The sequence below is a fragment of the Alteromonas halophila genome (assembly GCF_014651815.1).
GTDB classification, from domain to species: Bacteria; Pseudomonadota; Gammaproteobacteria; order Enterobacterales; family Alteromonadaceae; genus Alteromonas; species Alteromonas halophila.
In genome coordinates this window covers 57,672-115,342 of sequence record NZ_BMXP01000008.1, presented here as the reverse complement: position 1 = coordinate 115,342, position 57,671 = coordinate 57,672, and the positions used below count along the sequence as shown (strand labels likewise).

Sequence of the window (57,671 nt, the reverse complement as noted above, 5' to 3'; positions counted from 1 at the left end):
TGCGCAGAACCTGCGATGGCACAACGGTGTCTTCGTCTTTCCCTTCTCCGGCCTGGACAGGCAGAGAAAGCACCACACATATTGTCAGTAGTCGTCTTAAACTTTCGCCTATCATCCTGGATATTCCTAGCGGTTAGCGGGCGAATAAAATGCGTGTAGTGACACTTAGCACGCCCTGGATATTACTTCCGTATCTGCCTGCTAATCTTTTCCTGTCAGCAGGTACTCAAACTCCGGGTCGACAATAAAACGGCCGTTCATCGCTTCGCGACCGAGTAACATCAGGTAGGTCATCTCCGAGCGATCGGTCAGTGTAAGCTGAATTTCCCAGTGCTCGTTTTGCATGATAATGGACGTATTGATTACATACCGGCGCTCGCGTGTGGCCGTTGAGCTTTTAACCCGTTTTTTGCCTGCTACCGGGGCCTCACGGCGCACGACTTTGTCAACATTGTGAATATCCGGGTGAATATCAAAACGTATCCACAGCTCACCATCCTGTTCAAACTCTTCAAGGTTATCTACGTGCAGTGACGACGTGGCCGCACCGGTATCGACCCGTACATTAAGATCACTGATGCTTAAAAACGGTAAATCACATAATTCAATTGCGCCCACTACGCGTTTATTACTTGCTGTAGTCATCAACGTACTCCCTAATATTCACTCACGGTCTGGTCTCCCAGCACCAGATTATCCTGTAGCATCTCTACATGCTCGGCGACGGTGTCGGGTTTGGGGAAGTAGGCGACGTGGTAAATCGCTTCGCCTTCCTGAGCCAGTGGAATATTCTGTTTGCCAATGACCACACCTTCTGTGGGCGTAGTGATTGTGCACAGCAACTCGCCATAGGGGTCGGTGATGGTTGCCAGGCGATCGCCCTTGTAGACATGATCGCCAAGCTGTGCGATGTGCCTGACAAAGCCACTTTCAGGAGCCCGCACCCAGCCGCTCTGACGGGCAATAAACCGTTCTATGCTGTGCCCTTTACTCCGGCTTTTGTTCAACATACCCAGATGACGCATAGTATTAATGATGCCGCGCACGCCAGCCCGGATGGAGAATTCGTCGTAGCGTAATGCCTGACCCGCTTCGTACAGCAATATTTTAACGCCATTGTCACTGGCGGCCTGACGCAACGAGCCGTCGCGAATGTCAGCGTTAAGGAGCACCGGCACGCCAAACGCCCGGGCCATTTCCAGTACCTCGGCATCATCCAGGTTAGCCCGGATCTGCGGCAGGTTGCTGCGATGAATGGCACCGGTGTGTAAATCGATGCCTACATCGCATTTCGCCACAATTTCAGTATAAAACAAATTTGCCAGACGGCCTGCCAGCGAGCCTTTTTTGCTGCCCGGGAAGCTGCGGTTTAAATCGCGCCGGTCAGGCAAATAGCGTGACTGGTTAAGCACACCATAAACATTAACCATTGGAACAGCAATCAGCGTGCCTCGCAGCCGCTCTATTGTCTTCGAGCGGATCAGCCTGCCCACGATTTCAATGCCATTTAATTCATCGCCATGCAGTGCTGCACTGACAAACATGACCGGTCCCGGACGCTTTCCTCGTTTAACATAAATAGGGATACTCATGTTTGTCGCTGTGTACAGCGGTGGCATCTCTAATTCAATTTTCACTGACTGGCCAGGCGAGATTGCCTGCCCGCCAATAATCAGGTCCTGATGTGTCACTTACCCTTTCCCTTTGGTCTTCGTATTGTTTGGCTTAGCACTTTTTTCAATAAATTCAATGATCATGCCGGCAACATTTTTCTTCGTCGCCAGTTCAATCCCCTCGAGACCAGGCGAGGAGTTAACTTCCATGACCACTGGCCCATGATTAGAGCGCAGAATATCGACCCCACAACAGTTGAGTCCCATGGTTTTGGCGGCATCAACCGCTGTTTTCCGTTCAGCGGGACTGAGGCGGACCAGACTTGCCTGCCCGCCACGGTGCAGGTTCGAGCGAAACTCGCCGGGGGGGGCCTGACGCTTCATAGCCGCGACCACTTTACCCCCAACCACAAAGCAACGAATATCTGAACCGCCGGCCTCTTTAATAAACTCCTGCACCAGAATACTGGCGTTTAACCCCATAAACGCCTCAATTATCGACTCAGCCGCTTTTTGTGTGTCGGCCAGTACCACGCCTATGCCCTGGGTACCTTCCAGCAGTTTTATTACGACGGGCGCTCCGCCCACATTTTTGATTAAATCGTCAATACGATCAGGGTGGTGTGCAAAGCCGGTGCGCGGCATGCCAATGCCTTTGCGGGACAACAGTTGCAAAGAGCGCAGTTTATCCCGGGAGCGACTTATCGCCACCGACTCGTTCAGGCTGTAGGTGCCAGTCATTTCAAACTGCCGTACCACCGAGGTGCCGTAGAAACTGACAGACGCGCCGATACGAGGTATCACGGCATCAAAGTAAGGCAGTTGCTTACCTTTGTAGCGAACAGAGGGGCGAGCGCTGGTGATATCCATGTAGCAGTGCATGGTATCGATGACTTCAATATCATGGCCGCGCTCCTGACCGGCTTCGACCAGGCGGCGGGTAGAGTAGAGTTTCGGATTGCGGGAAAGTATGGCAATTCGCATGTGGAATAATATCCTTTCGTTTGTGCGAGCAGTAAAAATGCAGCTATCCTGCTTTCCACAAGCCGTGGTGCAGCTGCAAGTACAAATATAGCTGAAGCTGACACACTCGTCTTTCAAAAAATTCTTGTCGAAACGAGTAATTAAGCGTAAAACGTTGGCAAATGTGCCCGGTCTTCAGCGTGTTTGTACTACTATTGATACAAGTACGGAGAAAGCCCGGGTTTCGATGACAATACAATAGTTGGAGATAATAATGGCGTGGGGTGTTCAGGCACTGAACTGGCTTTCAGCTTATCAGGTTAACCTGATATGGACGGGCGTAATACTGGTGTTATATCTGATGGCAACCCGCTGGATTTTTCCGCGTCTGGAAAAAAATATAGCCTCAACCCGGTTACGCACCGGCAGTGCCCTGAAAGGCTTGTTTGCCGCCAGAGTGGTCGCGGGAGTGCTCGCATTTGCGCTGGTACTGTTGGCCTGGGGGATCGACTTCTCCGGATTACTGGTGCTTTCGACGTCTATTATTACGCTGACCGGTGTGGCACTGTTTGCCCAGTGGTCACTCATCAGCAATATTACCGCGTATTTTATTTTACTGACGAATGTTGCATACCGACGTGGCAATTACCTTCGAATTGTTGATGGTGATAACTATATTGAGGGTTACATTGCTGATGTGGGGCCGTTTGTTACGCGTCTTATCACCAGCGACCGTGAAACCGTGCTGTATCCGAATAACCTGATCCTGACCCGTCCACTGGTGCTGAATCCGAAATCACACTGGTCCGCCATGGGCAAAGTCACGGCGGCGTCACAGCCACCGGCGCAACCCACGGGTAGCCCGGAAGCGTAAACTGCACTGCTGCTGTGTCATGAGTGTTGATGCCAGTTAATCAGGTCTATCGTATCAGCATAACTCCTAGCCGCTGGCCGCGCCGCGGATATAGCGGCTCATACTCTGAAGCAGTGCGCGCAGACGTGCTGGCTTGAGTGGTTTGGTGAGATAGTTCACGCCCAGTTCCTTGCAAAGCCTGACCAGCGCTTCATCCTGCGTGGCCGTGACCAGGGCAGCCGGGACCACCACATTAAGCTGCTCGCGGATCTCTTCAATCAGTGCCAGACCATTGCGTGTTTCGTCGTGACTGAGCTGGTAATCCATCAGCAGTATATGCGGTGACACATCAGCGGCGCGGGTCAATGCGTCGTCCCAGTTCTCTGCCAGATAAACCTGCACTCCCCACTTTTCCAGTAAGGTCTGCATGGCATCCAGATTCACCTGCTGATCATCAACACACAGTACACGCATGCCGCTAAATGATGTATTACGGGATGTCAGCTGAGCCGGGGAGCGAGCGGCACTCGGGTCGGTTTTAGGCAGCATAATGGTAAAACAGCTTCCCTTGCCCGGCTGAGAGACAACATCCACATGGCTGCCCAGCTGTCCGCTCAAACGGCGTACCACAGCCAGCCCCAGACCAATACCGTGTTCATTACTGTCCTGTGCGCGGTAAAAATCACTGAATATCAGAGAAGACTGCTGTTTATTGAGCCCTATACCGGTATCGCGCACAGCGAACTGCACTGCGTTTCCCTGAGGCCTTACGGTAACCAGAACCCGGCCTTTTTCGGTATATTTCACGGCATTTGAGATCAGGTTCTGTACAATTCGGTATAAATAGGTTTTATCGGCCATGACCCAGCAGGGACGAATATGGTGGCGCAGTACCAAGCCCTTGTCCTTTGCCCGCATGGCCATCTCATCGGCCAGTGGCGTGATAAGCGCCACCACATCGACCGGCTCAAGAGTTGGTTTCAGTTCGCCCTGATCCAGGCGTGCAATATCCAGCAGGGTGGCAATCAGTGTTTCGCTTGAGCTGACGCTGTGATTGAGTTTTGTCACGATATCGGTAACCGGTGCCGGTAAGCTCTGTTCCTGCAGGGCTGTGATGTATAACTTGGCGGCATTAAGCGGCTGCAACACATCATGGCTGGCCAGCGCCAGAAAGCGGGTTTTACTGGCATTGGCGTCTTCGGCGGCACGGCGGGCCCGGATCAGCTCCTTTTCCATGTCCATACGCCGTTCAATTTCCAGGCGCAACTCCGCATTGATCGAGTGCACTTCTTCGGTGCGCTTTTTGATACGGGCTTCCAGATCGATATTGGATTCCTGCAGTGCCTGCTGAATTTCGATATGCCCGGTAATATCGCTGAAGCTGGTAACGAAGCCCCCGCCGGGCAGTGGGTTACCCACCATTTCAATAACTCTGCCATCTGTGCGCTGACGCTTGAACCGGTGTGGTGTGCCGCTACGCAGGTGCGTGAGACGTTTTTCGATTTCGGCCTCAACATTGACGACGCCGAATTCACCATTATCGGCGTTATAACGAAGCAATTTTTCTATTGGCGTACCCACGGTCAGTAACTCATCCGGGTAGGGGTACAGGGTTGCATACCGCTTGTTCCACGCGACCAGTTGCAGGTGCTTGTCAATCACACTGATCCCCTGGTCAATATTTTCGAGCGAGGTGAGCAGGGCAGTCATATTAAACTGCATAGCCTGGGTGGTATCGTCAAAGAAGTTAATGACTTCGGTGAAGTCCATTTTCTTGCCACGCAGCGCGCTGTCAATTAACGCTTTGGCGCTGGATGCGCCGATAACACCGCCGAGGGCGCGCTCGCAGAAAGCCAGAAAAGGTGCGTCAGGGGCATCACTGTCTGTCAGTTCGCACTGATTCAGCTGCTGATATTGGGTCAGCAACTGCTGGCAGCGGCCGGTTCCCATGAAGGTGGAAAGCAGCGTAACGAGATCTGATACCGTCACATTGATTAACTGGTTTTTAGGTGGTGTACCTTTTACCTGCGCAGGAGACACGAAGGCTTCAGCCTGGATCCGGTCAACCAGACGCTGTGGCGCAAACCAGGAAAAGATGGCGTATATCAGCGCGTTGGCTGACAAACTGATAACGGCCCCCTGACTGATCAGCTCGTTTTGTTCAATGCGCGATATATTTTCATTTACCAGAGGCATCAGCAGCCACAGGATCCAAATCACCATGCCAGCCAGTAAGCCGGCATACACGCCGTGGGCATGGGCGCGCCGCCAGTACAGGCCGCCGACAATAGCCGGCAGCAACTGAATAACCAGCGAAAAGGCGATGAGGCCAATTGAGTGCAATGACCGGCTACCCGTCATTTGCTGCTGATAGAGAAAGGCCAGCAGCAAAATGATACCAATAACAATACGGCGAATAAGCCGGATCCTGGGCGCTATACTTTGTGTGCGCGGCCCGTGTTCGCGTATCGCAAATAAGCGCGGCAGAATAACGTCGTTGGTTAGCATCGTGCTTAAGGTCAGTGTGGCTACGATGATCATCGCGGTGGCAGCTGATAACCCGCCAATAAATACCACCATTTGCAACAGCAGCGAGTCGGAATGAATAGCCAGCGATAACACGTAAGCATCCGGCTCTATACTGGTTTCACCAAACGCGGCCTTGCCGGCAATCGCAATCACTGGGATCAGCATCGCAATGATGGCCAGATACAGAGGAAACAGCCAGCGGGCAGTTTTGATATGGCCAAGGCTGAGATTATCAATAATTGCCACATGGAACTGACGGGGCAGGCAAATAACCGCTGCAGCGGCCATGATGGTTTGTGCAATGAAGGTAAAGGAACTGAATTGCTGCAGGGCCTGTGCACTGAAAAAGCTGCTCAGCATCTCGGTATTGCCGGCAAATTCCGCCCCGAGAACGGACCCGTCAATGGCCGACGCACCCGATGCCTGCCAGGTTTGATAGCCCAGAAAGGCAACCAGCGCCAGGGCAAGCAGCTTTATTGTAGACTCAAACGCGATAGCCAGCATCAGTCCCCGGCGGTATTCGGTCACATCGGACTGCTTGGTGCCGAAATAAATGGCAAACAGCGCAATAAAGGCGGTCGCCAAGACGACGATAAGGCTGGTGTCTGGTTGCTGGGTGAGAAGCTGGAAAGTGGTGCCAATCGCCTTTAGTTGCAGTGCAATGTAAGGAATGGTCGCAAGCAGTGCGATCAGTGTCACCAGTAGCGCCACCGCCTGGCGTTTACCGTACCGCGAGGCAATAAAATCAGAAATGGTGGTGATGTGCTGCTTTTTACTGACCAGCGTCATCTTATAGATAAACTGATGCCCGAGGGTGTACACCAGGATCGGGCCAAGCATGATGGGCAGGTAAATCCAGGTATCACGGCTGGCCTGACCGACGGCACCAAAATAGGTCCATGCCGTGCAGTAAATGGCCAGTGCGAGTGAGTATATAGCTGGGTGGGAAGTTAACCGTCTGGCGGTTGGCGAATTCTTATCGCCCCAGTTGGCAATGTAAAAAAGTACAAATAAGTACACCAGTGCCAGCGCAACCCATCCTAACGCCATTCTCTATAACCTCTTGTTAACATTGCTGGTTGCATTATACGCAAGTTCTGAAAGTCCTACCTACGACCATGGTCTCATTTTTTAATCCCCCTTGCGGGACTAGAGTATATCCGAAACGCCTATAAATGCGGGGTTTGGTGTAATGGGATACGTTTTAGCGTTCACGAACAACCGGTCGTTGCCATAAAATTCGCTTGTTAGGTAAATGTAAAATAAAAGCATCTTATTAACCTTAAGTGAGGAATAACACGATGGGATTTAGAAACGATGATGACAAAAAAGCTTATTGGAAGGAGAACCTGTCGCTCCTTACCAAGCTTTTAATTGTTTGGTTTGTAGTCTCCTTTGGTGCCGGGATTCTGTTCGCAGATGCGTTAAACGCGATCCAGTTTTTTGGTTTCAAACTGGGCTTCTGGTTTGCCCAGCAGGGCGCAATATATGTGTTCGTCGCACTCATCTTTGTCTATATGGCCAAAATGAATGCTCTGGACAAAAAGTACGGTGTAGACGAGGAATAAGCCAATGGATGTTCAATTACTCACTTTTATTATTGTTGGCGCATCCTTTGCGCTGTATATCGGTATTGCCATCTGGGCGCGAGCCGGTTCTACCAATGAGTTTTATGTTGCTGGTGGCGGTGTGCCACCTGTACTCAACGGCATGGCTACTGCCGCAGACTGGATGTCGGCAGCCTCGTTTATATCAATGGCAGGCCTGATCTCCTTTATGGGCTACGACGGCGCGGTCTATCTGATGGGATGGACCGGTGGCTATGTGTTGCTGGCATTGTGTCTGGCCCCGTACCTGCGTAAATTCGGCAAGTTTACAGTACCGGATTTTATTGGTGACCGCTACTATTCGCAAACTGCCCGTACGGTGGCCGTGTTCTGTGCTATCTTCGTGTGCTTTACCTATGTCGCCGGGCAGATGCGTGGCGTTGGCGTGGTATTCAGCCGTTTTCTGGAAGTTGATATTGTGGCCGGGGTAATTATCGGTATGGCCATCGTATTCTTCTATACTGTGCTTGGTGGTATGAAAGGGATCACCTATACGCAGGTTGCACAGTACTGCGTGCTGATCTTTGCTTATCTGGTACCGGTAATCTTTATCTCGATGATGGTCACCGGGCATATTCTGCCACAAACCGCGTTTGGTGCGACCCTGGCCGACGGCTCGGGAATGTATATGCTGGAGAAACTCGACAACCTCTCCGTAGAGCTTGGGTTTAATGAGTATACGTCGGGGACCAAGAGTACTATCGATGTGTTCTTTATCACCTTCGCGCTGATGGTGGGTACGGCCGGGTTGCCGCATGTTATCGTACGCTTCTTCACCGTGCCGAAAGTGCGTGACGCTCGCAAGTCAGCAGGCTGGGCACTGGTGTTCATTGCTATTCTGTATACCACCGCACCGGCGCTGGCCTCTTTTGGTCGCGTGAACATGATTGAAACCATCAACGGCCCGGATTTGCAGGGTACCCCGTACGCGAGTGCGCCAACCTGGATTAAGAACTGGGAAAAAACCGGCCTGATTGAGTTCAACGACAAAAATAACGACGGCAAGATGTTCTATGCTGCAGGCAGCATTGATGATCCAAACAGTCCTAATGAAATGAAAGTGGACCGTGACATCATGGTGCTGGCAAACCCTGAGATTGCCAACCTTCCGGCCTGGGTCATTGCGCTGGTGGCTGCAGGCGGTGTTGCGGCGGCACTGTCGACCTCCGCAGGGCTGCTACTGGTGATTTCCACGTCAGTCTCGCACGACCTGCTCAAGCGTAACTTTATGCCGAACATTACCGACAAGGCAGAGCTGTTCTATGCCCGGCTGGCCGCCGCCGTCGCGATTATCATTGCCGGTTATTTCGGTATCAATCCGCCCGGTTTTGTGGCGCAGGTGGTCGCCTTTGCCTTTGGCCTCGCAGCCTCCAGCTTCTTCCCGGCTATCATAATGGGGATCTTCTCGACCCGCATGAATGATAAAGGTGCGATTGCTGGTATGGTCTCAGGGATTGCCTTCACCGCCGCGTATATCATTTACTTCAAGTTTGTGAACCCGGCTGCTAACACGCCCGAGAATTGGTGGTTCGGTATCTCGCCAGAAGGCATTGGTACGCTGGGCATGATGGTGAACTTCCTGGTTGCGTTTTTGGTGTTTAAAGCGACCGATGAAGCGCCGCAGGACATTCAGGATTTGGTGGAAAGTATTCGCTATCCTAAAGGATCCGGTGAAGCATCGGCTCATTAACGCAGTGTAATAAGTAAACCCAGGGCCCGCTTTTCAAGTGGGCCTTTGCGGTTTGAAATCGAAAGTTGATGCGAATATGCCGGCGCTCTGACGGTGTGTTCCCAAAGCCCAGGCCAGGAGAAATGACCATGTCAGCCATGGCGCAACAGGTGAAGGATTTTCTGACGGTCTCTGCCCCTTTCGACAGCCTGAGTGACGATCAGCAGCAGAAGCTCTGCAAAGGCGCATCGCTGCTGTATCTCACGCAGGACAATATCAGTGACGTAACCGGCGCGCATAAAGGCCGGGTATTTCTGATTCAGAATGGTCAGTTCTCTGTTAAAGACAGCAGTGACAGTGAACGCCATTTAAGTGAGGGCGATTTTTTCGGGTATCCCGCGGTTATGGACAACACTCGTTATCCGTTGACGGTGAGCGTCGATAAGCCCGGCCTGGTATTCAGTTTCACGGCTGAGGCATTTGCACACACCTTATCGATACCCGACGTCAACGCGTTTTTCGAGAACAGCCGGCAAAACGCGTTGCAGAATCAGGCGCTCGCAGCGTCGAATTCCATGTGGCTGTACAAAGCGCTGGCTGATGTCATTGATAATGCGCCGGTCACGGCAATTGAAAGCACCTCTATTCAGCAGGCCGCGAGTGTGATGACTGAGCAGCGGGTATCATCGTTGCTTATCACCAGCGACAACAAACTGAGCGGCATTGTCACCGATCGCGACCTGCGCTCGCGGGTGGTGGCCAGCGGTATTGATGTCGACCTGCCAGTTTCTGAGATTATGACGGCAAATCCTGCCAGAATTGCGAATAACCGCACCATGTTCGATGCCATGGCACTGATGAGCGAAAAGAACATTCACCACTTACCAGTAGTGGATCGCGTCAGCCGCGAGCCTATTGGTATGCTGACGGCCTCAGATATTATCCGACACCAGCGCGGCAACGTTTTATTTATTATTGGCGAGCTTGCCAAAGCCGAGAGTCTGTACGAACTGACCCGCCTGTCGTGGCAGTTACCACACTATTTTGCTGCCCATGCTAAACGGGCGGGTGATTTTGACATCGCCGGTAAAGTATTGTCGCAGGCCACGGACATTATGACCCGCAAACTCATTCGCTTTTATCAGCGTGATCATGGTGACGCGCCAATGGGCTACTGCTGGCTGGTGTATGGTTCGCAGGCCAGAGAAGACCAGACGATGGGGTCGGATCAGGACAATGGCCTGCTACTTGAGCGCAAGCCGGATGAGGCGCAGGCTGCCTGGTTTGCCGACATGGCCGATTATGTCTGTCAGGGGCTGGGCAAATGCGGCATAAAACTGTGTGACGGCAATATAATGGCAAGCAATCCGGATTTACGACTAGCACTGGATGACGCCATTGAAGAGGCGCGTGGGTGGGTGAATGCGCCTACCAGTGAGGCCATTATGCACTTTAATATTTTTCTTGATGTGCGGGGCGTCGCAGGTGATCTTGGGTTATTCCGGCAGTTACAGCAAGCCAGGGCGCCGCTGCTGAAACAGAAGATGTTTCTGGCTGCGCTGGCACGTCATAATAATGAAGTGCCCGTACCGCTTTCTATGTTCCAGAAGTTTGTGTACCAAAAAGGCCACAGTAAAAAAGACTGTATTGACTTAAAAGTGCATGCCATCGCCATTATCAACAATATTATTCGTATTTACGCCCTTGCTAATGAAGTGATGGTGCCATCGACACCTGCCCGGCTGGCTAACATGCCTGCTAACTCTGGCCTGTCGACCCGTGACGGACAAAACCTGAGGGATATCTGGCTGTTTCTGAACCGACTGCGCTGGCGGCATCAGCTAACCCAGAATGTGACCGACAATCTGGTCTCGGTCAGTGAGTTGTCGTCCATAGAAAAACATCAGCTAAAAGCGGCGTTTAAAGCCATTGAGCGTTCGCAGCAGGCGGCCGTGATGGCCTTCTCCGGTGGCATGGGGTAGTTACGAGTGTTATCGCTACTCACACGCTGGTTATTAGGTTCGCCGCCAACGCCGCCACACTGGCAAGGCGTGCCTGTTTCGGATATTTCGTTTCTGGCTATCGATCTGGAGCTGACTTCGCTGGATGTGACCACATCGCAAATCACGTCGGCAGGCTGGGTATCGGGCAGGGCAGGGGACATCGATCTGGACAGTGCTTATTATCAGGTGGTGAAAACCAGTAGTTCGCTGGAACAAAGCCCGGTTATTCACGGTTTAACCGCAGACACGGTGGCGCAGGGCTGTCATGTCAGCGACGTGCTTGATGCACTCATGCCCTTCGCCGGCACGCACATCTGGGTATTTCACAATGCCCGACTGGATACCGGTGTGCTGGATAAAGCGCTGCGTGAAAATGGACGCAGTCTGGACAACATAGTGGTGCTGGATACGCTAAAGTACGCGGTTTATCAGCTGGAAAAACAGCATCAGGTGCTTCCGCCCAACAGCGCAACGCTTACCGTTTGTCGTCAGCGCCTGGGACTGCCTCTGGCCCCGGCGCACAATGCCCTGGATGACGCACTGGCAACCCTGCAGTTATGGTTTGCGCAGTACTATACGTACAATGGTGGGACAAAAAACGTCACGATTGATGACTTTTTATCCATTCACGTGGCAAAGTGCAAAAAAATGGGAAAAAAGTCATAAGGTAGCGTTGACAAATGTGCCGACTCCGCGTAAATTTCGCTCCCACAACGCGGCAGGCAGTATCAACAGCCAGCCCTTGTTGCCCAGGTGGTGAAATTGGTAGACACGCTAGCTTCAGGTGCTAGTGACCTCACGGTCGTGGCGGTTCAAGTCCGCCCCTGGGCACCATTTTAAAATACTTTCCAGTGACTTAAAAAGACGGTCTAGATTCTGACTTTTGAACTGTCAGGGTCACAGTACCTGCTTAACCAATTGATCTAAAGCATCGAATGTTATCAAAACCATTAGCATAACGATCAGCACAGTCCGAATTATACCCACATAGCGATCTGCCAGTCTGAGTGTGCTGGTTTGCGCGGCGGCATCCGGCGATGAAGCTTTGGGCATGCCGTGCTTTATGTCGATGTTGCCAAATGGCCAGCAGAGAAAAAGCATTGTATCAAAGAGCATCAGCCCCCACCGGTATGCAGCCGGGACTTCAGTAAAGTACATGGGGGGTGTTGGCGACGCCGCCACGGGCTCAGGCGCGAGTTTGTCCATATACGGCTCATCCTGTATGGGCACCCGATGATGACTAAATCGAAGTCCAAGTAGCAAAAAGGCAGCGGCTGCGGACAACACGAACAGGACGTGAGCAATATTAACCCGGTGCAGTGGAATGCTTACTATGGTAAAGGCAAACAGAAGAGCAATGGTTGCCCACCGCCAATACCCTTTAAACAGGAAGGCGGCGCAACCAAAACTCAGCATAATAAGTAACGTGCTAAACGCATTGAAATAGCCTATGTCAGCCTCGGCAAGCGCACTGCTCTGGCTTGGTGAGCTTTCTCCGCCACTGGACTGGAGCAACAATAATGACTCAAACATAAACACCGCGATGACCGCACTCAGCCAGATTGTTTGCAAAACACGAGGGCTTTTGCCCATCAGTCGCGCGCGGACAAGCGCGCCAGTGCTGTACAGGATCCCAAGCAATACGATGGCGGCCGGCACAGAAATGTCATACCTCTGTACGTAAAGGAAGAGGCTGTCGGTGAGTTCAACTCCGAAATCAGGGAAGAGCAAACTCAACTGACAGGTTAGGGCGGTAGCGCCGAGTAGAATGCCGGCCAGGTGAGGTTTGATTGCTGTCATGCCCAGTAACACGGCGATAAACGGTATGACAAACTCATCAGAAAAGCCAATGCCCAGCGCTGCGACGTCTGAAGCTTCGAGCCACAGGGTGGGTGAAAGTGGTAGGAAAAGTAGTAGCAGCAGAACCATGGCTTCGCCGGGGTAACGCTCGGTCAGCAGTCTGGCAAGGGCATCGGGCTGTCGAATCCAGTGGTAGAAAATTAAGCCAATCAGCAAGTAAAAGAGCGACAGGTTGGCAGTGATCTGGCCATCCAGGTTTCCGTCGTATAACCAGAAATCCACGGTAATAAGCGAGAGCAGGATCAACGTGCCTATAACTCTGGGAGACAGCTGCTTGCCCTTACTGGCCCACCAGGGCAGCAGCAACAGCAGCAATACGCCCATGTCGAAGGTAAACGGGGTCATATGAAAGGACAGCGACAGCAGCGCTACAAGCATGTAATCGGCAAGACGCAGATTGCTGGTCGCGGTGGATGGAATGGGCTGCGGGCGTGCCAGTTGATACAGCCAGCCTCGCAGTGCGACCAGCAGCAACAGCAAGGTCAGACTTTGCGCAAACGCTGCTCTGAACAGATACACGGCGGTGACGTCACTGTTTGCCTCCAATACCATCTGTATGCCGTACACCACACCGAAATACAAAAGCAGCACCAGCGCAGTATGCAAGGGGTGTTTGACAAACATCAGGGCCGGCAGGCTGGTGTTGTGTACAAATTTCGGTCCCAGCAACCACGCCGTCAGCATTAAGCTGTAAAACAGCCACTGCATCTGGCCGTAATCGTCAAACTGGATATCGGCATCATACAGTTGCAGTAATTGTGCGGTGGCATCAAACGCAATCAGCAGTAACAAGGCAAATAAAAATGCGGGCCAGTTGAGGCAAAACGAGCTGATGGGTGAGGCCTTATGGGCCTGCAGCCGGGCCGACACATTAAGCGCGACCAACATAAATCCCAGAGCCGCGCAAAGTTGCGTGATCACCACCGACAGCGCAATATCAGTCAAATCGCCTATTTCTGTACTGATGCTATCTGCCAGCATCACCGCAGGCTCGGCGATCAGTTGCGTGAGACTGTAACCCAGACCGTCAGAAATGGCTCTGGCGGCAACCGAGATAATACTGATACTGACCGCCAGGCGTAGCGGGTGCAATTGGTAGCGTTTGAGGTAACGATTGCAAGCGGTCAGCACAAAGGTCATCAGCAGCATTACGCCAATGCCCCATAAGGTATATTTTTCCAGCCACACAGGCAGACCGGAATTGCCTGCGTCACTGACATAATATCCCTGCTCAATCAAATTCCAGCCTAACAATCCGATCCCGCCGGCGATGACGAGCCTTAACATGGAGAGCGGTTTGAGCATGTCACTTATTTGCAGGCTGTTGCAATAACTTACCTGCATAAAGCGATGAGAGACGAAGCGCCTTGGCGTGTGAAGTGAAAGCAGGTAAAACACCACGACCATGCTCAGCAAGGTTGTCAGGCAGACGGTTTCAGGATCCGCGAATCCTATAGTTGTTGCCACCACCTCAATGCTTTCCACCTCCGAAGGCGGTGTATTCTGTTGATAGGAGGTAGGGGCCTGCTTTGCGAGGGTATTGACGGGGGCGGGCTCATCCGCTAATCCGGCAATGAAGTGGAGTGACTGAAAAAGTGCAGGAAGAAGCGTCATACCCAGCAACAGTGCCGTGGCGTAACGGACACGCACAGAGCGCAGGCCAACCGGCGAGGCAAAGCGTTCAAGGAGTTTATTGTGTCCCATGACTGCCCGTGACCACTGCACCAGCAGAAAGATAAAGCCACTGATGGAAATCAGCAGGCCAGTGGGTTGGATCACAAAGTCGAACAATTCAGTATCTATGGCGTCAGCCACAATGCGTGAGTAGCGATTAAACTGGCTGAGAATCCATATCAGCGCAACACCCAACAGTGAAACAGTGACAGGCCAGATCGTATCGCGATAGCGGACTGGTATTTTGGGCGGCGTTGGCTGTAACAGGCGTGACACTTTATGGGGGAGCTGATAGTCAGTTTTTTGTGGTGTTTTGCCATTTAAAAAATTAATCAGCAGTCCATCTTTGAGTGGATTGTCGGGCTTAAGCCGCCCCAGCTTGTCGTGCAGGAAGTCTTTCTTTTCCGGCGTCACCGGCACACCCAGGGTCACCGATTCGCTGGTGTCAGGGGTATGCAGGGCATTAACCAGTAAGGTCTCTATGCACTGCCGCAAGGTGTCACAGATGTGTGGGGAGAGAGCACTGATAAGCCTGATGCGCAGGTAATTGGGAATAATGCCTTGCTTGAACCAGGGCAAATTGGCCAGCTGGAAGTACGTATCTTCATTGAGCTGGTGCTCATTGCGTGATTGCGCCAGCCAATGGCCGAGGAACGACGTAATGTCCCAGACCAGCGTAGGGAAGATGGCACAGGCGCACAGCCAGACGTAGCCTGTTTCGCCCAAATACAGTTTTAACTGTTCAATCAGGCGCTCCACATCCTGTTCAGAGCGTGCGTCTGAAAGTAACCACTCACTCTCATTTTTTATCAGATCTGCAGGGAATGGGTTCATGCGTACCGACGGAACCCGGTGTACGCTGGTGTGCTCGCCTTCAGGCAGTGAAAGGTTTTCAAGTACCGTGGCCAGCATCTCCAGTCCCTGCTTGTGACCCGGCACCAACAGGAATCCGGCAGACATCAGCGCAGACTCTGTCACGCCCCAGGGGGGCGATACCCGAGGTGTCACAATGCAGCGACACGTCCAGTCTCCGAACACCCGGGTGACCCAGTCTTTCACTTTGCCGGTGTAAGTGTGGATCAAGGTGTCACCGGAGCTCAGAATGAGCAGTCGCGCGTCCCTGTGACGAGACAACAACGTGGTAAGCGACAGTCTTTCTTGTGTGCCCTGCTCGGCGCAGCAGTAGCGTGGATCGGAAAAATAATAGTAGGCGTCAACGATGGCACCGTCTGTGGAGAGGCTATCTATCAGTTCATCAAACAGGTTGGTGACGTGAGCTCCCGAGTCGTCTGCGTCGACCAGCACTAGGTATTCAGGTGACAATTGTCGTGTCAGGTATTGTGGCTGTGTGAAACCTATGTTCTGAGAGGCGAGCAACGTTGTGCGTTCGGCGTCCAGTTCCTTGGTTTCAATAAGCCGGTGACGACGGAACTTAGCGGTACTGCGCCGGAATTGTCTGTCCCGGTAAAGTCGTGATAAAAAGCGCTCAACAGACAGCTGTGAAAACTCAAAACTGGCGTCCATTTCACCACTGTTAAGAAACGCCTGAAAGCGCTTCTCTTTGTTGCGCAAAAGCCAGATACCCAAAGCCAGCGCTATTGCGAGCATAGCCTCGAACAGATGGCTTACCAGCGGCGAAGTCTGGAACGTAGAGGTGGCATTTGGCCTGGTTTCAATTGGCCGCTCAGAGGGAGACTGCGTGGCGGGCTCATTCGCGGCGGGCATATCTACGCCGGTTTCCATACTCAGCCACAACGCCATTGCGATGCCGATAAGCGCAGTGATGACGGCAACAATAAGGCCTCTGTTGGCGGTAGACCTTGCGCTGCTTCTGCTACTCGATGCTGGCTGAACGTCTGCGCTGGGATTGATTGCCTGTGGCGAGGCGGACCCGATGGCGATTGACCGTTGTTGTGCCTGCCATTCGTCGAAATACACCTTGAACAAGCGCTGCTCTTTTGCCGACCGGCAAACAATGGGCGCGAGCACCGATGCCCAGTCTGAAATAGCGGGTGCCTGCTCAGACTGGGCCTGCAGATTCAGCAGTTGCATCGCCGACAGATAGTGCCGGGGATCCACTGCGAACTTTTTCGAGTTACGCAAAACATCAAAAAATGCGTAAATGTCGTCAATCGTCATCGACGGCGATGGCATCTGTGTCACCCCGTGGTATTAAGCCAGTCAGCGATCAGTTGCTCTTTTCGGCCATGAGGAAACCGGTTTTTTAGCAGCGTGCTCATTTTTGCCATGATCAAATCCTTCTGCGTACGTAAGCCCTGCCTGGCATCGGCAAAGGGGCTCAATACTTCAACAAATTCAATGATCTCGGACAATCCGGGCTTTTTATCCAGGTCCGGACTGGCGCGCAAATGCCGTAATAAGCTGGCCGCATCCTCCAGCAGTTGAGGATGAACATTATCGTCGTCACTGAACCGGGAGAGCAGAATTTGCATCAGGGTGTCCGGTTCAGGAAACTCTATGTTGTAGAAAATGCAGCGGCGTAAGAAGGCGTCCGGCAACACTTTCTCTGAATTGCTGGTAATCACGATAATGGGCCTGTACGCGGGGTTGGCGGCTATTTCTGTGTTGTCTATCTCGGGCACCTTAAAATACATATGCTCAATCTCATTGAGCAGGTCGTTAGGCACATCTCTGGGTGCTTTGTCGATCTCATCAATAAGCACCACCGAGCGGCGCTGCTCACCAATGTGCATGTCTTTTGGAATAAGGGCCTGTGGTACCTTATCTGCTGCCACTAAAAGCGCTTTGCCAAGGCCGGTATAGGCAATGAACCGGGAGGGCGTCGGTGGTGTGTCGCTCACAGTACGTGAGTTAAACCAGCCAATGTGGTCGAAGGTGTAAAACAACTCTCTGGCGGTGGTCGTGGACTTGATTTCTACTTTGAGATCGGTGTCCTCACAGCCCAGTTCAAAGGCGATATTGCTGGCCAAGGTTGATTTACCGGTGCCAGGCTCCCCCGTAAGCAGAAGGGGCTGTCCAAGCGCCAGAGCAACATTGACCGCGTCAATCAGTCCGGGCTGCGCGATGTAGCCCTGTGGCCTGGTAAAATCTTTGCGTTTGGGAAGGTTTTTCCAGCCCTGCTTCGAGGGCGTTGGAGAGTTGCCTTTAAAATACCGGTTGAAGCGTGCTGAGTCAGTCATGGGGTCGCGGGGTTCCTTGTCATTTGCCGACATCAAAAATGTGTTCACTTACGCATCGTTCAATTACATCCTCAGCCTTTACCATTGGCAGCGGCTGGGTCGCTTGTTCGCGTTCGATGTTTTCCAAAAGCTTTTGCTCATCTACTTCGATGCCCAGGTTTTTACTCGTATACTGAAGGCGGGTACGTACCCAGTTGGTGAGTTCGCCGAGCGTCAGTGCATCTAACCTGCCCAAATACAAATTGGGTCGTGCGGCCCAGTCAACCTCATCAAGCTCATGGTCATTGGGCACGACGGGCAAGGCAGGGTGTTGTTGCAGGTACTGCGCTATCATGTCCGACGCGCTGCTTTTTGAGTCCGGCGTCGTTTTGACGATAAGCACGACCAGACATAGCTGGCCCGGGTTGAGCGGTTGCGCAGCCTGCCACTGGCTAAGCCAGCTTTCAAAAATACTTTGAAACTCATTATCCAGACTGCTTGGCTCGACATTGATGCGTACTAAAATATGCTGCTCGCGGTACCGAATAGCCTGGATAAGGGGGGCAAGTGAATGGCATGGCGTGTTTTCGGCGGCTTTGCGCGACGTGCCGGCAAACAGCCCGGACAAAAAGCCGCGCCGCTTCTCAGGAAGCTTGCACCTCACCTGTTTACCAATGGCATTGAATAGGTTAAGCAGGCGATGAGGAGCTGCTACCGGTGGGCCGGGCCAGTCTACCGACAGATCAAACAGGTGCATGTCGTCTTCGCCGATCAAAAAGTCCAGCTCATTTTTGATGCCTTTAACCAGATTTATTGGAGAATCGTTATCGGATGCAAGCAGCGTCAATACCAGTGGCGCGCTGGTGCGCTTTGCCGCCCGGGTGCTGACCCAGGCCTCCACCAGACCGCGAATCTGCTCCCGGTCGATGGAATATTTCAACTGCAGTATCTTATGACTTAACGCATTACTCCGCGGTGTTGTGTTGTCTTCATGATAATTGCCATATACCTGAATGACCTGATTCACATCCCGCTTGAAGATAGTGGTGTTGTCCGACATCCGTGTCTCCGGTATTTAAAACAAGGTGGCAGCAAATGCCGCAAAGGTACCCAGCGCCTTGCCTATTTTTGTCAGCCCATCGCTGGCGCCTGCCGCGGTTGTGATTGACTGGGCTATTGCATTCAGACGCGATTGAATGTTGTTGCCGGAAGTCGCTCCTGACCCTGCCGTGTTTTGTACTTCCTGGATCGCCTGTGCTGCTTCCTGGGCATGAGGAGATTCTGCTGCGTGAGCACTCAAAGCGGCTTTGAATTTATCAAGCTCTGCTCTGAATTGATCCGGCGACTGTGGGGGGTGGACGACAACATTTCCTTCAACCTGGATCACCTGTCCGACGTTTCCGTGAAATTGGTTGTTAAATGCCATTTCCCTGTTCCTCGCTGTAAAACCGCACAAAAGTTATTGGTTGTTTATTTTTTAATCATAACAGCAATTTGCAGTTTGAGTAGAAAAATGTCGCAGTTGAATAAAAGTGAAGCATTTCGGAGGCTTACGACGACAGATAGAGAGGGGCGTTGAGTAAGGTCAAACAAGTGGTAAGGGGGCGAAGCGTCCCCAACACATTTATTTATCAGAAACCGCAGCTTCTATTCTATCGTTATCAATGTATTTCTGCAGGATGGCCATGCCAGCAGCAACTTCGGGACTGGCAAACATTTCCTGGCCAGCAACCTGGCCAAGCACCTGAAACCCCTGTTGAATCGCAAACATGCCCTCGTACGTCACGGCCTCCTTGGTCTGAGTAAGGCAGGATTCTGTGAGCAAGCGCATGAACAAGTCACCTACCTGCTGATTGGCGATTTCGATCTGCTGGTCGGTAATCGAGGCAATTTCACTGACCGCCGGATGGGCTGACGCCGCCGTGAACATCCATTTCACCAGCGCCACTCTGTCCTCTTTGTTGGTAGAGCTGACCAGACATTTCGACAAGTCATTGGTGTAGATACCGGCTGTGGCGCTGGTGGAGGCGAGTACGATAGAAGCTGCTAGAAGCAGGCGTAAACTGAGACGCATAAAAAGTCCTTATGGGTGGTACTATTCCTCAGTTATGTTTATCACATCTTTTGCGGTCAGGACAGCAGCGACACGTCGCAGGTTAACGTTCGTTTTTGGGTCAGGTGCTGCGTTCATGTAAGTAGTTGAAGCCGGCATTTCACGTATCATACTCAACGCGTTTGTATTGATTTAACTAACATTAAATATGTGCAGGTGTGGTTAACATTTGGTCACTTGTCGGTATAGTTCGCACGACATTGATGAGGTAGCAACCATGCATATCAACACACGGCTTTCTGTTCAGGACACACTGCGCGCTTACAAAGAGCTGGTGAAGTTCTTCAAAACGTATCCTTTGGCCTTGTTACTGGCAATACTTGTTTATGGATTACTGGCGGTAGTGCCTGATGCGCTGTTCCCGATAAAAATGGCCGCGTATGCTGTGGCGATAACGATGCTGACCTGTGTCACAACGGCACTCTACCGCACTGGGGACTGGTCGCAGATACTGAGCGAACTTAAGTTTCAGCAGCGCCTGCTGCTGCCAGCGCTGATAATGATTATTGCGCTTAGCGTGACAGGCTTTATGGTGGCTGAGTACCTGATGCCATTATTACAGACGCCGTCAGAGGCTATGCCGGGTACCGGTGGTGGCACCTCATCAGGTGAGCAAACATCAGTGCTGATGCTGGCAACGCTCGCCGTGGGGCTGATCTGCGTTGCCCAGATTATGCCTTATGTGCTGGCGCATTTTTGTCTTGGTTTGTCATTGTCGAAACAGCAAGGCGAGCGAATCTGGGTGGCGCTGATGCTAAATGGTGTTATCTTACTGGCCTTTTCACCGTTTGCCCTTGCCATGCCACTGCTGATGATATTAGGCGTTCAGGCGGTCGAAGGCATTGTGCTGGCGAGCGCGCTGTACTGCTCGTTTTTGCTGTTTATTGTGTTCAACATTCAAAAAGCGACGCCTGTGGGGGAACAACGCTTCTCTGCTGCACAGGGCTCCTGTTAATTATCAGGCCGGTGCGCTGCAACAGCGTTGCGGCCCTTATCCTTGGCACGGTATAACTGTTCGTCTGCAAGCGCAATGGTGCTGTCACTGGACATTCTGGAACCTGACGTCATCGTTGCGACCCCAGCGCTCACTGTGACCCGCTGTAGGGCAACGGGTTTGTGGGGAATGGCCGCTTCATAAATGGTCTGGCGGAGATGGTCAGCGACGTGCACCGCGCCCTCATGGTCGGTCTCAGGCAGTACAACCAAAAACTCCTCACCGCCCAGCCTGATTAGTTTGTCAAGTGGCCTGGACAGTGACCCTTTGGCGAGTAGTGCTACGTCTCGTAAACATTTATCGCCCTGCTGATGGCCATAATGATCGTTGTATTGTTTGAAGTGATCAATATCAAACAACACAAATGAAACAGGAGACTGTGTGCGCTTCGCATGCCGCTCGACGGCAGGCAGGTGGTCTTCGTAATAGTGACGGCTGTAGGCACCTGTCAGACGGTCAATGTAGATCAGCTTTTCAAGCAGTTCGGTTTTAACCACGTTGCTAAGGTGTGTCCGGACGCGGTTCCAGAGGGTGGTAGCGTTGATGGGTTTAGGAATAAAGTCAACACAGCCGCAGGCCCAGCAGTTACACTGATCCTCATCAGACACAGATGCTGTGACAAAAATCACGGGAATGTGTCGCAATGCTTCATCGTCGTTCAGGTTTTTACATGCATCAAATCCGGTGACGCCGGGCATATCGACGTCCATCAGAATCAGATCAGGACGATGCTTATGACATTCCTCAACAATATTGTTGGCGGTGCTAAGGCTTGAGCATATTACTTCATTGCAGAGCACTTCTTCGGTAACGAGTCTGCTGGTGTCCTGATCATCCACAATCAAAACATGACATTGCTTAAACGGCCGGGGCTGCAGATTTTCTGCGGACATCGCGGACTCCTTATCCGGGCGGATAAAACTCCTGTTTTTAATGGTCTCAGTGTATCCGGTATTATTGTTAGGCACAAACACTGACTAGCCGAGCAGGCCAAGCGCTGTGACGATGTACAGCGAAAGTGTCGCCAGCAGTCCAATGCCGTAAAAGTAACTGCGGGGACTGGGGTTTTTCTCGGTAGCAATCGCATAATACAGACACATATGAAGAAGCCGGCTCAGCGCAAAAATCCACACAATGATGGATAGCGTGGTCGGGTCGACACCAACAAACATGGCTAGCAGCGCTGGGATAAGAAAGGGCGTCAGATTTTCCAGCGAGTTCTGAAAGGTGCGGTGACTGCGAAATACAAAAGAGTCATGGCTAAGGTTGTCATCAACCTTACCCGGTACATAACGGCTTTGTCGGCGGTGTGCTACGGCAGCAATGATCCCCTGAAGCACCACAGTCAGGCCAACCAGCCAGAGCCCCCAAAGTGAAATACTGTAAGTTAAAAACACGCTTGCTCCTTTTATTTCGCATTGTACTGCGCTTATTCGTTACACTATAGATTCGCCCGCTGACAATGGTTGGATCAGTTGTACTCTGGCATTTAAGCGCGGTAAGTCTGTGAATCGTTGGGGTTAATCTCAATATTTTATACGTCGTGAGAGTGTATGCCACCATTAGAATTACTGTTTGGTTTCAGTTTATCTGCGCTGTTGCTCAGTTTGTCCCCAGGTCCTTCTAACCTGTATATCATGGCCTGTACCATGGAAACCGGGCGTGCGTCCGGTGTTGCAGCAGCGGGGGCAATGGCGCTGGGCAGTCTTATCTATACCATACTGGTAGCACTGGGGCTGGCGTCTGTTATTGCGGTATCACCTGTGCTGTTTATCGCTATCAAGCTCTTTGGGGCGGGGTATTTGCTCTATCTTGGTCTGTCAGCCTTTCGGCAGGCATCGGTGTCGGCATCGAATGAGGCGACAAAGACAACAGGCAATGTATTCTGGCAAAGCCTGGTAGTCGAACTGACCAACCCTAAGACGGCGCTCTTCTTTGTTGCGTTTTTGCCTCAGTTTACGTCTGCGCAAGCCGGTGATCTGGTATGGCAGCTCATGGCACTGGGGGGCATTTATGCGGTGATTGCTTTTTGCAGTGATCTCGGTGTGGTGTTTCTGTCCAGTCAACTGGCTACCTCAGTTAGGAAAAAGGCAAACGACCAGCAGCGCTGGATGGGGTATCAGAAGCAACTTGCCGCGCTTATCCTGTTTGGGCTGGGCCTGTATATTCTGGTGACAGAAGCGCTGGCTTTGATGATGTAGGCAATGTTGCCATGGGCAACATTGCCGGGTACTCCCTGGTTACAGGCTGCTCATTAATTGTGGGGGCAGTAATACTTTGTCGATGACATGAATGACACCATTAGACGCCATCACATCGGCCTTAATGACGTTTGCATTATTCACCATCACTTTCCCCATAGAGGTCATCAGCGTAATCTCTGAGCCCTCGACAGTGCGCGCTGTGTCAGTTTTCATAGCCTGTTTGGCTGACACTTTTTGTGCCAGCACGTGGTAGGTCAGCACTTTTTTAAGCTCATCTTTATTTTCTGGCTTTAACAGCATCTCCAGCGTGCCGTCTGGCAATGTGTTGAAAGCTTCATTAGTGGGTGCAAAAACGGTATACGGGCCGTCTTGCTTGAGCACGCTGACAAGGCCTGCCGCTTTCACCGCTTTTACCAGCGTGGAAAAGTTGTCGTTTTCAGCGGCGACGCCTACGATGTCTTTTTTGCCAGACTCTTCGTGGTGACCGGCAAATACAGGCATTGCAAGGCACAAAACAAAGGCAGCACGGTAAATAAAGGATAATGCACGTTTCATAATAACTCCTGGGTTGTCGTGACATGGTTCAATTCAACATTGAGACACTCGCTACTACGGGCACACATCCGAAATCGTTGATTAATAATTATTCATTTTCTCAGCTTGCTCCCGGCATTGCCGGGAAGAGGTATTCGCATCTTCTTTTACCCTTTGTCGTGATACCGGCACATTTTATCGTTACATTTTTGTAAAGATTTTCAGGCTACCTATACTTTAGGAAGATGCGATAGAGTTATTCGTATCTTCCTTAGGAAACGACACGCTAGTGATAATACGTTGTTTCTGTGATGTTGTAATAGCTTTGGAGGTGTCGTATGCGAAGCGTCCGACTTGGTATTGTTACCCTATATTGCTGGTGGCTGACAGGATGCGTTACTACTTTACAGGTGCAGGACGCTGGCGATGAATTACCACTCTATGACGCGCTTTTTGACGGGCACAGTGAAGTTGAGGTGGTGTCAGATAAAGAGATCTTTGCGTTAAGTGAAGAAGCTAAAGCGTTTGTTGATGCGCATATTTCCGATCATAAAAATTACGAGACGAATATCAGCAACCTGGTTTATGCGATATTTGACCGCGCTGAAATGGGGTTGCTGTATAAAGGTGACGCCAATTCCATAGCCAGAAATACGTTTTTGAACCGGGCTGCAAACTGTCTGTCGCTGTCTATTATGACCTACGCCATGGCTGATTATGCTGGCTTTGACGCCTGGTTTTATGAAGTTGATATTCCTGAATACTGGACCCGCCGGGATGGCTTTAGTCTGCTTAATGGGCACATCAATCTGCGTATTACCACGCCGATGGAATTGGAAATTACCCGCCTGAAAGACGATTTTGTCGATGTCGACTTTGATCCACAGACGATCCGTAAGCACTTCCCACGAAACCGGATTAAAAAAGATCTGGTGGTCGCCATGTTTTACAACAACCGCGGTGCAGATGCCATTTTAAAGCACGACTATGACGAGGCGTATGCGTATTTCAAAGCCGCTGCAAACCGCGCACCTCAGCTGGCTCAGACCTGGATAAATCTGGGCGTTTTGTATCGTTTTAAGCAGGCATACGATGAAGCCGAGCGGAGCTATCACTACGCGCTGGCGATAGATGAAGATAACCTTACAGGGTGGGAGAATCTGGCGGTGTTATACCGGCATAATGGTCAGGCAGAGAAAGCCAGAGAAATCATGGCGTCAGTGGACAGTCAGAGGCGAAACAATCCGTTCTATCACTTTATATTAGGGGAACAGGCCCTCTACGAAGAGAAATATGCAAAGGCAATACAGCATTATAAGCAGGCAAAACGTTTAAAAAAACACCACGAAATCATGTTCGGACTGGGTAAAACATACTTTGCTATGGGGGATATTTCTCGGGCCAGGCATTATCTGGAACAGGCTGCGCGGTATGCATCGAATCATCAGGATGAAAAACGCTACGAGTCGAAACTTACAATGTTACAGTCCAGTCGCTAATTGAACTGGACCTGCGCTTCGAACAGTAAAATGGGGCCATTCTGGCCCCATTGTCATTTTCTGGTCCGGGATTAAATCACGCCCAGCTCTTTTAATCTTTCCTGCAGGTAGCTTTTGGCGGTATGACGTTCAGAGAGCACAACGTCAGGACGCGGATGCAAAAACAGCGGCAGGGAAATGCGCGACTTGGTCATATCGGCATTCTCAGGGTTTACCACACGATGGGTGGTGGACGGGAAGTAATGCCCGGATGCTTCCTGCAGCATGTCACCAATATTAACAATAATGTTGCCAAAGTCGCTGGGCACATCCAGCCAGCTGCCGTCTTTGGCTTTTACCTGCAGGCCGGGTTCGTTTGCCGCCGGTAATATGGTCAGCAGGTTAATGTCTTCGTGTGCGGCGGCACGAATAGCCTCTGGCTCTTCATCACCACTTAGTGGGGGATAGTGCAGTACACGCAGCAGTGTTTGATCGCTGTCTTTAATCATGTCAGACAGCGGCTCGCTGTAATGCTTGCTGACGTCCGCCGGAGAATGATTTTCTACCCAGCGCAACAACTCGCCGGCGAGCGTTGTGGTTTTTTCGTAATATGACGCCAGTTGCGGGCGCAGCTCGTCCGGGCACTGGCCCCACGGGTAAAAATGGTAGTATTCTTTAATGTCTTTTTTGGTGAAGCCTTTGGCTACTTCAGAGACACTTTGGGGGAAGAAGCCGTCCTGACTGCCTTTGTTATACAGGTACTTGTGCTTTTCTTCGCCGTCGAAAAATGTTTGCCACTGCGAATAAATGTCCGCCACCATCTCCTGATTGATCGGGTGGTTTTTAAGCACGCCAAAGCCCGTTTCTCGCAAAGACTCAACAAACAATTCGGCAGCGTTGTCTGCCTGATAATCTACAGCAACTAATTGCATAACTTCTTCCCGTTTACATTGACCGCGGCATTATAATGATAGACCGAGTTTATGGAAGGTGTACCGATTGACCAAAATCAATTACCGCCCATAAAAGGCGGTAATGTATACAAAGCTGACTAATTAGTCCACTTTTGACGGAAGAATTAACCCAGAGACAGGAAAATTCCAGCCAGGGTTGCGCTCATCAAGTTGGACAGGGTTGCGGCAAACACGGCTTTTAGCCCCAACCGGGCAATCTCTTTGCGACGGGTAGGGGCCATGGCACCAATGCCCCCCATAAGAATGGCAATCGATGAAAAGTTAGCAAAACCGCATAGTGCAAAGGTGATGATAGCGCCTGAATTTTCTGACAGTGATGCTTCATTTTCCAGGAAGCTGAGATACGCAACGAACTCATTTACCACCACTTTCTGGCCGATAAAGCTGCCTGCCAGCGCGGCTTCATCCCACGGAATCCCAATGGCCCACGCCAGTGGTTGCAATAAAAAGCCCAGAATGCCTTCAAACGTTACGTTTTCATATCCAAACAGACTGCCGGTCCAGCCAACCAGTCCGTTAAGCATGGCGATAAGTGCAATAAACGCCAGCAGCATCGCGCCTACGTTAAGTGCCAGTTGTAACCCTGAGCCAGCCCCGCTCGCGGCAGCATCAAACACGTTGGCATACCCCGTGTCTTCTGCATCTACGTCATTGAGTTCATCATTGGCTTTTTGCGTTTCCGGCATCATGATTTTGGCCATCAACAAACCGCCAGGGGCTGCCATAAAGCTGGCAGCCAGCAAATACTTAAGTTCTACGCCCATGCCTGCGTAACCAGCCATGACTGATCCAGCAATCGAGGCGAGGCCGCCCACCATGATCGCAAACAGCTCGGAGCTGGTCATGTGCGGAATAAAGGGACGTACTACCAGGGGGGCTTCGGTTTGCCCAACAAAGATATTGGCCGAGGCACTCAACGACTCCGGACGCGAGGTGCGCAGAACTTTCTGCAGAAAGCCGCCAATCACTTTGATCACCAAACCCATAATTTTAAGGTGATAAAGCACCGCAATCAGTGAGGAGAAAAAGATGATCACTGGCAGCACGTTAAACGCGAAGATAAAGCCGATAGACTGATCACCCACAGGGCCGAACAGGAAGTTAATGCCCTGCTGGCTGTAATCGATGATATTAGCAACAAAGCGGGTCAGGCCCAGTAACGCCTGTTTGCCCTGCTCAACATAGAGGATCAGGCCGCCGATAATTGCCTGCAGCGCAAATGCGCCACCCACAGTACGCCAGTTAATGGATTTTCTGGCTGAAGAGAGCGCATAGGCAATGCCCAGCAGTAGTGCAATGCCCACTAAACCTGACATAACTTCACTTCCTTTAAGTCAGTGCCTGCTGAATATGCGACTTGATCACATCCAGGGCAATTTGGTTTTTCCCGCCTTGGGTTACCACGACGTCGGCTGTGAACCGACTGGGCTCTATAAACTCATGGTACATAGGTTTGACGGTTTGTTCGTATTGTTTTGCCACCGATTCGATGGTCCGTCCACGCTCTTTTACATCGCGGATCATGCGCCGCATCAGACATATATCTAATGGCGTATCAATGAAAATTTTTACATCATAGCTGGGCAATAGCTCTGGCCGCGCAAGCAGCATAATGCCTTCCAGTATAATCACAGGCGCCGGGTTGAGTCGCTCGGTTTCGGGCAACCGGGTGTGGGTTTTAAAGCAGTAATGAGGATAGTCGATGGGCTCACCACTGCGCAGGGCCTGCAGGTGTGCCCTTAACAGTTCATGTTCAAATGCATTGGGGTGGTCATAATTATTCTGTTCCCGGGTCTCCATAGGCAGATGATCCTGGGCACGATAATAATGATCTTCCCGTAATACCTGCACAGGCTTACCCTGTGAAGAGAAAGCATCAAACAAATTTTTAGTAAATAGCGATTTGCCAGAGCCTGATGCTCCGGATATCGCAATAATCAACGGCGCTTGCATAAAATAAGACGTGTAATTTATCTGCTGCAAAGATACGCGTTTGCACGGTGCGAATCAATCTTAAGTTCGGATTATGGCAGGGAAGTGCGTGGAAAGCGGGCCGAACTGCGGCTTTATATCAGTGTGAGTTGCTTAATTTCCAATAATTTCGATGTCTTCTTCGTGCAGTACCGGCAGCGCATAGGAATGTTGTTTAGAGCGGGAGCCTTCACCCTGTGCACGTGGCGGGTAATACAGCTCTTTTTCTTCGTTAAAGGTAAAAAACACTTCGTCCAGCGCTGCACGAATTTCACTTAAGGTTTTATCCAGGTTTGCATTAAAGTCGGGCCGCTTGCGCTTAGTATGACCCAGTTCAATTAGCCGGCTGAATACCCGGTTGGCCAGCGTGAGCAACTCTTCCGGGACCTGCTGATGATGCTGTAACGGCGCGCCGGGGTTACCAATGCAGTATTTAAGCAACGCGGTATAAAAGCAAAGTGGCTTGTTTTGCAGTACTACCTGAGTATCATCGACGCCGTTGCCGAGGGTTTTATCCTTTAAATTAATGACCAGTTTCGGCGTTGCGGGCATATCAGAACTGGCCTGGTGACGGGCCCGTTGACGGGTACGTCGGTAAGAATAAATACGCAGCGGCAGTGCCAGGGCCGTTATCAGCAGTGCGGTAACGCTTAGCGACAGGTAAGCACTCAGCGGTCGTGCACTGGCGACGATAGTTATTTGCTGCTCTGAGGTGGTAAGTACAAGCGAATGACTGACTGAGAAACGTGACGCGTCACTATTGCCGGTTACATCCTGAATACGCAAAATGCGGGCTGGATAGTGCATATCTGAGAGCGCCATATTGACGCGGCTGATGTAGCGCTCTACCGCCGACTTATTTACCGGTGTGCCAAGCGCAGCATTACCGATATCCACATAGGCCTGGTCGAGACTGACCCGGCGCTCAATATTATCCAAAGCGCGGTGTGTGGCGAACCACCCTGCCGCAATCTGTCCTATGCTTGCGGCTGTCTGCAGCACCAGGTAGAAGCCGAGCAGTGGCGCAATGATTGGCAGCCAGTGACGCCTGACGATATTAAAGCGTAACATTTTCACACTCCACCATCATGGTCACGTTCTGATAATACGAACGCGGATGCATATCTGAAATCGACTGGATGACTTGCTGTGTTGCACATAACAGATCGGTATTGCGGGTTTGTAGCTTCAGAAACCACTGCATACCACTGACATTGTCAATCAGCGCCGTTGCATAATTCCTGGACAAAATAGCATCGTCATTGCTTCCCCAGTATGAGGAAATAATATCAACATCGCCGGCCAGAAGGGCACTGCGTAGTTCCTGATGAGAGTTGTAATAATTCAGTTCGACATTGTTTTCGGTCAGACCCAGAGATTTAAGCACCGTTTTCGGCACGATATGGCCTGAACGGCTACTTGGGTAATCAAGGATGCCGATACGTTTGCCCAGCAGGAACTCTTTAGTCAGCTCAGGCTTTTCACGTAACGCAATGAAATACGCACTGTAGTCGGGATGCGAGGCGATATTTTTAAAGCCATAAATATCATCGGCACCGAACGCCTCTACGACATTACTTTTTACCAGCGCCAGATCCACCACACCGTGGTTAATATAGCGGAACGTGTCGTAGTCGTTTTGCCCCACCACCACATTGACGTTGCCAAACTGACGCTTCACGACTGGGTTATTGCAAAACTTTTCGATTGCCATTTCAGCGATGGAGGCATCGGTGACATAGACGTCGTACGATTCACTGTTGGTTGAAATTGTCGTGGGACACTGCAAACGCAGGCCAGTCTGAGGCTTGATGGCGGGAACTGTCACCGCATTTTGCCAGTACGAAATCACACCGCAGGCAATAGCAGCGACCAGCAATAACAGCCCCCAGGTTTTGTGAAGGAAAACAGATAAAGACAAATTTACGTTATAAATGCCGCTTTATTTAATGACGCAATTTCACCAGTTAAGCTTATTTAATGCAACCGGTAAGTTTATCTATAGCCAGTAAGGTGTTGTTTATATTGGATATTTTATAAATAAAACTGAATGTCGTTAAACGCTGGTTATTAGTTTGTATTGCACAGAGAATACCCGCGCTGTTACATCAGGATTTTTCAGTAAATAATTCAAATAACATTATTGACCGAGTGGTCAGGAAAGTAGTAAAAAATTTAATATTAACAAGATGTTAAAAATTTGATTTTTATTAATTCTGTCATATTCGTGAAATATATCTGAAGAACAATTGCGGCGCCTAAAAGAAAACAGCGCGTGCCTGTTTGAGCACGGCAAAGATGTAGTGAAAAGTGAAACAAACATGGCATTTTTCGCCTAAATACAAGGGAAACACACATGATCTCTAAAACTCAGCTAAGTCGCGTAGCGATGGCTGTTGCATTGTCAGTTGGCGTTGCAACGTCAGCCATGGCAAACACTGGTCAGTCGTCTTCAATGCGCGGTACCATTGTTGGTCCTCAGGGTAATGCTGCTGCGGGCAGTGCAATTACCATCCTTCACCAGCCTTCCGGTACGGTAAAAGAAGTACAGGTTAATGCAGAAGGTAAATTCTCTGCGCGTGGTCTGCGTGTTGGTGGTCCTTACACCATTATCGTTGAATCAAGCAAATTCCAGAGCCAGGTTATCGAAGACGTTTACCTGGACCTGAATGACACATTTAACCTGAATGCACAACTTCAGTCTGTGTCAGATGTAGAGCGCATTACTGTTACCGGTACCCGCGACTTCTTTGCGAACAGCGGCGCGAACTCAGTATTTGGTGAAGACGCTATTCAGAACATGCCGACGTTTGATCGTGATCTGAAAGATGTTGTGCGTTCAAACCCTCTGGCTGTGGTAAGTCCTGACGGCACTGAGCTGAGTGTTGCTGGCTCAAACCCAAAATACAATGCACTGACTGTAGATGGTGTAGGTATTAATGACACCTTTGGCCTGCAATCGAACGGCTACCCTACTACCCGTCCGCCTATTTCTCTGGATGCAGTAAGCCAGGTATCTATTGAGTACACGCCGTTTAACGGTCGTGCTGCCAAGTTTGGTGGTGGTAACATCAACGTGGTAACCAAGTCGGGTACTAACGAATTCCACGGTACAGCCTTCTACGAAGAAGTACCGATGATGGGTGATGCTAAAGATACACGCCTGTCTGAAGAAGAGTTCGATGTTGAGAACGAAGAACAGAGCTACGGTTTTACCCTGGGTGGTCCAATTCTTGAAGACAAACTGTTCTTTTTCGCTTCTTACGAGAAATGGGAAGAAGAAATTGCGATCAACTTCAAGCCTGAGTTCTATCGGGATGAGACACTGGCCGCTGCCAACCGTGTCATCAATATTCTGAACGATACTTACGGTCTGCAGGATTCAATCGGCGGCGCACCGGCTCCGGATGAAGATGAAAAGACGCTTATCAAACTGGACTGGAACATCAACCAGGACCACCGTGCTGACTTTACTTACAGCAAGCAGGAAAACAACGCTGCGCGTAACTATAATGACAGCGACGATACTCTTCGCCTGGCATCAAATGCGTGGTCGCAAGTGCAGGAAAACACGTTCTACACAGCGCACGTGTACTCAGACTGGACAGCAGATTTCCAGACTGAACTGAGCATCTCTTACAAAGAGTTTGAACAGGCGTCAGTGACGGCTACTGACTGGGGTGAAATTAATGTTGATACCGTGCCTGGCGGAGACAATGGAGATACCATTGTAGCCGGTGCTGACGAAAACCGTCATGCCAACGTCCTTGCCAACGAAGTGTGGAACATTGGCTTGCACGGTACGTACCTGGTTGGTGATGTTGAGTATCGCTTCGGTGTGGAAATGGAAGACACCTGGAACTACAACCTGTACGGGCGTGACTCATCAGGCACCTGGGAATTCGATGATTTATCTGCCTTCGCTGCAGGCGAAATCGCTCAGCTTGAATATGCCAATGCCTTTACCAACAACAAACAAGACATCGCGTTTGACGTAGATAGCACCACCTATTCAATCTACGGCGACGCCAACTTTGAATTGTTCGACAACTTTATGGTTACTGCCGCACTGCGCTACGAGTACCTCACCGTTGACGATTCACCAGTCCTAAACGAAAACTTCCAGAACACTTATGGGTTTGCCAACACTGAAAATCTGGATGGGTTCGACATTATCCTGCCGCGTGTAGGGTTTGACTGGGAAATTACAGAAGACTTTACTCTGCGTGGTGGCGTTGGCCGCTACTACGGTGGTATGCCGCTGGTTTGGATATCGAATGCCTACACCAATGATGGTGTAACCAAAGATAACGTGCTGCTGACCGACCTTGATCCTTCTCAGGTTGACTTTAACAGTGTTCCTCAGGTTGCACAGGATGCGCTTATGCAGGGCGCGGGCAGTACTAACCAGATCGATCCGAACTTTGAGCTGCCATCTGACTGGCGCTATCAGATCGGTACCGAGTACGTGTTCGACGTGCCGGGACTGGGTGAAAACTTTGCCTGGACCACCGAATTTACCTATGTCGACAAGCAGGACGCGGCGTACTGGGTAGACCTGTCTCGTGAAGACAATGGTCGCCGCACGCCGGAAGGCCGCATTATCTGGGATAACGTGTATGACGGTACCCAATACGAAGGCAACTATGATCTGCAGTTGACTAACTCGGATGACGGTGGCCGCAACATCCTGCTGACAACTGCATTACAGAAACAGTGGGATAATGGTTTCAGCATCAACGCATCGTACACGCACCAGGACATCACTGAAGCGAACCCAGGTACCAGCTCTACCGCTGAGTCGAACTACCAGTACGAAGTAACGGTTAACCGTAACAATCCGCTGGTTGGTACAGCCTACTATGAAATCGAGCATCGTCTGGTTCTGAACTTAGGCTATAAGCACGAGTTCTTCGAAGGTTATGAAACCAACGTGAACCTGTTCTTCGAGCGTCGTTCTGGCCGTCCATTCTCGTGGACATTAGGTTCATTCCGTGATGATGACTTCGGTGACCAGCCAGAATTTGATGATTCAGATATCTATCTGCCGTACCTGCCATCAGGTGCTGATGATACGGCCTTTGATTTCGAAGCGGGCCTGAGCTACGACGAAATCATGGCGATTGCAGCAGAAGCGGGTGTTGAAGGCGCAGCCGGCGGCTACATTGAGAAATACTCATCAACACAGCCGTGGCTGACAACCATGGATCTGGCAATTTCTCAGGAAATTCCAGGCTTCCTGGAAGGCCACAAAGGTCGTCTGTACTTTACTATCGACAACTTTGCTAACCTGCTGAACGATGACTGGGGTAAGTCTTACCGCATGCGTTTCCCTCAGCAGATCCTGTATGACTTTGACATCAACGACCAGGGTCAGTACGTACTGCAGGAAGCGTTCGGTGGTACCGATACACGCAATTACGATGAGTTTGATGTGTCTGAGTCAACCTGGCGCATCAAAGTGGGTGTAAGATACACATTCTAATAATAGTGCACCCACTATCGTGACACTTAAACCGGCTATCGCAGGATAGCCGGTTTAATTAGATGGTCCGCCTCACCTCTGAGCTTCTACGCTTAGAGTTAGGCAAACAAAGAGGCGAACCATCATGTCTTCTATTAAAGTCCTTGGTATTGATTTAGGCAAATCATCGTTTCACGTCATAGGCCGTGACTACTCTGATAATCAGGTAATCCGTAAGAAGTTTTCTCGTTCTGCATTAATTCACTATCTTCATCAGTTATCTCCATGCACAATTGCGTTTGAAGCATGTGGCGGCGCACACTGGCTTGGCAGACAATGCGAGTCGATGGGCCATAAGGTCAAGCTTATCCCTCCACAATACGTAAAGCCGTTTGTTAAAAGTAATAAGAACGATTTTATTGATGCGGATGCGATATGCGAAGCATCAACAAGGCCGAACATGCGCTTCGTCAGCGTAAAGTCAGAGCAGGCACAAATCATCTCTGCTATTCATAAAACCAGGCACGGATATATCAAAGACCGAACAGCCTGCATGTCTCGCATCGGTGCTTTGCTACTGGAGTTTGGCGTTGCCCTTCCAACAGGTCATAGTGTGATGAAACAACTGTTTAGCTGGCTGGCGCAGCAGCGGCAGCCCCTTCCGCCGTTATTAATGCAAGAGCTCGTGGAGTTGCACGAGCATTACCTGCTTCTCAACGCAAATATTGAGAAACAGGACAAAAAGCTTAAGCAATTGGTGGAGGGTGATCCGGTTGCTCAGTTGCTGAAGACGATCCCGGGCATTGGCGATATGACGGCCAGCCTTTGTGTTGCCAATATTAGCAGTGCAACGGACTTTAAGAACGGTAGGAATATGGCAGCTTGGTTAGGATTAGTGCCTGCGCAATATTCAACAGGCGGTAAGCCCAAATTACTGGGCATAAGTAAGCGAGGTAACAAGGAGCTTCGAACCTTGTTTATCCATGCGGCCAGGGCGGTAATGTCGAGGCCTGAGAAGACGGGAAAAATCTACGGAGAGTGGCTAATGAATCTGCGAGCAACCAAGCCGTTCAATGTCGCTACAGTCGCATTGGCCAACAAGTTAGCTCGCATAGCATGGGCAGTCATGAAAACAAAACAAGCATTTAGCGACAAAGCGTTAGCACCGGGTTTGCAATGATAAAAGAGATGACGAAAACGGTAGAACCACTGGATTAAAACCTGACACAAAAAACAGCTCACAGAAGCTTTCGGTTTTTTGAGGATAATCCAGCGCGGATCTCATCGTGGAGCGGGTTGCGAAAGCGCCTAATCAGACTCCGAATACATTAGCGCAAAACCAGCCCCGTTATCGAAATTAATCATTGCAATAACGAGGCGGACCATACATTTTTGTATTCATTCCAATGAAATAACAGCCAATTGTCACACAGTGGTCACAATTTATTATTAACCTGCTAGTGTTAAGATGACAGAAAAACAACAAGTCATAAATCTGTCATATAGCTGTCATAAAGTACGACCCGATCCCCGGCAGGTCAGTCAAGCCGTCGCTCTGCAGGGCCAATTTGGAACAAAGGAAACACTCATGAACTCTATTGCTAAACTCAGCCGCGTCGCGCTGGCTGTCGCGCTTTCTGTTGGCGTGGCAACGACCGCGGTGGCGCAGGAAACGTCTTCCGGCATTCGTGGTAATATTACCGGTCCTCAGGGAGCGGCAGACGCCGGTGCCAAAATTACTATCCTTCACGTACCTTCGGGTACCGTGCGTGAGACTACCGTTGGCCAAAGTGGCCAGTTCTCACTGAGCGGCCTTCGCGTGGGCGGTCCTTACCAGATTATTATCGATTCTGACCGGTTCGAAGACACCATCGTCGAAGAAGTCTATCTGACACTGGGCGAACCCTACACAGTGGACCTGGCACTGCAGGCAGAACAGGATGTAGAGAACATCGTCGTCACAGGTCGCGCCTTAAGTGGTATGGCGTTTAATGAACGTGGTCCGTCAGCCAACTTTGGCGCTGCAGAGTTGCAAAATGCCCCGGCGATTAACCGAAATATTACTGACATCATTCGTCTTGACCCACGGGTTTATGTGGATGAGTCCGCCGGCGATCAAAACTCGATTCGCTGTGCCGGTAAGAGCCCGCGTTTTAACAGTTTTACGCTGGATGGTGTTCGGGTTAACGACTCGTTTGGCCTGAACGAGAACGGCTATCCGACTGAGCGTATGCCGTTTCCGTTTGATGCAATTGAACAGGTTGCCGTTGAGCTGGCGCCGTTTGACGTCATGTATGGTGGCTTTACCGCCTGTAATATCAATGCGGTAACCAAGTCTGGTACCAATGAATTTCATGGTAGCGCATTTTATGATTACACCAGCGACAGCTTCCGTGGTGACTCGCTTGAGGGTGAAGATGTCAATCTGGGTGAATATTCTGAAAAGCGTATGGGCTTTACGGTAGGCGGCCCGCTGATTGAAGACAAGCTGTTCTTCTTCGCCGCTTATGAAAAACTGGAAGGCGCGAACCTGTTTGACCGTGGGCCTATCGGCTCGGGTGCCGTCGATGAGATTAACATCACCCAGGCCGAGCTTGATGAGATCGTCAGCATTGCAAACAACCTGTATCAGTATGATCCGGGTCAAATCCCAAGCAGTCTCGACAATGAAGATGAAAAGCTGCTGGTGAAACTGGACTGGAACATCAACACCCAGCACCGTATGTCATTAACCTACAACTATAATGACGGGAATAACTTCACAGAGTCCGACGGCGATAACGATGAATTTGAATTCCAGAACCACCTGTATGAGCGTGGCGCCGAGCTTGAATCATGGGTCGGTGTGCTTTATTCAGACTGGACGGATAAATTTACTACGGAAGTGCGCATTGGCTACCTTGATTTGCAAAACCGCCAGAACTCGGTAGGGGGCACGGACTTCGGTGAAATCCGGGTTGAAACCGATGATGTTGACGTATACCTGGGCGGCGATGACAGCCGTCAGTCAAATGTCCTGGGGTATGATCTGTTTAATGTGTCGCTGCGTGGTTTCTATTACATGGACAACGGCCATGAGCTGACCTTTGGTTACGAGCGCGAAGCACTGGACGTGTACAACCTGTTTGTTCAGCACTCTGAAACAGAAATTCGTTTTGATGGCATAGAAAACTTCCGCAACGGTTTTGCTGATTCGATTTACTACAATAATGCGCCGTCGCAAAACCCTGAAGATGCCGCCGCTGACTGGGGCTACGCCTTAAATACTGTCTATGTGCAGGATGACTTCGACTACGACGATTTCACCTTTATGGTGGGTCTGCGTTACGACTGGTATACCAGCAGTGACGAGCCGGCGGAAAATCCGGATTTTGTTGCAGACTATGGCTTCTCTAACACGGCCACGCTGGATGGAGAAGGCCTTATTCAGCCGCGTCTGGGACTGACCTACAGCCTGACCGATGACACCACGCTGCGCGGTGGTGTGGGTCTCTACTCTGGTGGTAATCCGAATGTCTGGTTGTCCAACAGTTTCTCTGCCAACAACGTGCTGCAGTTTGGTCAGCGCGGCCGTTCGTTTGGCTACACCGATGGTTCCCGCTCATTGTTTGATGACGATGTAGTGTATGAGGGGCTGGAAGACGGTGTACCGAATGGGCCAGGCTATGGTGTGCCAAAAGAACTTTACGATGCCGTTGCCAGCGGTGTTGGTGACAACTTTGAAATCAATTACCTGGATCCAAACTTTGATATCCCGTCAGAGTGGAAACTGTCGTTGGGCGTAACCCATATCTTCCCGGATAACTACCTGTTTACGGCAGATTTACTGGTTAGCCGCCTTCAGGACCAGGCGATTATTCTGCGTGGTGACCTTGAGCAGATTGGTACAACAGATGAGGGCTACCCACAGTATGACAGCGTGCGTGAGCCAAGCTTCGTGCTGACCAACTCTGACACAGACAGTACGTCGTATATGCTGTCCTTTGGTGTCGCTAAACAGTACGACAACGGTGTGGACTTCACTGCTGGTTATGCCTATAGCGATGCGGAAGATGTGCAGCCGATGACCAGCTCAGTTGCAATTTCGAACTATACCAACCGTGCGTTCTTTGATCCGCAGGAACAGGTATCGTCTACGTCCAACTACAATATCCGTCATCGCTTTACCGCTACGCTGAACTACGAAACAAACTTCTTTGCAGAGTATGCAACACGCTTCTCACTGTTTGGCGCGCTAAGTGAAGGTCAGCCGTACAGCTATGCATTTGACGGAACAGGCTCTGAGCCTTACGTCTTTGACCCTTACCTTGACTATGTTGAGAACATCATGGAGCCGGGTGCAGAGAGAAACGAACACTATGGCTCATGGTGGGGTAAGCTGGACTTGCGTATTTCGCAAGAACTGCCGGGTTTTGCTGAAGGCCACAGTGCCAGTGCGTTCTTCGTAGTGGATAACCTGACTAACCTTATCAATGACGACTGGGGTATTCTGGAGCAGGTTGACTTCCCGAATACCGTAGGCCCCGGTGATCGTGCAGAGTCACGGGTAGGTGATGCGTCACTGTACGAAATTCGTGTGGGTATCGAGTACCGCTTTTAAGTAATACCACGATAAATAAGAAAAAACCCGCTTCGGCGGGTTTTTTTATATGAGTAAAAAAGCCGTGTCAGACGCTGTCAAACAGATCTTCAACCCGCTGGCGGACCGCCTCGATTTCAGTGACATCGGCAGGGGCGATAAAAATCGTATCGTCACCGGCAATGGTGCCGGCCACGCCGTCTTTTTTGCTTAGCGAGTCGAGAAGCCGGGCAATTAATTGTGCCGCGCCCGGGCTGGTACGAATGATCACCATCACGTTATTGTGTACCACGTCCAGAACCAGTTGTTTGAGCGGGCTTTTGGCGGTTGGCATACCCAGCTCCGGTGGCAGGCAGTAAACCATGTCACCCCGTGCGTTGCGGGTGCGTACCGCACCATACTTGCTAAGCATGCGTGAGACTTTCGACTGGCTGATATTATCGAAACCCTGTTCTTTAAGCGCGGTAACAATATCGCCCTGCGAGCCGTAACTTTCTGCTTTGAGAATTTCCTTGAAGGCTTTGATGAGTTGTTCTTGCTTTACGTTCGCCATGTATTCTTGCTGTTATTGGAGGGTCACAATATTGTGCCCGAGAGGTGCACGTTGTTCAATTTAATTGCATAACCATTCATGATGTTGAATATCACGTTGGTTCGGGCCTTAATCGCCCGACTACGACCATCCGGTGATTGAGTTTTGTCAGCCGTTGCTTTACTGTTACGGCCCCGAGCCTGTTTATCTTTGTTTAGCGGACATGCCGCCGGCCATAAAACTGGCAGGCAATTGCAGATGAGGGCAGTGTCGTTTTCTGCATAATCGGTGCGCAAAGATAAACAGGCTCTAATCACTTATGTTATTCCATAGGAGAAATGGTATGAAAGTAGCCGTGTTAGGTGCTGCCGGTGGTATTGGTCAGGCGTTGTCTTTGCTGTTAAAAACACAAATGCCAGCGGGTTCTGCTCTGGCGCTGTACGACGTGGCGCCGGTTGTTCCCGGTGTTGCTGTTGACTTAAGCCACATCCCCACTGATGTAAAAGTAACCGGTCACGGTAAAGAGGATCTGGGCGATGCGCTGGACGGTGCAGACATCGTGCTAATCCCCGCGGGTGTTCCTCGTAAGCCGGGTATGGACCGTTCTGACCTGTTCAATACCAACGCTGGCATTGTGAAAGCGCTGGTAGAAGGGTGTGCAGAGCATTGTCCAAACGCCTGCATTGGTATTATTACCAATCCGGTAAATACCACTGTGGCTATCGCAGCAGAAACGCTGAAAGAAAAAGGCGTGTATGACAAAAACAAGCTGTTCGGTGTAACCACGCTGGACGTGATCCGTGCTGAAACGTTTGTTGCTGAGCTGAAAGGCTTAGATCCTGCTGCGCTGCATGTGCCAGTAATTGGTGGTCACTCAGGTACTACCATCCTGCCGCTGCTGTCGCAAATTGAAGGTGTTTCACTGACGGATGATGAAGTGGAAAGCCTGACACACCGCATTCAGAACGCAGGTACCGAAGTGGTTGAAGCGAAAGCCGGTGGTGGCTCTGCCACGTTGTCTATGGGTCAGGCGGCCGCGCGCTTCTGTCTGTCACTGATTGCTGCGATGCAGGGCGAGAACGTGGTTGAGTACACGTATGTACAAACCGACGACAGCGATGACGCCGCATTCTTTGCTCACCCAGTGCGCCTGAGCGCCAATGGGGTAGACGAAATACTGTCTTACGGCGAACTAAGCGATTTCGAAACGAAAGCTAAGCAGGATATGCTGGAAGGTCTGCGCGGCGATATCAAAATGGGCGTTGACTTCGTCCACGGCTAATTGCGACGGGCTGTAGTGCGCGCCGCAATGGCGACATAAACGCAGCCACGCCGTAAACCCATCCATGGGGGCTCCGCCACCGCATCGTAAGCGGTGGCGGGCTATCTAAATACAGTCACCACGCAGAAACGTCTTTGCGGCGCAAGCCGCCAACCTCCTACAGCCAATGCAATGCCACGGTTGTCAGATGGAGGTACCGGCCTGCGCCGGTATGACGATTCTTCGTAGAAAAATTAGCTACCGTCTTTGCGGCGTAAGCCGCAACCCCCTCAACAGCCCCGTAGGGTTTGCACTACCGGAACGCCGTCACCGCATCTTTGGCAAAAAAAAGCCGCTGAAATGACAGCGGCTTTTTTATTGGGCGTTGCAGGCTGGGTTTAACCGGTATTACGCATACCAATCGCAATGCCCGCAATGGTGACCATCATGGCCTGCTCAAGTGCGGTATTTTGCGCATCGTCACCGGCTTTTCGTACGCGGTCGAGCAGCTCAATTTGCAGATAGTGCAGCGGCTGCAGGTAGGCGGCACGAATTTCCATAGATTCACGGCCCTGCAGGTCGTCTTCCATGATTTCCTTATGCTTAGTCAGCTCAAGCAGTGACGAGATGCTTTGTTTTAACTCATCACGTAAGGCTTCACCAAAGTGCTTAAGGTCGTCCGGTACCAGACGCGCGTCATAGGCTTCGCTGATGCGCGGATCGGCCTTATGGAACACCATGTCCAGCATCGACAGACGCGAACGGTAGAAAGGCCACTCAGCGAACATTTCACTGACCACTTTCTCGTCGCTTTCACTTTTCACTTTATCGATGGCGCGCATGACACCTAGCCAGGATGGTAATACCAGGCGGGTCTGCGCCCAGGCGAATATCCACGGAATGGCCCGCAGGCTTTCAATGCCGCCGGTGGGCTTACGCTTGGCCGGGCGACTGCCCAGCGGTAGCTTACCCAGTTCCTGTTCTGGCGTGGCCACGCGGAAGTAAGGCACAAAGTCTTCATCTTTACGTACGGTGGCACGATAGTTATCCCGGCCCTGGGCCGCCATTTTGGATATTAAATCGCGCCATTCCTGTTTTGGCGCCGGTGGCGGGAACAACATGGCTTCAATAATGGCACTGGCGTAAATCCCTAAGCTGCGTTTGGCCAGCTTGGGCATGCCGAATTTATAACGGATGGTTTCGCCCTGCTCGGTCACCCTGAAACCGCCGTCCAGTGAACCAGGCGGTTGCGAATGAATGGCTGCGTGCGCGGGCAGGCCGCCTCGACCAATGGTGCCGCCACGTCCGTGGAACAGGGTCAGGCGTACATTGAATTCTTCCGCCAGCGCGACCAGCGCTTCCTGCGACTCATACTGCGCCCAGCCCGCGGCCAGGGCACCAGCATCTTTGGCTGAGTCGGAATAACCAATCATCACGTATTGCTGGCCATTCACGTAGCCGCGGTACCAGTCGATGGACAGCAGTTTGCGCATGACATCCGGTGAATTATTTAAATCATCCAGCGTCTCAAACAGCGGGGCAACTGGCATCGGCCAGTCGACACCACTTTCGCGCAGCAGCAGTTGCACGGCCATCACGTCCGAGGCTTCACTGGCCATCGAAATAATGTATATGCCAAAACCTGTTTCACTGTTATCAGCGATAACCCGGCAGGTATCCAGAACTTCGCGAACATCGTCTGAGGCATCCCACTTTTCAGGGAACAGCGGACGCTTCGAGTTTAACTCGCGCAGCAGGAAGGCCTGTTTGTCGGCTTCGCTCCATTGTGCGTAATCGCCCAGCCCAAGGTAGCGGGTAATTTCACTGAAGACCTGCGCGTGACGCTCGGAATCCTGACGGATATCCAGGCGCAGCAGATGAACACCAAAGCAGCGTGCACGGCGGATAGTATCGAGCAACATACCGTCAGCCACCACCTGCATGCCGCAGTCACACAATGACTGGTAGCACAGTAGCAGCGTATCAAGCAGTTCCTCGTTGCTGGTTACCCAGTCGCGCTGGTCTGGTGACCCCCCTGCCAGGTATTCACCAATGCCGTCGCGGGTTTTGATAAAGCGGCGTAGCAACGGCCGTAAAATGGCGCGGTACGGTTCGTTAGCGTCTTCGCCCACCTCCGCGCGCAGGGCGTCGTTGCAGTCGTACATCGACAGTTCAACCTGCAGACGGTCTAAGTCCATCGCAAACAGCTTGGCCGCGCGTTTGCGTGCCAGCAGCAGTACCTGACGGGTAATGTCTGAGGTCACATTCGGGTTACCGTCGCGGTCGCCGCCCATCCAGGAGCTGAAGCTGACCGGCGCCGCGTCAAGCGGCAGCGACACACCATAATCTGCCTGCAAACGATCATCCATTTCGCGCAGAAATTCAGGAACGGCTTCCCACAGTGAATTCTCAATGACTGAAAAACCCCAGCGTGCCTCGTCTACCGGCGTAGGACGTACTGAACGGATTTCCTCGGTATGCCAGGCCTGGCTGATAAGATCGGCAATACGGGTTTCCACCCGGGTACGCTCGCTGTCGTTCAGTGTTTCCTGGTGGATAGACTGCAGGCAGCGGGCCAGTTCTTTATGCTTATGAATAAGCGTGCGGCGTGTTACCTCGGTAGGGTGAGCGGTCAGTACCAGGTCAATATTGAGTTTGCTGACGGCTTTCTCAATATTGCCTTTTTCTAGCTCTGCTTTTTCCAGATGAGCAAACAGATCATCCAGCGGCGCATCAACATTCAGCGCACTGTTATATTCCTGCTCCGCAATATTACCAAGATTAAGAAACTGCGCAAAAGCGCGGCCGACAGTGAGCAGCTCGTTATCACTCATGTCTTTGAAAGTTTCTTTCAGTTTGTCGCTGCAGTCAGCGTCACCCTGATAAGACGAACGTCCGTCTTTTCGGATTGATTCTATGCGGTCAAGCCAGTCCTGACCGAGCTGGTTTTTAATGGTTTCACCCAGCACTTTCCCAAGATAACGAACCGTATCTTTCAGCTCTGTATCATAATGTGATTGCATGGCATCCTCCTGCTTTCAGGCTATTCACCTTACTGCGAAGCAGCGTTATTGTCTAACTACTTTGAGTTATAACTTACAGCAATAGATCCGGTTCACTCTGTGTTCAAAATAACGCCAGGCAAGGCCAGCATTGCTGTGGTAAACTATCGTGTTATCGCCAGACTATGGTTTTAGCTTGGTACTGACTGGTTAAAAAATAGTCTGAAAATGTAATAAAATTTCAGGAGTATTTGTGGCAGATTCATTCGATACAGTGGAAACGCAGGCCAGCTACGGCATTGGTTATCAAATGGGCGAACAGTTAAAGAGTAACCCATTTGACGGTATGGACATCAATGCGGTAATGAAAGGGCTGGAAGATGCATTCACCGGTCAGGAGCAGCAAGTGGACAATAACACCATGCGCAATGCCTTCGGTGAAATTCACGGCCGCATGCAGGCTGCAAAAGAAGAGCAGTCTAAAGCGATCATTGAAGAAGGCGAGAAATTCCTAAAAGAGAACGCTGAGCGGGATGAAGTCACCGTGACAGAATCAGGCCTGCAGTACGAAGTAATCGCCGAAGGCGAGGGCGCATCACCCACGGCTGAAAGTACAGTGCGTACTCACTATCATGGCACGTTTATCGACGGCAAGCTGTTTGACAGCTCCTATGAACGCGGGCAACCGGCAGAATTCCCGGTTGGCGGCGTGATTAAAGGCTGGACTGAGGCATTGCAGTCGATGAAGGAAGGCGCTAAATGGAAGCTGTATGTGCCGCATCATCTGGCCTACGGCGAGCAGGGTGCAGGCGCGGCGATTCCGCCTTACAGCACTCTGGTATTTGATATTGAGTTACTTGACGTATTGTCATAAGAAGTACGTAGCAGCGCGGCGGCAATGCCTGCCGCGCTCACCCGATTTGTTCCACCCCTTAATTGTCTGCACAGCCGAAGCCACACGGGCCTCCTGCATCATGAAATAAGTCAACAGCTCTGAGCAGCGATAGTCGCATTTGAACCCCTGCTATTTTTTGGTTGGCAATTCACCAGGAAAATCATTACGCTACATAAAAAATGTAAGCAGCCTGTTAACACATGACGCGGCAGTCGCCAGATAATACCGAACCAGCCTCTCTCCCAGCTTTTTGCCGGGTCACAGACACTATCAACCGCCGGATTTGCCAGTGGGTGAGTGTAGCAACCCTTGCCATGGTGCTGATCACGTTTGCCGTGGTGGTGCTTCGCTATGGGTTTAATGTGGGCTGGATTGCCCTGCAGGAATCGGTAATGTATTTGCACAGCGCGGTTTTTATGCTGGCTGCGGCGTATACACTGCGCAGTGACGGCCACGTGCGGGTTGATGTGTTTTACCGGCGACTGTCCCCTGTCTCCCAGGCCAAAGTCAATCTACTGGGAACGTTGGTGCTTATGCTGCCAACCTGCAGCGTTATTTTCTTATATAGCCTGCCGTATGTCACTGCAAGCTGGCGCCTGATGGAGTCTTCCATTGAAGCCGGGGGACTGCCGCTGGTGTTTGTGCTTAAGACATTGCTTCCTGTCACCGCGGCCATGCTGATGCTGCAGGGGCTGGCAGATATCGTGCGTTACACACTGATGATTAAGCGGGCACACTGATTATGGAATGGATGGCCATAGTCCTGTTTATCTGTATTTGCGGCATTTTGTTACTGGGGTTCCCGGTTGCTTTCACGCTGGCGGGGACGTCACTTATCTTTGCAGGGCTAGGCGCGCTTACCGGCACCTTTGATACGTCCTACTTAAGTGCACTGCCAAACCGGTTGTACGGGATCCTGACGAATCAGACACTGATTGCCGTTCCGTTGTTTATTTTTATGGGCATGGTGCTTGAGAAAAGCAAAGTTGCCGAAGAGTTACTAAACGCCATGGCAGCACTGATAGGACGCTTTCACGCCGGGCTGGGTGTCTCTGTGGTGCTGGTGGGGATGCTGCTGGCTGCCAGTACCGGCATTGTGGGGGCGACCGTGGTCACCATGGGCCTGCTGTCGTTACCGGTGATGCTAAAGCGCGGCTACCCGCCATCTGTTGCGACCGGTACAATATGCGCGACCGGCACGCTTGGTCAGATTATACCGCCATCCATCGCACTGGTACTGCTTGGCGATGTATTGTCCAGTGCCTATCAGAAGGCGCAGCTGTCGATGGGGATCTTCTCACCCGAATCGGTGTCTGTCGGCGATTTGTTTGTGGGAGCTATCGTACCCGGCCTGGCGCTGGTGGTGCTGTACACGCTGTACGTGCTGTTTGCATTGCGTAAAGCTGATGACGCGTCTGTGCCAGAGGCTGAATCTATGCAGGCAGGCACAGGAAAGTTGCTGGCTGCGCTGGTGCCACCGCTGCTGCTTATTGTGCTGGTGCTGGGCTCGATTCTGACCGGCTTTGCCACGCCTACTGAAGCCGCAGGCGTCGGTGCGACTGGTGCCCTTGTATAAGCTGGTTTGCAGCGTAAGTTATCGCTAACTACTCTTAAGCAGACGATGATGGAAACCACGACGGTCACGGCCATGGTGTTTCTTATCCTGATTGGTGCGTCGATTTTTTCTTTAGTTTTTCGCGGATTTGGCGGAGAACGTCTGGTACAGGATTTCCTCACATCACTGCCCGGCGGCGTGTTCAGTGCCATGTTAATTGTCATGCTGTTGGTCTTTGTGCTGGGCTTTATTCTGGATTTTATTGAAATTACCTTTGTCGTGGTGCCCATTGTGGCACCGGTGCTGCTGATGATGGATGTTGATCCTGTCTGGCTGGGCATCATGCTGGCCGTAAATCTGCAGACTTCCTTTCTGACCCCGCCATTTGGCTTCGCGCTTTTCTACCTGCGCGGAGTTGCGCCGCCATCGGTGAAAACCTCACACATTTATCGCGGCGTCATGCCATTTATTGGCTTACAGTTAGTAATGCTGGTTGCCCTTGCCATCTGGCCGGAACTGGCCACCTGGCTGCCCAACTACCTTTATGACTAGGGAATAAATAATATGAACAACCCTGTACGTGTGACCTTGCTGGTGCTGCTTTCTGCGCTGACAGCCGCTTGCTCTGAGAATAGCGCACCGCAGCAAGGCGCCGAGCAAACGACACAACAAACCTTCGAGTGGAAAATGGTAACGGCCTGGCCAAAGAATTTCCCGGGGCTCGGCAGGGGGCCTGAAACCTTTGCTGACGTCGTTGAAAAAATGTCTGCAGGGCGACTGAAAGTAACAGTGTATGGTGCCGGTGAGCTGGTTCCCGGATTCGAAGTCTTCGATACGGTTTCACAGGGCACGGCGCAAATGGGACATGCCGGGGCCTATTACTGGAAAGGCAAAATACCGGCTGCGCCGATATTTTCTGCTATCCCGTTTGGCATGAATGCTATTGAGATGAATGCCTGGCTTCAGTATGGCGGTGGCATGGAATTGTGGCGCGAACTTTACGCGCCCTTTAACGTTATCCCCTTTGCCGGCGGCAATAGTGGTGTTCAGATGGCGGGCTGGTTTAAAGACGAGATCACCAGTCTGGAGGACTTCAGAGGCCTGAAGATGCGGATCCCAGGGCTTGGCGGGGAAGTCTTCAAAGAGGTCGGTGGTGTACCGGTGACACTAACGGGCGGCGAGATTTTTGTGGCACTGCAAACCGGTGCCATTGATGCCACCGAATGGGTGGGTCCTTATAATGATCTGGCCTTTGGTCTTCACCGCGCGGCAGACTATTATTATCATTCCGGCTGGCATGAGCCAGGCACAGCGCTGGAATTTATTGTGAATAAAGATGCCTTCAACGCATTACCTGATGACTTACAGGCAATTGTTGAGACAGCAACCCGAGCCGTTAACCAGGATATGCTCGATGAGTACACGGCGCGTAACAATAATGCTATGCAAACGCTGATTGAAGAGCATGGGGTACAAGTTCGACCATTGCCAGATGATGTGATCCGCGCGCTCAGAGCAGCAACCACGCGGGTAATGGAAAAGCAGGCCGCCAACGATGCTGACTTTGCGCGAATTTATAAGGCATATCAGAGTTTTTATCGTGATGTTGCGCAGTATCATGCCCTGTCAGAAAAGGCGTATTACAACAACCGGGACAAGTAATGCCGACTCACGGCACCGGGACAGTTAAGCTGCTCAGAGTTGTTATCCGCTCTGGCTTGCATACAATAGCCGCACATTCATAAAAGGACAGAAATCTATGGTTATCAAGCCGAAAGTCAGAGGCTTTATCTGCACAAACGCGCACCCCAAGGGCTGTGCGGAAGCGGTCAAACAGCAAATTGACTACATTCGGAATGCGGGCGTCAGTGGCGAAGGCCCTAAAAATGTCTTGGTGATAGGTTGCTCAACCGGGTACGGCCTGGCATCGCGTATTACCTCAGCATTTGGTTACGGCGCCAACACCCTCGGCGTGTGTTTTGAAAAAGCGCCAACTGAGCGCAAAACCGGTACCGCAGGCTGGTATAATACGGCCGCCTTTCATACGCAGGCGCGCAACAATGACCTCTATGCTGAGACGCTCAATGGCGACGCGTTTTCTCATGAAATGAAACGTGAGGTTATCGAAAAAATTAAACAGGATCTGGGCAAGGTCGATCTGGTGGTGTATAGCCTGGCCTCGCCACGCCGTACGGACCCCAATTCCGGTGAAACCTACAAATCCACACTGAAACCAGTGGGTGAAACCTATACCACCAAAACCTATGATACCGACAAGGATCTGGTTCACGATGTGACGCTGGAGCCGGCCAGCGACGAAGAAATTTTAAACACCATTAAGGTCATGGGCGGTGAAGACTGGGAAATGTGGCTGGATGCCCTGGCAGAGGCCGGTGTGCTGGCTGAAAATGCTCAGACCACGGCCTATACCTATATTGGTAAAGAACTGACCTGGCCCATTTACGGGCAGGCGACCATTGGTAAAGCCAAAGAAGACCTGGATCGCGCGGCGGCAGCGATTATCGGCAAACACAGTGATCTGATGATCGATGCCCATGTCAGTTCGCTAAAAGCACTGGTAACACAGGCAAGCTCTGCTATCCCGGTAATGCCGCTGTACATCTCACTGTTGTATCAGGTCATGAAAGATGAGGGCACTCACGAAGGCTGTATAGAGCAGATCCGTGGACTGTTCTCTACCTGTCTGTATGGTGATACGCCGGTCCTTGATGAAGCGAACCGCTTCCGTATGGACGGTAAAGAAACCAATGACGAGACTCAGGCAAAAATTAAAGCGCTGTGGGATGACGTCAGCCAGGAAAACTTCCATGAACTGAGCGATTATGCCGGTTACCACCATGAGTTTTTGAAACTGTTCGGTTTTGATATCGACAATGTCGACTATGACGAAGATGTTGACCCGCAGGTAAGCTGGTAATCCGGTGCGATATGCAGGTGATTAAGCCGTCTTTTCGACGGCTTTTTCGTGTCTGCTCAAGGAGCACATGATTAGCCGGGCGGGTGCATACAGGAATTGACAAAAAGCGGAACCGCGTATCGCAGATTATAAGATTAAGTTTTGTAGAAAAATTGAGGTTTATCTGTGATTAACGTGGCGCAAGGCTGGTGGTTAATGCTAAAATCCCGAAGTTAAGTGAGGGTGTTGTATATACCGTCGCGACGGCTATGGCGGCCAGACCTCTAAAAACCCAATAATATCAGTTGCTTGCCATTCGTCGTCCCGTGATTCCGCAGCAAACGGAACGCCATCTGTCACGTCGTTTTTACGCAAAGCGATCAGTGAGTAAAAAGTAAGTTGTAATAACAATCAGTAACATGGTTTACCCTGTTCTGAGTACGCTTTTGCATGCTGACAGGCAACGCTGCCTACGTCATGCAAAAGAGTATTTCTATTAGAGTAGTGCGATTACATATGATAAAAATCAAGAAAGGTCTCGACCTCCCAATTGAGGGGGCGCCTTCACAGCAAATCTCTGACGGTTCTGCTGTGACGCGCGTTGCCATTCTGGGAGAAGAATATGTGGGTATGCGTCCTACCATGCACATTCAGGTTGGTGACAAAGTAAAAAAAGGTCAGCTTCTTTTTGAAGACAAAAAGAATGCAGGCGTTAAATTTACTGCACCGGCCGCGGGTGAGGTGGTAGAAGTGAACCGTGGTGCAAAACGTGTCCTTCAGTCAGTGGTGATTAAAATCGAAGGCGATGACGCCGTCGAATTTGACAAAATTGCTGCGAAGGATCTGGCGAACACGGACCGCGAAAAGCTGCAGTCAATCCTGGTTGATTCGGGCATGTGGACAGCGCTGCGTACGCGTCCGTTTAGCAAAGCGCCAGCTCTGGACTCTGCACCGCATTCCATTTTCGTAACAGCGATGGATACCAATCCGCTGGCGGCTGACCCTACAGTTATTGTTGGTGAGCGCGAAGAAGACTTTGTTAACGGATTGAAAGCCTTGACTGCTTTGAGCGAAGGCAAGGTCTTCGTGTGTAAAGCACAGGGTGCGTCCATTCCAACTGGTGACGCAGCCGTTGATGTGGAAGAGTTTGGTGGTCCGCATCCGGCCGGTTTGCCAGGCACTCACATCCATCACCTTGATCCCGTAGGACTGAAAAAGACCGTATGGCACGTCAACTATCAGGACGTGATGGCCATCGGAGCCTTGCTGACCAGTGGTGAGCTGGATAACCGTCGTGTAGTAGCACTAAGCGGTCCTGCTGCCAAAGATCCACGTCTGGTCAGAACGCTGCTGGGCGGCGATGTGACTGAGCTGACCGAAGGCGAGATCGAAGGCGACGAAGTGCGTGTTGTCTCTGGCTCGGTGCTGAATGGCACTACAGCACAGGGCGTCCATGGTTTCCTTGGTCGCTTCCATACACAGGTCTCACTGATTAAAGAAGGCCGTGAGAAAAAGCTGTTCGGCTGGATTACACCCGGCTCAGACAAGCACTCGGTGACCCGTGCCTACCTGGGTCATTTAAGTGGCGGCAAAAAATTCGATATGACAACAACAACCAATGGCTCTGAGCGCTCGATGGTGCCCATTGGTAATTATGAACGCGTTATGCCCCTGGATGTCATTCCCACGCTGCTGTTGCGTGATTTGATCTCCGGCGATACTGACAGTGCTCAGGCGTTGGGTTGCCTCGAGTTGGATGAGGAAGATTTGGCATTGTGTACCTACGTGTGCCCTGGCAAATACAACTATGGTCCGATTCTGCGCGACTGTTTGACCACGATTGAGAAAGAGGGTTAAGTCATGGGTTTAAAAGCGTATTTAGAGAAAATCGAACCTAATTTTGAACCAGGTGGTAAACACGAAAAGTGGTACGCGCTGTATGAAGCTGCGGCAACCATTTTTTATACACCGGGTAAAGTCAACAAAGCCAGCACGCACGTGCGTGATAGCATCGACTTAAAACGCATCATGATCATGGTCTGGATGGCAACATTCCCGGCGATGTTCATGGGTATGTACAACATTGGCCTGCAGGCCAGTGAAGCACTGGCAGCGGGTTCTGGCACATTGCCGGATGCCTGGCAGGCGAGCCTGTTCACCGCACTTGGCGGCGATCTGACTGACGCTGGCTGGTTAGGCATGATGTTTTATGGTGCATGTTTCTGGCTGCCTATTTATGCCGTGACCTTTATCGTCGGCGGCTTCTGGGAAGTTTTGTTTGCATCGGTGCGTAAGCACGAAGTGAACGAAGGCTTCTTCGTTACCTCGGTGCTGTTTGCATTAACCTTGCCCGCGACCATTCCTTTATGGCAAGTGGCGTTAGGGATTACGTTTGGTGTCGTTATTGCAAAAGAAGTATTTGGCGGTACGGGCCGTAACTTCCTGAACCCGGCACTGTCGGGTCGTGCGTTTTTGTATTTTGCCTATCCAGCCCAGATCACCGGTGATCAGGTGTGGGTCGCTGCAGATGGCTATTCGGGTGCAACTTCACTGAGTCAGGCGGCCTCTGGCAACCTGGATTTCTCCAATATGGACCAGTGGATGAACAGCTTCCTGGGCACCATCGCAGGTTCTGCCGGAGAGGTATCTACCCTTGCGATTATGATTGGCGGTCTGTTTATCATGTACATGCGTATTGCCAGCTGGCGTATTGTCGCCGGTGTTGCGCTGGGTGTTGCTGCTTTTGCAACGCTGCTTAATTTAGTGGGCAGTGATACCAATTACATGTTTGCCATGCCAGCGCACTGGCACTTTGTTGTCGGCGGTCTGGCCTTCGGTATGTTCTTTATGGCAACCGATCCGGTATCAGCATCGTTTACAGATACAGGAAAGTGGGCTTACGGATTCTCTATCGGCATGATGACCGTGCTTATCCGTGTGGTTAACCCGGCCTTCCCTGAAGGGATCATGCTGGCCATTCTGTTCTGCAACCTGTGGGCACCACTGTTCGACTATTTCGTCGCACAAAGCAATATCAAGCGGAGGGTAGCACGTGTCGGCTAAGAAAGAATCTCTAGGAAAAACAATCGGCATCGTGGTTGCAGTTTGTTTGGTCTGTTCTGTTGTTGTATCGGGTGCAGCTGTAGGCTTGCGTAGTATTCAGCAAACCAATGCATCACTGGACAAAAAATCTAACATCCTGACGGCTGCTGGCCTGTACGAGCAGGGCATGAGTGCTGACAACATTGAATCTGTCTACGCAGAGCGTGTGGAACAGCGCTTTGTTGACCTGGAATCCGGTGAATTCACCGAAGCACCAGGCAGCGATTACGACATGTACAAGGCGGCTAAGAAAACTGACATGAGCACCAAGGTTACGAACAGTAACGTTGGCTTTCAGCGTCGTCCGAACGTGGCTAGCGTGTGGATGGTACGAGATGATGCGGGCGAAGTATCACGCGTGATTCTACCGGTGCACGGCAGCGGCCTATGGGACCTGATGTACGGGTTCCTGGCAGTAGACAATGACGGACAAACTATTCGTGAGCTGATTTACTACGATCAGGCGGAAACACCAGGACTGGGCGGTGAAGTTCAGAACCCTGCGTGGCAGGACAAATGGGACGGCAAGAAACTTTACGAAGATGGCGAAGTGGCTATCCGCGTGAAGAAGAATGCAAAACCAAGTAACCCGCACTCTGTTGATGCACTCTCTGGTGCAACGCTGACCAGTAACGGTGTGGAAAACACCATCCGTTACTGGACCGGCGAACAGGGCTTTGGCGAGTTCCTGAAGAAACAAGCATGGCGTTCATAAGGGGAGTTTCATGGCTGACACTAAAGAAATGAAAAAGGCCCTGTTTGGGCCAATACTGGACAACAACCCTATTGCCCTGCAGGTTCTGGGTATTTGTTCTGCACTGGCAATTACCACCAAGCTGGAAACAGCACTGGTAATGTCACTGGCGCTGACCAGCGTGGTCTCGTTCTCGAATCTGTTTATCTCACTGATTCGCAATCAGATTCCGTCAAGCGTTCGGATTATCATCCAGATGACCATTATTGCCTCACTGGTAATCGTGGTTGACCAAATACTTAAGGCCTACTCCTACGAGGTCTCAAAACAACTGTCGGTATTCGTTGGTCTGATTATCACCAACTGTATCGTAATGGGACGTGCCGAAGCGTACGCAATGAAGAGCCCACCTCTGATGAGTCTGCTGGACGGCATCGGCAACGGCCTGGGATATTCGTTCATTCTGATCGTTATCGGTACCATTAAAGAACTGTTTGGCTTTGGAACTATTCTTGGTTTCGAAATTCTGCCACTGGTGCAAAACGGTGGCTGGTATCAGGGCAACGGCCTGCTGATCCTGCCATTCAGCTCATTCTTCCTGATTGGCGGTATGGTGTGGTTCATCCGTACTATTCGCCCTGAACAAGTTGAGCCTAAGGAGTAAGTGTCGTGGAGCATTATTTGTCACTGTTTGTTCGCTCAATCTTTATTGAGAACATGGCACTGTCCCTGTTTTTGGGTATGTGTACGTTTCTGGCGGTATCTAAGAAAGTAAAAACCGCCATGGGCCTGGGTGTGGCGGTTATCGTCGTACTGGGTATTTCGGTGCCGGTTAACCAGGTTATTTATGTAAATATTCTGGCGCCTGGTGCGCTGGCATGGGCCGGCTTCCCGGATGCTGACCTGAGCTTCCTGAACTTCCTGACGTTTATCGGGGTCATTGCCGCATTGGTACAGATCCTTGAAATGAGTCTGGATAAGTTCTTCCCGGCGCTTTACAACGCGTTAGGTATCTTTCTGCCGCTGATCACAGTTAACTGTGCCATTTTCGGTGGTGTTGCATTCGCGGTTCAGCGTGAATACAACTTTGGCGAAAGTATCGTCTATGGTGTTGGAAGCGGTGTTGGCTGGGCGATTGCGATTGTACTGCTGGCCGCCGTGCGAGAGAAGCTTAAGTATGCCGACATGCCGGATGGCGTGCGTGGTTTGGGCTCGGTCTTTATGATTGCGGGTCTGATGGCGCTGGGCTTCCAGTCATTCACTGGTATTCAGCTTTAACCAACGCTTGGGAGCAATTATATGAATCAAATTGAGATATTTCTTGGCGTCGGCATGTTCATTGCCATTGTACTGGCGCTGGTATTCATCATCATGTTTGCCAAGTCAAAGCTGGTACCGAGTGGTGATGTTGAAATCATGATTAACGATGATCCGGATAAGGCAATCACTGCCTCACCGGGCGGAAAACTGCTGGGCGCGCTGGCTGACGCCGGCATTTTTGTATCGTCGGCCTGTGGTGGCGGTGGCTCTTGTGGTCAGTGTCGTGTAGATATTAAATCAGGTGGTGGTGAAATTCTGCCTACCGAGCTTGATCACATCACTAAGCGCGAAGCGCGGGAAGGATGTCGTCTGTCCTGTCAGGTTGCGGTCAAGCAGGATATGGAGATTGAGCTACCAGAAGAAGTCTTTGGTATTAAGAAGTGGGACTGCGAAGTCATTTCTAATGATAGCCAGGCTACGTTTATCAAAGAGCTTAAGCTTAAAATCCCTAATGGTGAAAGCGTACCATTCCGTGCTGGTGGTTATATTCAGATCGAGGCACCACCGCACCATGTGAAGTATAAAGACTTTGATATTCCGGAAGAGTATCGTGCTGACTGGGAACGTTTCGGTTTCTTCGACATCGAGTCTAAAGTCGATGAAGAGGTCATTCGTGCGTATTCCATGGCAAATTACCCGGAAGAAGAAGGCATTATCATGCTGAACGTGCGTATCGCTACGCCGCCACCAAATAACCTGAGCCTGCCAGCGGGTAAGATGTCCTCGTACATCTGGAGCCTTAAGGAAGGCGACAAGGCAACGATTTCCGGTCCGTTTGGTGAATTCTATGCCAAAGAAACGGATGCTGAGATGGTATTCGTCGGTGGTGGTGCTGGTATGGCGCCAATGCGTTCGCACATTTTTGACCAGCTTCGCCGCATCAAAACGGATCGTAAAATTACGTTCTGGTACGGGGCTCGCTCACTGCGCGAAATGTTCTACACAGAAGATTTTGACGAACTGGCAAAAGAAAATGATAATTTTGACTGGCACGTTGCTCTCTCAGATCCTCAGCCTGAGGACAACTGGGAAGGCGACACCGGCTTTATCCACACCGTGTTGCTTGAGAACTACCTGAAGGATCATCCGGCACCGGAGGATTGCGAGTTCTATATGTGTGGTCCACCTATGATGAACGCCGCCGTCATCAATATGCTCAAGGATTTGGGTGTTGAAGATGAAAATATCATGCTGGATGACTTTGGTGGTTAATCTATAGCAGATATAATAGGAAGGGGGCCAAGGCCCCCTTTTTTTGTACCCGAGAGGAATGAGATGAGTCATATTGTTCGCCGACTATTGTTAATTGGCCTGTGTGTCATGTTTGTCGCAGCCGGATGCAGCGACAAAGAATCCCCGGTGGTACACCTTTATGGTGACACCATGGGCACCACGTACAATATAAAGTATGTGGCACAAGAAGACCTGACAGATGAGGGACTTCAGAAAAAAGTAGATAAGCGTCTGGCCGAAATCAACAAGTTAATGTCGACCTATGACACGACGTCAGAGTTGTCCCGGTTCAACCAGTATCGCTATACCGATTCATTTGCGGTGTCGGACGAGACCCTGGTTGTCGTCGAGGAGGCCATTCGACTGGGTAAGCTAAGTCAGGGTGTACTGGATGTAACGGTCGGACCGCTGGTCAACCTGTGGGGCTTTGGCCCAACCAAACGACCGGAAAAGATCCCGTCAGACGCCGATATAGAGGAAGTACGGGACTACGTTGGCCTAGATAAATTGTCTGTGACTGACAATGGACTGCAAAAGTCACATCCCATGGTCTATGTAGATTTGTCTACCATTGCTAAGGGCTATGGGGTTGATCAAATTGCAGAGATGCTGGAACGTTACAACATAGAAAACTACCTCATTGAGATTGGCGGTGAAATGCGGGTGAAAGGACACCGTGGTAATGGCGATGAGTGGCTTATTGCCATTGAGAAACCGGTGACCACGGAACGTGCGGTACAAAAAGTTGTCTCAATAGGAGAGAACGCGATTGCCACGTCAGGGGATTACCGTAACTACTATGAAGACGATGGCGTGCGCTACTCGCACCTTATCGATCCGCGCACCGGCAGGCCGCTCAGGCACAATCTGGTGTCGGTAACGGTTGTGCACCCGTCTTCGATGACTGCCGACGGTCTGGCTACCGCGTTCAACGTGATGGGCTGGGAATCGGCGAAGTCCATTGCCAGAGAACAAAATCTGGCTGTGTTTTTAATTCGTAAAACAGATGATGGCTTTGAAGAGTTTGCCTCTTCAGAGTTTGAAAACATCGTTGATGTTCATAACTGAGGGGGATGTAATGTCCACATTTATTCTTGCGTTTGGTTTCTTTCTGGTCATGGTAGTGGCCATGGGTATTGGTTACATATTGCAACGCAAGTCCATAGCCGGTAGTTGCGGTGGCCTGGGGGCACTGGGTATTGAAAAAGCCTGTGACTGCCCTGAACCCTGTGACCGTAAAAAAGCCCGGCAGGAAAAGCAGCAAGCTCGGGATAAGAAGCTTAAAGAGTGGCAAGAGAATCAGATCCTCTAACCCCTGCTCCAGCCACGGAGTGGAAAAAAGCTAATCTGACAAACAAAGGGCGTCACACCGTGGCGCCCTTTCTCTTTTGACACGAAGGGCTGCGCGATTTAAAGAAATTATGATACTGTACGTTCGAACAGTGTTTTTGGTGGAGTTACAGCTTGCGTAAAATCATCCATATCGACATGGACTGCTTTTACGCCGCAGTGGAGATGCGGGATGATCCCTCATTGCGGGATATTCCTATCGCCATTGGTGGCAGCAGTGACCGCCGCGGTGTGATTTCGACCTGTAATTACCCTGCCAGAAAGTATGGCGTGCGTTCAGCCATGGCAACCGCCTACGCCATGCGTTTGTGCCCCGATCTGAAACTGATTCGCGGCCGCATGGATCTGTATGTGCGCGAATCGCAGCGGATCCGTGCGATATTTTCAGATTATACAGACTTGATCGAACCGCTATCGCTGGATGAGGCGTATCTGGACGTGACTGACACGCAACTGTTTGGTGGCAGCGCAACGCTGATTGCCGAAGATATTCGCCGTCGTATTTCTGCAGAGCTGGGTCTGACGGCCTCGGCAGGCGTGGCGCCCTGTAAATTTGTGGCTAAAGTTGCCAGTGACGAAAACAAGCCTGATGGCATTTGTGTCATTTCGCCTGACAAGCTGGATGCGTTTGTCCGCGAGATGCCCCTTAAAAAAATTCCCGGGGTAGGCAATGTCACCATGCAAAAGCTGCAGCGCATGGGGCTGGCAACCTGCAACGATGTAAGAGGTTACCCGTTTGAACGCATTCAGCGCGAGTTTGGTAAATTTGGCCGGGTACTCTGGGAGCGTGCCCATGGGATTGATGAGCGCGAACTGAATGTCAGCCGTGAACGTAAGTCAATTGGGGTAGAGCGGACACTGACTGAAGACATTCACAGCCTTGAAGAGTGTCAGGCGTTTTTGCCGACATTACTTGAGAAAATGGCGGAGCGAGTCGACCGTCATCGCGATAAAACCGGCAAGCCTGTGCATATCCGCACCCAGGGTGTGAAGCTGAAATTTCAGGATTTCCAGCTTACCACCGTCGAGCACCGGCAGCCCAGTTTAGATAAAGCCTATTTCTATACGCTACTTGAGGAGGCGTATGCCCGCGCCAATGGCCGCGGGATCCGGCTGCTGGGACTGCACGTCGGCCTGGCGGAATCGGCCCAAAATGAACAACTTGTCCTGCCATTGGAGATCTATGATGACAACACCTAAGTTACCTAAGCCCGGTCGCTACCAGCACTATAAAGGCAACTACTACGATGTGCTGGATGTGGCGACGCATTCTGAGGACGAGAGCAAGCTGGTGGTATACCGTCCGTGCTATGGCGCGCGGGCATTATGGGTTCGGCCGCTGACCATGTTTATGGAAACCGTGGATGTTGAAGGGCAGCCTGTTCCCCGGTTTCGCTACACCGGTCCGACTCCGGAAGACAACGAATAAGTATTGCCAGCAACAGAGGTGGCCGGGATACGGTAAATGATCTATCTTTTCCGTAGCCTCATATAGTTGTAGCAACTGCGTTTATCCTGGGATCCGAATACTTATGAAACTGATAACCTTAATGTTACTGACCTCGCTGTCCTTTGTCGTACTAGCGCA

General features: G+C 51.1%; 47 protein-coding genes, 1 tRNA gene and 1 pseudogene (2 of these 49 cut by a window edge). 29 read left to right on the top strand and 20 right to left on the bottom strand.

Going from position 1 to position 57,671, the window contains the following annotated elements; translation table 11 throughout:
* The 4 genes from IE054_RS14280 to rimK all read right to left on the bottom strand — a co-directional run.
* Positions 1-115: the beginning of a transporter substrate-binding domain-containing protein gene (locus IE054_RS14280; RefSeq protein ID WP_189407574.1), read on the bottom strand. 779 nt of this gene lie to the left of the window's left edge; only the first 115 of its 894 coding nucleotides appear in the window; its start codon is at positions 113-115; its stop codon lies beyond the left edge, outside the window.
* Between the two features lie 86 nt (positions 116-201).
* The gene (locus IE054_RS14275) at positions 202-645 is read right to left on the bottom strand and encodes an ATP-dependent zinc protease family protein (protein WP_189407572.1); all 444 of its coding nucleotides are present in this window, start codon (positions 643-645) and stop codon (positions 202-204) included.
* 11 nt (positions 646-656) lie between these two features.
* Complete coding sequence (locus IE054_RS14270) at positions 657-1,691, bottom strand: succinylglutamate desuccinylase/aspartoacylase family protein (protein ID WP_189407570.1); 1,035 nt, start codon at positions 1,689-1,691, stop codon at positions 657-659.
* Complete coding sequence (gene rimK / locus IE054_RS14265; RefSeq protein WP_189407568.1) at positions 1,692-2,597, bottom strand: 30S ribosomal protein S6--L-glutamate ligase; 906 nt, start codon at positions 2,595-2,597, stop codon at positions 1,692-1,694.
* 250 nt (positions 2,598-2,847) lie between these two features.
* On the opposite strand from rimK, the gene IE054_RS14260 reads away from it, so the two are divergent.
* Positions 2,848-3,450: a mechanosensitive ion channel domain-containing protein gene (locus IE054_RS14260; protein WP_373293907.1), complete on the top strand. Its 603-nt coding sequence runs from the start codon at positions 2,848-2,850 to the stop codon at positions 3,448-3,450.
* Between the two features lie 66 nt (positions 3,451-3,516).
* Here IE054_RS14260 and IE054_RS14255 read toward each other — a convergent pair whose 3' ends face one another.
* Positions 3,517-7,008, bottom strand: coding sequence for a PAS domain-containing hybrid sensor histidine kinase/response regulator (locus IE054_RS14255; protein ID WP_189407564.1), 3,492 nt, complete (start codon positions 7,006-7,008; stop codon positions 3,517-3,519).
* A gap of 251 nt (positions 7,009-7,259) precedes the next feature.
* Here IE054_RS14255 and IE054_RS14250 point away from each other — a divergent pair, with 251 nt between their 5' ends.
* From IE054_RS14250 to IE054_RS14230, 5 genes are all read left to right on the top strand, one after another.
* Positions 7,260-7,526, top strand: a complete 267-nt coding sequence (locus tag IE054_RS14250) for a DUF4212 domain-containing protein (protein ID WP_189407562.1) — start codon at positions 7,260-7,262, stop codon at positions 7,524-7,526.
* A 4-nt stretch (positions 7,527-7,530) separates the two neighbouring features.
* Complete coding sequence (locus IE054_RS14245; protein WP_189407560.1) at positions 7,531-9,255, top strand: sodium:solute symporter family protein; 1,725 nt, start codon at positions 7,531-7,533, stop codon at positions 9,253-9,255.
* A gap of 128 nt (positions 9,256-9,383) precedes the next feature.
* Positions 9,384-11,216: a DUF294 nucleotidyltransferase-like domain-containing protein gene (locus IE054_RS14240; RefSeq protein WP_189407558.1), complete on the top strand. Its 1,833-nt coding sequence runs from the start codon at positions 9,384-9,386 to the stop codon at positions 11,214-11,216.
* Positions 11,217-11,222: 6 nt separating this feature from the next.
* Complete coding sequence (locus tag IE054_RS14235) at positions 11,223-11,903, top strand: 3'-5' exonuclease (protein ID WP_189407556.1); 681 nt, start codon at positions 11,223-11,225, stop codon at positions 11,901-11,903.
* 81 nt (positions 11,904-11,984) lie between these two features.
* A tRNA-Leu gene (locus tag IE054_RS14230) sits at positions 11,985-12,071 on the top strand.
* A gap of 63 nt (positions 12,072-12,134) precedes the next feature.
* Here the strand turns inward: IE054_RS14230 and IE054_RS14225 are convergent.
* From IE054_RS14225 to IE054_RS14205, 5 genes are all read right to left on the bottom strand, one after another.
* Positions 12,135-16,925, bottom strand: coding sequence for a hypothetical protein (locus IE054_RS14225; protein ID WP_189407554.1), 4,791 nt, complete (start codon positions 16,923-16,925; stop codon positions 12,135-12,137).
* Positions 16,926-16,930: 5 nt separating this feature from the next.
* Positions 16,931-17,932 carry an AAA family ATPase gene (locus IE054_RS14220; RefSeq protein WP_189407553.1) on the bottom strand — a complete coding sequence of 334 codons (1,002 nt, stop codon included), beginning with the start codon at positions 17,930-17,932 and terminating at the stop codon, positions 16,931-16,933.
* Between the two features lie 19 nt (positions 17,933-17,951).
* A complete protein-coding gene (locus tag IE054_RS14215; protein ID WP_189407551.1) occupies positions 17,952-18,971 on the bottom strand; it encodes a hypothetical protein in 1,020 nt (339 codons plus the stop codon).
* Between the two features lie 15 nt (positions 18,972-18,986).
* The gene (locus IE054_RS14210) at positions 18,987-19,337 is read right to left on the bottom strand and encodes a hypothetical protein (protein ID WP_189407549.1); all 351 of its coding nucleotides are present in this window, start codon (positions 19,335-19,337) and stop codon (positions 18,987-18,989) included.
* Positions 19,338-19,535: 198 nt separating this feature from the next.
* A complete protein-coding gene (locus IE054_RS14205; RefSeq protein WP_189407547.1) occupies positions 19,536-19,985 on the bottom strand; it encodes a hypothetical protein in 450 nt (149 codons plus the stop codon).
* A 256-nt stretch (positions 19,986-20,241) separates the two neighbouring features.
* Here IE054_RS14205 and IE054_RS14200 point away from each other — a divergent pair, with 256 nt between their 5' ends.
* Positions 20,242-20,979 (top strand): hypothetical protein, encoded by a 738-nt coding sequence (locus IE054_RS14200; RefSeq protein WP_189407545.1) that lies wholly within the window; start codon positions 20,242-20,244, stop codon positions 20,977-20,979.
* Here IE054_RS14200 and IE054_RS14195 read toward each other — a convergent pair.
* Positions 20,976-21,911 carry a GGDEF domain-containing response regulator gene (locus IE054_RS14195; RefSeq protein ID WP_189407543.1) on the bottom strand — a complete coding sequence of 312 codons (936 nt, stop codon included), beginning with the start codon at positions 21,909-21,911 and terminating at the stop codon, positions 20,976-20,978. The genes IE054_RS14200 and IE054_RS14195 overlap by 4 nt on opposite strands.
* Before the next feature lie 84 nt (positions 21,912-21,995).
* Entirely contained in the window at positions 21,996-22,415 is a 420-nt protein-coding gene (locus IE054_RS14190) for an MAPEG family protein (RefSeq protein ID WP_189407541.1), read from the bottom strand.
* Positions 22,416-22,571: 156 nt separating this feature from the next.
* Between IE054_RS14190 and IE054_RS14185 the strand changes: the two genes are divergently transcribed.
* Positions 22,572-23,219: a LysE family translocator gene (locus IE054_RS14185; RefSeq protein ID WP_189407539.1), complete on the top strand. Its 648-nt coding sequence runs from the start codon at positions 22,572-22,574 to the stop codon at positions 23,217-23,219.
* A gap of 39 nt (positions 23,220-23,258) precedes the next feature.
* Here the strand turns inward: IE054_RS14185 and IE054_RS14180 are convergent, their stop codons facing one another.
* Positions 23,259-23,777: a fasciclin domain-containing protein gene (locus IE054_RS14180; RefSeq protein WP_189407538.1), complete on the bottom strand. Its 519-nt coding sequence runs from the start codon at positions 23,775-23,777 to the stop codon at positions 23,259-23,261.
* A 317-nt stretch (positions 23,778-24,094) separates the two neighbouring features.
* Between IE054_RS14180 and IE054_RS14175 the strand changes: the two genes are divergently transcribed.
* Positions 24,095-25,255: a tetratricopeptide repeat protein gene (locus tag IE054_RS14175; RefSeq protein ID WP_189407536.1), complete on the top strand. Its 1,161-nt coding sequence runs from the start codon at positions 24,095-24,097 to the stop codon at positions 25,253-25,255.
* A gap of 71 nt (positions 25,256-25,326) precedes the next feature.
* Here the strand turns inward: IE054_RS14175 and IE054_RS14170 are convergent, their stop codons facing one another.
* The 5 genes from IE054_RS14170 to IE054_RS14150 form a co-directional block, all read right to left on the bottom strand.
* Positions 25,327-26,166 carry an isopenicillin N synthase family dioxygenase gene (locus tag IE054_RS14170; protein WP_189407534.1) on the bottom strand — a complete coding sequence of 280 codons (840 nt, stop codon included), beginning with the start codon at positions 26,164-26,166 and terminating at the stop codon, positions 25,327-25,329.
* Positions 26,167-26,312: 146 nt separating this feature from the next.
* Positions 26,313-27,524 carry a NupC/NupG family nucleoside CNT transporter gene (locus tag IE054_RS14165; protein WP_189407532.1) on the bottom strand — a complete coding sequence of 404 codons (1,212 nt, stop codon included), beginning with the start codon at positions 27,522-27,524 and terminating at the stop codon, positions 26,313-26,315.
* A gap of 13 nt (positions 27,525-27,537) precedes the next feature.
* Positions 27,538-28,161, bottom strand: coding sequence for a uridine kinase (udk, locus tag IE054_RS14160; protein WP_189407530.1), 624 nt, complete (start codon positions 28,159-28,161; stop codon positions 27,538-27,540).
* Positions 28,162-28,293: 132 nt separating this feature from the next.
* The gene (locus IE054_RS14155; RefSeq protein WP_189407528.1) at positions 28,294-29,250 is read right to left on the bottom strand and encodes a hypothetical protein; all 957 of its coding nucleotides are present in this window, start codon (positions 29,248-29,250) and stop codon (positions 28,294-28,296) included.
* Positions 29,237-30,100, bottom strand: coding sequence for a PhnD/SsuA/transferrin family substrate-binding protein (locus IE054_RS14150; RefSeq protein ID WP_229805172.1), 864 nt, complete (start codon positions 30,098-30,100; stop codon positions 29,237-29,239). The genes IE054_RS14155 and IE054_RS14150 overlap by 14 nt, the downstream gene beginning before the upstream one ends.
* Before the next feature lie 435 nt (positions 30,101-30,535).
* Between IE054_RS14150 and IE054_RS14145 the strand changes: the two genes are divergently transcribed.
* From IE054_RS14145 to IE054_RS14135, 3 genes are all read left to right on the top strand, one after another.
* Positions 30,536-33,664, top strand: a complete 3,129-nt coding sequence (locus IE054_RS14145) for a TonB-dependent receptor (protein WP_189407526.1) — start codon at positions 30,536-30,538, stop codon at positions 33,662-33,664.
* A gap of 124 nt (positions 33,665-33,788) precedes the next feature.
* Entirely contained in the window at positions 33,789-34,823 is a 1,035-nt protein-coding gene (locus IE054_RS14140; protein ID WP_189407524.1) for an IS110 family RNA-guided transposase, read from the top strand.
* Between the two features lie 408 nt (positions 34,824-35,231).
* Positions 35,232-38,243: a TonB-dependent receptor gene (locus IE054_RS14135; protein ID WP_189407522.1), complete on the top strand. Its 3,012-nt coding sequence runs from the start codon at positions 35,232-35,234 to the stop codon at positions 38,241-38,243.
* 67 nt (positions 38,244-38,310) lie between these two features.
* Here IE054_RS14135 and argR read toward each other — a convergent pair whose 3' ends face one another.
* The gene (argR, locus tag IE054_RS14130) at positions 38,311-38,775 is read right to left on the bottom strand and encodes a transcriptional regulator ArgR (RefSeq protein WP_189407520.1); all 465 of its coding nucleotides are present in this window, start codon (positions 38,773-38,775) and stop codon (positions 38,311-38,313) included.
* 322 nt (positions 38,776-39,097) lie between these two features.
* Here argR and mdh point away from each other — a divergent pair, with 322 nt between their 5' ends.
* Positions 39,098-40,036, top strand: coding sequence for a malate dehydrogenase (gene mdh / locus IE054_RS14125; protein ID WP_189407517.1), 939 nt, complete (start codon positions 39,098-39,100; stop codon positions 40,034-40,036).
* A 377-nt stretch (positions 40,037-40,413) separates the two neighbouring features.
* On the opposite strand, the gene ppc is transcribed toward mdh, so the two are convergent.
* On the bottom strand, positions 40,414-43,038 hold the full coding sequence (gene ppc, locus IE054_RS14120) for a phosphoenolpyruvate carboxylase (protein ID WP_189407516.1): 2,625 nt from the start codon (positions 43,036-43,038) through the stop codon (positions 40,414-40,416).
* 232 nt (positions 43,039-43,270) lie between these two features.
* Between ppc and bamJ the strand changes: the two genes are divergently transcribed.
* From bamJ to IE054_RS14040, 16 genes and pseudogenes are all read left to right on the top strand, one after another.
* Entirely contained in the window at positions 43,271-43,891 is a 621-nt protein-coding gene (gene bamJ / locus IE054_RS14115; protein ID WP_189407514.1) for a BamJ family beta-barrel-assembly machinery protein, read from the top strand.
* Positions 43,892-44,112: 221 nt separating this feature from the next.
* A complete protein-coding gene (locus tag IE054_RS14110; protein ID WP_189407512.1) occupies positions 44,113-44,652 on the top strand; it encodes a TRAP transporter small permease subunit in 540 nt (179 codons plus the stop codon).
* 2 nt (positions 44,653-44,654) lie between these two features.
* Positions 44,655-46,019 (top strand): annotated as a pseudogene (locus IE054_RS14105) (TRAP transporter large permease).
* A 12-nt stretch (positions 46,020-46,031) separates the two neighbouring features.
* Positions 46,032-47,129, top strand: coding sequence for a TRAP transporter substrate-binding protein (locus IE054_RS14100; protein WP_189407510.1), 1,098 nt, complete (start codon positions 46,032-46,034; stop codon positions 47,127-47,129).
* Between the two features lie 97 nt (positions 47,130-47,226).
* Positions 47,227-48,405: an enoyl-ACP reductase FabV gene (gene fabV / locus IE054_RS14095; protein ID WP_189407508.1), complete on the top strand. Its 1,179-nt coding sequence runs from the start codon at positions 47,227-47,229 to the stop codon at positions 48,403-48,405.
* A gap of 495 nt (positions 48,406-48,900) precedes the next feature.
* A complete protein-coding gene (locus IE054_RS14090; RefSeq protein ID WP_189407506.1) occupies positions 48,901-50,241 on the top strand; it encodes a Na(+)-translocating NADH-quinone reductase subunit A in 1,341 nt (446 codons plus the stop codon).
* A gap of 3 nt (positions 50,242-50,244) precedes the next feature.
* On the top strand, positions 50,245-51,447 hold the full coding sequence (locus IE054_RS14085) for an NADH:ubiquinone reductase (Na(+)-transporting) subunit B (protein WP_189407498.1): 1,203 nt from the start codon (positions 50,245-50,247) through the stop codon (positions 51,445-51,447).
* Complete coding sequence (locus tag IE054_RS14080; RefSeq protein WP_189407495.1) at positions 51,437-52,201, top strand: Na(+)-translocating NADH-quinone reductase subunit C; 765 nt, start codon at positions 51,437-51,439, stop codon at positions 52,199-52,201. The genes IE054_RS14085 and IE054_RS14080 overlap by 11 nt, the downstream gene beginning before the upstream one ends.
* Positions 52,202-52,211: 10 nt before the next feature.
* Positions 52,212-52,844: an NADH:ubiquinone reductase (Na(+)-transporting) subunit D gene (locus tag IE054_RS14075; RefSeq protein WP_189407492.1), complete on the top strand. Its 633-nt coding sequence runs from the start codon at positions 52,212-52,214 to the stop codon at positions 52,842-52,844.
* Between the two features lie 5 nt (positions 52,845-52,849).
* Positions 52,850-53,458, top strand: a complete 609-nt coding sequence (gene nqrE / locus IE054_RS14070) for an NADH:ubiquinone reductase (Na(+)-transporting) subunit E (protein ID WP_189407491.1) — start codon at positions 52,850-52,852, stop codon at positions 53,456-53,458.
* A 21-nt stretch (positions 53,459-53,479) separates the two neighbouring features.
* Positions 53,480-54,712, top strand: a complete 1,233-nt coding sequence (gene nqrF, locus IE054_RS14065) for an NADH:ubiquinone reductase (Na(+)-transporting) subunit F (RefSeq protein WP_189407489.1) — start codon at positions 53,480-53,482, stop codon at positions 54,710-54,712.
* Between the two features lie 63 nt (positions 54,713-54,775).
* Positions 54,776-55,801: an FAD:protein FMN transferase gene (locus IE054_RS14060; RefSeq protein ID WP_189407488.1), complete on the top strand. Its 1,026-nt coding sequence runs from the start codon at positions 54,776-54,778 to the stop codon at positions 55,799-55,801.
* A 10-nt stretch (positions 55,802-55,811) separates the two neighbouring features.
* Positions 55,812-56,045, top strand: a complete 234-nt coding sequence (gene nqrM / locus IE054_RS14055) for a (Na+)-NQR maturation NqrM (protein WP_189407486.1) — start codon at positions 55,812-55,814, stop codon at positions 56,043-56,045.
* A gap of 152 nt (positions 56,046-56,197) precedes the next feature.
* Positions 56,198-57,283: a DNA polymerase IV gene (gene dinB / locus IE054_RS14050; RefSeq protein ID WP_189407484.1), complete on the top strand. Its 1,086-nt coding sequence runs from the start codon at positions 56,198-56,200 to the stop codon at positions 57,281-57,283.
* Positions 57,270-57,512: a DUF1653 domain-containing protein gene (locus IE054_RS14045; protein ID WP_189407661.1), complete on the top strand. Its 243-nt coding sequence runs from the start codon at positions 57,270-57,272 to the stop codon at positions 57,510-57,512. The genes dinB and IE054_RS14045 overlap by 14 nt, the downstream gene beginning before the upstream one ends.
* A 103-nt stretch (positions 57,513-57,615) precedes the next feature.
* Positions 57,616-57,671: the beginning of an MBL fold metallo-hydrolase gene (locus tag IE054_RS14040; RefSeq protein ID WP_189407482.1), read on the top strand. The gene runs 796 nt beyond the window's last position; only the first 56 of its 852 coding nucleotides appear in the window; its start codon is at positions 57,616-57,618; its stop codon lies beyond the right edge, outside the window.

Excerpts from the sequence above, each read along its gene's own strand:
- IE054_RS14275 (WP_189407572.1), bottom strand. The coding sequence starts at position 645 with ATGACTACAGCAAGTAATAAACGCGTAGTGGGCGCAATTGAATTATGT.
- rimK (WP_189407568.1), bottom strand. The coding sequence starts at position 2,597 with ATGCGAATTGCCATACTTTCCCGCAATCCGAAACTCTACTCTACCCGC.
- IE054_RS14255 (WP_189407564.1), bottom strand. The coding sequence starts at position 7,008 with ATGGCGTTAGGATGGGTTGCGCTGGCACTGGTGTACTTATTTGTACTT.
- IE054_RS14250 (WP_189407562.1), top strand. The coding sequence starts at position 7,260 with ATGGGATTTAGAAACGATGATGACAAAAAAGCTTATTGGAAGGAGAAC.
- IE054_RS14245 (WP_189407560.1), top strand. The coding sequence starts at position 7,531 with ATGGATGTTCAATTACTCACTTTTATTATTGTTGGCGCATCCTTTGCG.
- IE054_RS14240 (WP_189407558.1), top strand. The coding sequence starts at position 9,384 with ATGTCAGCCATGGCGCAACAGGTGAAGGATTTTCTGACGGTCTCTGCC.
- IE054_RS14225 (WP_189407554.1), bottom strand. The coding sequence starts at position 16,925 with ATGCCATCGCCGTCGATGACGATTGACGACATTTACGCATTTTTTGAT.
- IE054_RS14220 (WP_189407553.1), bottom strand. The coding sequence starts at position 17,932 with ATGACTGACTCAGCACGCTTCAACCGGTATTTTAAAGGCAACTCTCCA.
- IE054_RS14215 (WP_189407551.1), bottom strand. The coding sequence starts at position 18,971 with ATGTCGGACAACACCACTATCTTCAAGCGGGATGTGAATCAGGTCATT.
- IE054_RS14210 (WP_189407549.1), bottom strand. The coding sequence starts at position 19,337 with ATGGCATTTAACAACCAATTTCACGGAAACGTCGGACAGGTGATCCAG.
- IE054_RS14205 (WP_189407547.1), bottom strand. The coding sequence starts at position 19,985 with ATGCGTCTCAGTTTACGCCTGCTTCTAGCAGCTTCTATCGTACTCGCC.
- IE054_RS14200 (WP_189407545.1), top strand. The coding sequence starts at position 20,242 with ATGCATATCAACACACGGCTTTCTGTTCAGGACACACTGCGCGCTTAC.
- IE054_RS14195 (WP_189407543.1), bottom strand. The coding sequence starts at position 21,911 with ATGTCCGCAGAAAATCTGCAGCCCCGGCCGTTTAAGCAATGTCATGTT.
- IE054_RS14185 (WP_189407539.1), top strand. The coding sequence starts at position 22,572 with ATGCCACCATTAGAATTACTGTTTGGTTTCAGTTTATCTGCGCTGTTG.
- IE054_RS14180 (WP_189407538.1), bottom strand. The coding sequence starts at position 23,777 with ATGAAACGTGCATTATCCTTTATTTACCGTGCTGCCTTTGTTTTGTGC.
- IE054_RS14175 (WP_189407536.1), top strand. The coding sequence starts at position 24,095 with ATGCGAAGCGTCCGACTTGGTATTGTTACCCTATATTGCTGGTGGCTG.
- IE054_RS14170 (WP_189407534.1), bottom strand. The coding sequence starts at position 26,166 with ATGCAATTAGTTGCTGTAGATTATCAGGCAGACAACGCTGCCGAATTG.
- IE054_RS14165 (WP_189407532.1), bottom strand. The coding sequence starts at position 27,524 with ATGTCAGGTTTAGTGGGCATTGCACTACTGCTGGGCATTGCCTATGCG.
- udk (WP_189407530.1), bottom strand. The coding sequence starts at position 28,161 with ATGCAAGCGCCGTTGATTATTGCGATATCCGGAGCATCAGGCTCTGGC.
- IE054_RS14155 (WP_189407528.1), bottom strand. The coding sequence starts at position 29,250 with ATGTTACGCTTTAATATCGTCAGGCGTCACTGGCTGCCAATCATTGCG.
- IE054_RS14145 (WP_189407526.1), top strand. The coding sequence starts at position 30,536 with ATGATCTCTAAAACTCAGCTAAGTCGCGTAGCGATGGCTGTTGCATTG.
- IE054_RS14140 (WP_189407524.1), top strand. The coding sequence starts at position 33,789 with ATGTCTTCTATTAAAGTCCTTGGTATTGATTTAGGCAAATCATCGTTT.
- IE054_RS14135 (WP_189407522.1), top strand. The coding sequence starts at position 35,232 with ATGAACTCTATTGCTAAACTCAGCCGCGTCGCGCTGGCTGTCGCGCTT.
- argR (WP_189407520.1), bottom strand. The coding sequence starts at position 38,775 with ATGGCGAACGTAAAGCAAGAACAACTCATCAAAGCCTTCAAGGAAATT.
- mdh (WP_189407517.1), top strand. The coding sequence starts at position 39,098 with ATGAAAGTAGCCGTGTTAGGTGCTGCCGGTGGTATTGGTCAGGCGTTG.
- ppc (WP_189407516.1), bottom strand. The coding sequence starts at position 43,038 with ATGCAATCACATTATGATACAGAGCTGAAAGATACGGTTCGTTATCTT.
- IE054_RS14110 (WP_189407512.1), top strand. The coding sequence starts at position 44,113 with ATGACGCGGCAGTCGCCAGATAATACCGAACCAGCCTCTCTCCCAGCT.
- IE054_RS14100 (WP_189407510.1), top strand. The coding sequence starts at position 46,032 with ATGAACAACCCTGTACGTGTGACCTTGCTGGTGCTGCTTTCTGCGCTG.
- fabV (WP_189407508.1), top strand. The coding sequence starts at position 47,227 with ATGGTTATCAAGCCGAAAGTCAGAGGCTTTATCTGCACAAACGCGCAC.
- IE054_RS14090 (WP_189407506.1), top strand. The coding sequence starts at position 48,901 with ATGATAAAAATCAAGAAAGGTCTCGACCTCCCAATTGAGGGGGCGCCT.
- IE054_RS14085 (WP_189407498.1), top strand. The coding sequence starts at position 50,245 with ATGGGTTTAAAAGCGTATTTAGAGAAAATCGAACCTAATTTTGAACCA.
- IE054_RS14075 (WP_189407492.1), top strand. The coding sequence starts at position 52,212 with ATGGCTGACACTAAAGAAATGAAAAAGGCCCTGTTTGGGCCAATACTG.
- nqrF (WP_189407489.1), top strand. The coding sequence starts at position 53,480 with ATGAATCAAATTGAGATATTTCTTGGCGTCGGCATGTTCATTGCCATT.
- IE054_RS14060 (WP_189407488.1), top strand. The coding sequence starts at position 54,776 with ATGAGTCATATTGTTCGCCGACTATTGTTAATTGGCCTGTGTGTCATG.
- nqrM (WP_189407486.1), top strand. The coding sequence starts at position 55,812 with ATGTCCACATTTATTCTTGCGTTTGGTTTCTTTCTGGTCATGGTAGTG.
- IE054_RS14045 (WP_189407661.1), top strand. The coding sequence starts at position 57,270 with ATGACAACACCTAAGTTACCTAAGCCCGGTCGCTACCAGCACTATAAA.